General features: G+C 63.9%; 54 protein-coding genes and 1 pseudogene (1 of these 55 only partly in view). 26 read left to right on the forward strand and 29 right to left on the reverse strand.

From position 1 onward, the window contains the following. The 3 genes from BUA41_RS16550 to BUA41_RS16560 form a co-directional block, all read left to right on the forward strand. On the forward strand, positions 1–307 hold a 307-nt coding region (locus tag BUA41_RS16550), incomplete at its 5' end, for an IS30 family transposase (RefSeq protein WP_139249159.1). A gap of 346 nt (positions 308–653) precedes the next feature. Then, positions 654–1,874, forward strand: a complete 1,221-nt coding sequence (locus tag BUA41_RS16555; protein WP_217652838.1) for an alginate export family protein — start codon at positions 654–656, stop codon at positions 1,872–1,874. A 204-nt stretch (positions 1,875–2,078) separates the two neighbouring features. Beyond that, positions 2,079–2,633 carry an NADPH-dependent FMN reductase gene (locus BUA41_RS16560; RefSeq protein WP_072824900.1) on the forward strand — a complete coding sequence of 185 codons (555 nt, stop codon included), beginning with the start codon at positions 2,079–2,081 and terminating at the stop codon, positions 2,631–2,633. Positions 2,634–2,646: 13 nt separating this feature from the next. Here BUA41_RS16560 and BUA41_RS16565 read toward each other — a convergent pair whose 3' ends face one another. From BUA41_RS16565 to BUA41_RS16585, 5 genes are all read right to left on the reverse strand, one after another. Beyond that, positions 2,647–3,579: a DUF808 domain-containing protein gene (locus BUA41_RS16565; RefSeq protein ID WP_072824902.1), complete on the reverse strand. Its 933-nt coding sequence runs from the start codon at positions 3,577–3,579 to the stop codon at positions 2,647–2,649. A 65-nt stretch (positions 3,580–3,644) separates the two neighbouring features. Beyond that, positions 3,645–4,622 (reverse strand): MBL fold metallo-hydrolase, encoded by a 978-nt coding sequence (locus BUA41_RS16570; protein ID WP_072824904.1) that lies wholly within the window; start codon positions 4,620–4,622, stop codon positions 3,645–3,647. A 15-nt stretch (positions 4,623–4,637) separates the two neighbouring features. Next, a complete protein-coding gene (locus BUA41_RS16575; protein WP_072824906.1) occupies positions 4,638–5,432 on the reverse strand; it encodes an OBAP family protein in 795 nt (264 codons plus the stop codon). Between the two features lie 34 nt (positions 5,433–5,466). Further along, positions 5,467–5,922, reverse strand: a complete 456-nt coding sequence (locus BUA41_RS16580; RefSeq protein ID WP_072824908.1) for a CopD family protein — start codon at positions 5,920–5,922, stop codon at positions 5,467–5,469. 14 nt (positions 5,923–5,936) lie between these two features. Then, positions 5,937–6,650 carry a DUF3581 domain-containing protein gene (locus tag BUA41_RS16585; protein WP_072824910.1) on the reverse strand — a complete coding sequence of 238 codons (714 nt, stop codon included), beginning with the start codon at positions 6,648–6,650 and terminating at the stop codon, positions 5,937–5,939. 256 nt (positions 6,651–6,906) lie between these two features. On the opposite strand from BUA41_RS16585, the gene BUA41_RS16590 reads away from it, so the two are divergent. Beyond that, on the forward strand, positions 6,907–7,446 hold the full coding sequence (locus BUA41_RS16590; protein ID WP_072824912.1) for an isochorismatase family protein: 540 nt from the start codon (positions 6,907–6,909) through the stop codon (positions 7,444–7,446). A gap of 12 nt (positions 7,447–7,458) precedes the next feature. Here the strand turns inward: BUA41_RS16590 and BUA41_RS16595 are convergent. The 10 genes and pseudogenes from BUA41_RS16595 to ltnD all read right to left on the reverse strand — a co-directional run. Beyond that, positions 7,459–8,535: pseudogene (locus tag BUA41_RS16595) on the reverse strand (DUF3541 domain-containing protein); the annotation flags it as partial. A gap of 48 nt (positions 8,536–8,583) precedes the next feature. Then, positions 8,584–9,465: an NAD(P)-dependent oxidoreductase gene (locus tag BUA41_RS16600; RefSeq protein WP_072824916.1), complete on the reverse strand. Its 882-nt coding sequence runs from the start codon at positions 9,463–9,465 to the stop codon at positions 8,584–8,586. 24 nt (positions 9,466–9,489) lie between these two features. Continuing rightward, a complete protein-coding gene (locus tag BUA41_RS16605) occupies positions 9,490–10,962 on the reverse strand; it encodes an aldehyde dehydrogenase family protein (protein ID WP_084671771.1) in 1,473 nt (490 codons plus the stop codon). Positions 10,963–10,987: 25 nt separating this feature from the next. After that, the gene (locus BUA41_RS16610) at positions 10,988–12,262 is read right to left on the reverse strand and encodes a TRAP transporter large permease (RefSeq protein ID WP_072824918.1); all 1,275 of its coding nucleotides are present in this window, start codon (positions 12,260–12,262) and stop codon (positions 10,988–10,990) included. Further along, positions 12,259–12,855, reverse strand: coding sequence for a TRAP transporter small permease (locus BUA41_RS16615; protein ID WP_072825017.1), 597 nt, complete (start codon positions 12,853–12,855; stop codon positions 12,259–12,261). The genes BUA41_RS16610 and BUA41_RS16615 overlap by 4 nt, the downstream gene beginning before the upstream one ends. Before the next feature lie 296 nt (positions 12,856–13,151). Continuing rightward, positions 13,152–14,153, reverse strand: coding sequence for a TRAP transporter substrate-binding protein (locus BUA41_RS16620; RefSeq protein WP_084671773.1), 1,002 nt, complete (start codon positions 14,151–14,153; stop codon positions 13,152–13,154). Positions 14,154–14,206: 53 nt separating this feature from the next. Further along, positions 14,207–15,169 (reverse strand): D-erythronate dehydrogenase, encoded by a 963-nt coding sequence (gene denD / locus BUA41_RS16625; protein WP_072824922.1) that lies wholly within the window; start codon positions 15,167–15,169, stop codon positions 14,207–14,209. A 41-nt stretch (positions 15,170–15,210) separates the two neighbouring features. Further along, a complete protein-coding gene (otnC, locus tag BUA41_RS16630) occupies positions 15,211–15,858 on the reverse strand; it encodes a 3-oxo-tetronate 4-phosphate decarboxylase (RefSeq protein WP_072824924.1) in 648 nt (215 codons plus the stop codon). After that, entirely contained in the window at positions 15,855–17,168 is a 1,314-nt protein-coding gene (gene otnK, locus BUA41_RS16635; RefSeq protein ID WP_072824926.1) for a 3-oxo-tetronate kinase, read from the reverse strand. Before otnK ends, otnC begins: the two co-directional genes overlap by 4 nt. A 4-nt stretch (positions 17,169–17,172) precedes the next feature. Further along, the gene (ltnD, locus tag BUA41_RS16640; RefSeq protein ID WP_072824928.1) at positions 17,173–18,102 is read right to left on the reverse strand and encodes an L-threonate dehydrogenase; all 930 of its coding nucleotides are present in this window, start codon (positions 18,100–18,102) and stop codon (positions 17,173–17,175) included. A 104-nt stretch (positions 18,103–18,206) separates the two neighbouring features. On the opposite strand from ltnD, the gene BUA41_RS16645 reads away from it, so the two are divergent. Beyond that, positions 18,207–19,235 carry a LacI family DNA-binding transcriptional regulator gene (locus BUA41_RS16645; protein WP_072824930.1) on the forward strand — a complete coding sequence of 343 codons (1,029 nt, stop codon included), beginning with the start codon at positions 18,207–18,209 and terminating at the stop codon, positions 19,233–19,235. A 28-nt stretch (positions 19,236–19,263) separates the two neighbouring features. On the opposite strand, the gene BUA41_RS16650 is transcribed toward BUA41_RS16645, so the two are convergent. From BUA41_RS16650 to BUA41_RS16665, 4 genes are all read right to left on the reverse strand, one after another. Beyond that, positions 19,264–20,019 (reverse strand): transporter substrate-binding domain-containing protein, encoded by a 756-nt coding sequence (locus BUA41_RS16650; RefSeq protein WP_245791946.1) that lies wholly within the window; start codon positions 20,017–20,019, stop codon positions 19,264–19,266. Between the two features lie 65 nt (positions 20,020–20,084). Further along, complete coding sequence (locus BUA41_RS16655; protein ID WP_084671775.1) at positions 20,085–21,485, reverse strand: FAD/NAD(P)-dependent oxidoreductase; 1,401 nt, start codon at positions 21,483–21,485, stop codon at positions 20,085–20,087. Beyond that, positions 21,475–21,774, reverse strand: a complete 300-nt coding sequence (locus BUA41_RS16660) for a (2Fe-2S)-binding protein (RefSeq protein ID WP_072824932.1) — start codon at positions 21,772–21,774, stop codon at positions 21,475–21,477. Before BUA41_RS16660 ends, BUA41_RS16655 begins: the two co-directional genes overlap by 11 nt. After that, complete coding sequence (locus BUA41_RS16665) at positions 21,758–22,876, reverse strand: NAD(P)/FAD-dependent oxidoreductase (protein ID WP_072824934.1); 1,119 nt, start codon at positions 22,874–22,876, stop codon at positions 21,758–21,760. The genes BUA41_RS16660 and BUA41_RS16665 overlap by 17 nt, the downstream gene beginning before the upstream one ends. 93 nt (positions 22,877–22,969) lie before the next feature. On the opposite strand from BUA41_RS16665, the gene BUA41_RS16670 reads away from it, so the two are divergent. From BUA41_RS16670 to BUA41_RS16680, 3 genes are all read left to right on the forward strand, one after another. Next, complete coding sequence (locus tag BUA41_RS16670) at positions 22,970–23,887, forward strand: LysR family transcriptional regulator (RefSeq protein ID WP_072824936.1); 918 nt, start codon at positions 22,970–22,972, stop codon at positions 23,885–23,887. 131 nt (positions 23,888–24,018) lie between these two features. Beyond that, positions 24,019–24,261: a DUF6364 family protein gene (locus BUA41_RS16675; RefSeq protein WP_072824938.1), complete on the forward strand. Its 243-nt coding sequence runs from the start codon at positions 24,019–24,021 to the stop codon at positions 24,259–24,261. Then, complete coding sequence (locus tag BUA41_RS16680; RefSeq protein ID WP_072824940.1) at positions 24,258–24,671, forward strand: PIN domain-containing protein; 414 nt, start codon at positions 24,258–24,260, stop codon at positions 24,669–24,671. The genes BUA41_RS16675 and BUA41_RS16680 overlap by 4 nt, the downstream gene beginning before the upstream one ends. 33 nt (positions 24,672–24,704) lie before the next feature. Here BUA41_RS16680 and BUA41_RS16685 read toward each other — a convergent pair whose 3' ends face one another. Further along, the gene (locus BUA41_RS16685; protein ID WP_072824942.1) at positions 24,705–25,181 is read right to left on the reverse strand and encodes a GNAT family N-acetyltransferase; all 477 of its coding nucleotides are present in this window, start codon (positions 25,179–25,181) and stop codon (positions 24,705–24,707) included. Between the two features lie 326 nt (positions 25,182–25,507). On the opposite strand from BUA41_RS16685, the gene wecB reads away from it, so the two are divergent. From wecB to BUA41_RS16715, 6 genes are all read left to right on the forward strand, one after another. After that, complete coding sequence (gene wecB / locus BUA41_RS16690; RefSeq protein WP_072824945.1) at positions 25,508–26,659, forward strand: non-hydrolyzing UDP-N-acetylglucosamine 2-epimerase; 1,152 nt, start codon at positions 25,508–25,510, stop codon at positions 26,657–26,659. Continuing rightward, complete coding sequence (locus BUA41_RS16695; protein ID WP_072824947.1) at positions 26,659–28,833, forward strand: glycosyl transferase family protein; 2,175 nt, start codon at positions 26,659–26,661, stop codon at positions 28,831–28,833. The genes wecB and BUA41_RS16695 overlap by 1 nt, the downstream gene beginning before the upstream one ends. After that, complete coding sequence (locus BUA41_RS16700) at positions 28,830–31,931, forward strand: NfrA family protein (protein ID WP_072824949.1); 3,102 nt, start codon at positions 28,830–28,832, stop codon at positions 31,929–31,931. The genes BUA41_RS16695 and BUA41_RS16700 overlap by 4 nt, the downstream gene beginning before the upstream one ends. Then, on the forward strand, positions 31,931–32,764 hold the full coding sequence (locus BUA41_RS16705) for a DUF4434 domain-containing protein (RefSeq protein ID WP_072824951.1): 834 nt from the start codon (positions 31,931–31,933) through the stop codon (positions 32,762–32,764). The genes BUA41_RS16700 and BUA41_RS16705 overlap by 1 nt, the downstream gene beginning before the upstream one ends. A 229-nt stretch (positions 32,765–32,993) precedes the next feature. Then, positions 32,994–33,224: a hypothetical protein gene (locus tag BUA41_RS16710; RefSeq protein ID WP_072824953.1), complete on the forward strand. Its 231-nt coding sequence runs from the start codon at positions 32,994–32,996 to the stop codon at positions 33,222–33,224. Positions 33,225–33,263: 39 nt separating this feature from the next. After that, entirely contained in the window at positions 33,264–33,590 is a 327-nt protein-coding gene (locus tag BUA41_RS16715; RefSeq protein WP_072824955.1) for a YnfA family protein, read from the forward strand. 7 nt (positions 33,591–33,597) lie between these two features. Here BUA41_RS16715 and astB read toward each other — a convergent pair whose 3' ends face one another. The 5 genes from astB to BUA41_RS16740 are packed head-to-tail and all read right to left on the reverse strand — an operon-like array spanning position 33,598 to position 39,763. Then, on the reverse strand, positions 33,598–34,944 hold the full coding sequence (gene astB / locus BUA41_RS16720) for an N-succinylarginine dihydrolase (RefSeq protein WP_084671779.1): 1,347 nt from the start codon (positions 34,942–34,944) through the stop codon (positions 33,598–33,600). 8 nt (positions 34,945–34,952) lie between these two features. Further along, a complete protein-coding gene (gene astD / locus BUA41_RS16725) occupies positions 34,953–36,422 on the reverse strand; it encodes a succinylglutamate-semialdehyde dehydrogenase (RefSeq protein WP_072824959.1) in 1,470 nt (489 codons plus the stop codon). 8 nt (positions 36,423–36,430) lie between these two features. Further along, positions 36,431–37,447 carry an arginine N-succinyltransferase gene (gene astA, locus BUA41_RS16730; protein WP_072824961.1) on the reverse strand — a complete coding sequence of 339 codons (1,017 nt, stop codon included), beginning with the start codon at positions 37,445–37,447 and terminating at the stop codon, positions 36,431–36,433. Then, a complete protein-coding gene (astA, locus tag BUA41_RS16735) occupies positions 37,447–38,511 on the reverse strand; it encodes an arginine N-succinyltransferase (protein WP_072824963.1) in 1,065 nt (354 codons plus the stop codon). Before astA (BUA41_RS16735) ends, astA (BUA41_RS16730) begins: the two co-directional genes overlap by 1 nt. A gap of 37 nt (positions 38,512–38,548) precedes the next feature. Beyond that, entirely contained in the window at positions 38,549–39,763 is a 1,215-nt protein-coding gene (locus tag BUA41_RS16740) for an aspartate aminotransferase family protein (RefSeq protein WP_072824965.1), read from the reverse strand. Between the two features lie 302 nt (positions 39,764–40,065). Here BUA41_RS16740 and BUA41_RS16745 point away from each other — a divergent pair, with 302 nt between their 5' ends. The 9 genes from BUA41_RS16745 (at position 40,066) to BUA41_RS16780 (ending at position 47,475) form a co-directional block, all read left to right on the forward strand. Further along, the gene (locus tag BUA41_RS16745) at positions 40,066–40,860 is read left to right on the forward strand and encodes an SDR family NAD(P)-dependent oxidoreductase (protein WP_072824967.1); all 795 of its coding nucleotides are present in this window, start codon (positions 40,066–40,068) and stop codon (positions 40,858–40,860) included. A 141-nt stretch (positions 40,861–41,001) separates the two neighbouring features. Next, a complete protein-coding gene (locus BUA41_RS16750) occupies positions 41,002–41,229 on the forward strand; it encodes a helix-turn-helix domain-containing protein (protein ID WP_072824969.1) in 228 nt (75 codons plus the stop codon). 86 nt (positions 41,230–41,315) lie between these two features. Continuing rightward, positions 41,316–41,888: a Crp/Fnr family transcriptional regulator gene (locus BUA41_RS16755; protein WP_217652839.1), complete on the forward strand. Its 573-nt coding sequence runs from the start codon at positions 41,316–41,318 to the stop codon at positions 41,886–41,888. A 78-nt stretch (positions 41,889–41,966) separates the two neighbouring features. Continuing rightward, a complete protein-coding gene (locus tag BUA41_RS16760; protein ID WP_072825023.1) occupies positions 41,967–42,173 on the forward strand; it encodes a YgaP family membrane protein in 207 nt (68 codons plus the stop codon). A 105-nt stretch (positions 42,174–42,278) separates the two neighbouring features. Beyond that, positions 42,279–43,163, forward strand: coding sequence for an MBL fold metallo-hydrolase (locus BUA41_RS16765; protein WP_072824972.1), 885 nt, complete (start codon positions 42,279–42,281; stop codon positions 43,161–43,163). A 21-nt stretch (positions 43,164–43,184) separates the two neighbouring features. Next, positions 43,185–44,867 carry a bifunctional protein tyrosine phosphatase family protein/NAD(P)/FAD-dependent oxidoreductase gene (locus tag BUA41_RS16770; protein WP_072824974.1) on the forward strand — a complete coding sequence of 561 codons (1,683 nt, stop codon included), beginning with the start codon at positions 43,185–43,187 and terminating at the stop codon, positions 44,865–44,867. 7 nt (positions 44,868–44,874) lie between these two features. Beyond that, positions 44,875–46,617 (forward strand): SulP family inorganic anion transporter, encoded by a 1,743-nt coding sequence (locus tag BUA41_RS16775; protein WP_072824976.1) that lies wholly within the window; start codon positions 44,875–44,877, stop codon positions 46,615–46,617. Next, positions 46,618–46,764, forward strand: a complete 147-nt coding sequence (locus tag BUA41_RS19325) for a hypothetical protein (protein WP_175547000.1) — start codon at positions 46,618–46,620, stop codon at positions 46,762–46,764. It abuts the gene before it with no gap. A gap of 165 nt (positions 46,765–46,929) precedes the next feature. Then, positions 46,930–47,475, forward strand: a complete 546-nt coding sequence (locus BUA41_RS16780) for a rhodanese-like domain-containing protein (RefSeq protein WP_175547001.1) — start codon at positions 46,930–46,932, stop codon at positions 47,473–47,475. Between the two features lie 119 nt (positions 47,476–47,594). Here the strand turns inward: BUA41_RS16780 and BUA41_RS16785 are convergent, their stop codons facing one another. Further along, positions 47,595–49,127, reverse strand: coding sequence for a C69 family dipeptidase (locus BUA41_RS16785; protein ID WP_072824978.1), 1,533 nt, complete (start codon positions 49,125–49,127; stop codon positions 47,595–47,597). 121 nt (positions 49,128–49,248) lie between these two features. Here BUA41_RS16785 and BUA41_RS16790 point away from each other — a divergent pair, with 121 nt between their 5' ends. Continuing rightward, positions 49,249–49,878, forward strand: coding sequence for a class I SAM-dependent methyltransferase (locus BUA41_RS16790; RefSeq protein ID WP_072824980.1), 630 nt, complete (start codon positions 49,249–49,251; stop codon positions 49,876–49,878). Between the two features lie 23 nt (positions 49,879–49,901). Here the strand turns inward: BUA41_RS16790 and BUA41_RS16795 are convergent, their stop codons facing one another. Beyond that, on the reverse strand, positions 49,902–50,639 hold the full coding sequence (locus tag BUA41_RS16795) for a response regulator transcription factor (RefSeq protein ID WP_072824982.1): 738 nt from the start codon (positions 50,637–50,639) through the stop codon (positions 49,902–49,904). A 137-nt stretch (positions 50,640–50,776) separates the two neighbouring features. Here BUA41_RS16795 and BUA41_RS16800 point away from each other — a divergent pair, with 137 nt between their 5' ends. Together BUA41_RS16800 and BUA41_RS16805 are read left to right on the forward strand one after the other, a co-directional pair. Next, positions 50,777–51,289, forward strand: a complete 513-nt coding sequence (locus BUA41_RS16800; protein ID WP_340641255.1) for a putative pterin-binding protein — start codon at positions 50,777–50,779, stop codon at positions 51,287–51,289. Continuing rightward, positions 51,276–53,516: an ATP-binding protein gene (locus tag BUA41_RS16805; protein WP_245791947.1), complete on the forward strand. Its 2,241-nt coding sequence runs from the start codon at positions 51,276–51,278 to the stop codon at positions 53,514–53,516. Before BUA41_RS16800 ends, BUA41_RS16805 begins: the two co-directional genes overlap by 14 nt. Positions 53,517–53,540: 24 nt before the next feature. Here BUA41_RS16805 and BUA41_RS16810 read toward each other — a convergent pair whose 3' ends face one another. Together BUA41_RS16810 and BUA41_RS16815 are read right to left on the reverse strand one after the other, a co-directional pair. Next, positions 53,541–54,704: an EAL domain-containing response regulator gene (locus BUA41_RS16810; protein WP_072824985.1), complete on the reverse strand. Its 1,164-nt coding sequence runs from the start codon at positions 54,702–54,704 to the stop codon at positions 53,541–53,543. Positions 54,705–55,019: 315 nt separating this feature from the next. After that, positions 55,020–55,686, reverse strand: the 3' portion of a protein-coding gene (locus tag BUA41_RS16815) for a tRNA-uridine aminocarboxypropyltransferase (protein ID WP_072824988.1). It continues 101 nt past the right edge of the window; the window shows 667 of its 768 coding nt (coding positions 102–768); its start codon lies off the right edge, out of view; the stop codon is at positions 55,020–55,022.

The following is a 55,686-nucleotide window of genomic DNA, read 5'->3' on the forward strand; positions in this document are numbered from 1 at the left end:
AATGACCTATGACCAGGGCAGAGAGATGGTGAAGCATGCCGAGATCACTCAGAAGACCGGTACGGCGATCTACTTCGCTGACCCGCATAGCCCATGGCAGCGGGGCTCCAATGAGAACACCAATGGGCTGTTGCGGCAGTACCTGCCGAAGGGCACGGACCTGTCGGTCTACAGCCAGGAAGAGCTCGACGAGATCGCCGACTCACTGAACACCCGGCCGCGCAAGACACTGGACTGGCGAACGCCGTTGGAAGTTTACGCCGAGGTGCTCAAGAAATCAGTCAGTGGGCCGAGCACCCTTCAATAGCGTTGCGCTTGGAACTTGAGACCGCCATTCTTGATGAAGAAATATTAACTTTCAATTCTTCTCCTTGTCAGCAAAGCAACGGCCTCGAAGCTGGATTGAAGGCTTTTATGTCTTCAGCTTCCCAACCCTGCCTCTGAAACCCGCCGCTTACGGTTCAAGGCGGATTTATTGCCAAGAGACAACCAATCTTTGACCTTGATCAATATTTTTCCTCATAACCACCACTATATTTCAATTATTTTAAACCAGAACAATAAACATAGAAGGCTATCGAAGCTCGCCTTTCAGTGCATTCGGTAGATTATTTCAACCATCCCACAGTTAACTAAACTTTAAGGTATGCATGATGAAAAAAAGCAACTCCCATATGATCAAGGCTGCCGTTGCACTGATCGCGGCAGGCGGCAGCCAAGGCCTGCTCGCTCAGGACACCCCCGCAAGCTCCCTGACGGAAGCCCTCACCAACGGCAAGGTGAGTGCCGATTTCCGCCTGCGCTACGAGAGCGTGGAACAGGACAACCAGCTCAAGGACGCGGACGCGCTGACCCTGCGCTCTCGCCTGGGCTACACCACCGCAAGCTTCAACGGCCTGTCGGCAATGCTCGAGGTGGAAGATGTGCAGCCCGTCGCCGGTGTGGACGACTACTCGGTCGGGCCGACGGGTTTCAACCCCGGTGAATATTCGGTCATTGCCGATCCCGAAACCACGGAGGTGGACCAGGCCTTCCTGCAGTACAGCAACGACCGGATCAACACAAGGCTGGGCCGGCAAAGAATCGTCTATGACAATCATCGCTTCATCGGTGACGTGGGTTGGCGCCAGGACAGGCAGACCTTCGATGCCTTTACCTTCGACTTCATACCCACGAAGAATACCAGCCTGAGCTACAACTACCTCGATGAGCGCAACCGTATCTTCGCCGACGACGCCGATGTCGACTCGAGCGATCATCTCTTCAATGCCTCATGGAAAATGCCGCTGGGCACGCTGACCGGCTACGCCTATCTGCTCGACAACGAGGATGCCGATCGCACCAACGACACCTACGGTGCCCGACTAAACGGCTCGACCGACGCCGGCAATCTCAAGCTTCTCTATACCGCCGAGTTGGCGACCCAGGACTTCGAGCAAGGCACCGCGGACTACGAAGCCGACTACTACTTCGTCGAGGGTGGTGTGGCCTTCAATCGCTTCACGCTCAAGGCCGGTTACGAGTACCTGGGTTCGGACGATGGCGAGTACGGCTTCTCCACCCCGCTGGCAACACTGCATGCGCACAACGGCTGGGCCGACCAGTTCCTCAATACGCCTGCCCAGGGTCTGGTCGACATGTCCTTCTCGGTCGGCACCCAGCTGGCCGGTGGCAACCTCAACCTGATCTACCACGATTACGAGGCAGCAGAGGACACCCCGGCAGTGGACGACCTCGGTGACGAGATCGACGTGGTCTACAGCAGGAAGTTCGGCAAGTACTACTCTTCCGGCATCAAGTATGCCTCTTATTCGGCCGGCGACATCAATGTCGACACCGACAAGCTCTGGGTATGGCTGGGAATGAGCTTCTAACCGGCACTTCGATCGTTTCATGAGGGGCTTTGCCCGTGACAGCACCAGCGTCACGGGCTTTTTTCATTTCTCGACAGCCAGCATGGATCAAGGCCTGATCGGCCGACCCGAGGGAAAGGGAAGCAAGCGATCGAGAACGACAAAGATCACTTTTCCTGCCCATTCCTTCTATAGTTACTTGACTCCCCTGCACGAGTTCTGGTCATGAGTCAGACAAAGCGTATTGCCGTGATCGTCGGCAGCCTGAGAAAGGAATCCTTCAACCGCAAGGCGGCCAACGGCTTGATTGCCCTGGCGCCGGACTCTTTGGAATTGGAGATCGTCGAGATCGGCGACCTGCCGCTCTACAATCAGGATTTCGATGACGACCCTCCGGAGCCCTACTCCCCTTTCCGGGATAAGATCCAGGCAGCGGACGGCTACATCTTCGTCACACCGGAGCACAATCGCTCGATGCCGGCGGCGATGAAGAACGCCCTGGACATTGCCACCCGCCCACCCTCGGGCAATGTGTGGAGCGGCAAGCCCGGCGCCGTGATCAGCGCCTCGCCATCGCTGCAAGGCGGCTTCGGCGCCAGCCACCATCTGCGCCAGACACTGGTCAATCTCAACGTCCTGTGCATGCCTCAGCCCGAGGTCTATCTCAGCCAGGCCAATGAACTGTTCGATGACCGGGGGCAGCCCACCGAACGCTGCCGGGGGTTCCTGCAGAAGTTCCTGGACGGGTACGAGAAATGGGTTGGCAAGATGGCGGATTGACCCTGCCTGGGGCTCAAGCGCTTGTCGCGAACCGGCGCCTGAGCCGCTTGCCCCCTTCGACAACGACCAGGATCAGCGCTCCGGCAAGCAAGCCGAAGCCCATGTTGAGCAGCGTCGGTCCCAGCGGCTGGAGAATGGCACCGGCCGCGGGAATGTCGCCGGCCGCCCCGGCAAGGTTTTCGATGGCGTGCTCGATGATGGGCAGGCCGTGGGTCAGGATGCCGCCCCCAACCATGAACATGGCGGCGGTGCCGATGAACGACAGGCTTTTCATCAGGTAAGGCGCGGCGCTGACGATGCCTCTACCGATGCTCTGGGCAGATGAACTGCCTTTACCGCTCAGATAGATTCCCAGGTCGTCGAGCTTGACGATGCCGGCCACCAGCCCGTAAACCCCGACGGTCATGACCAGGGCGATGCCGGACACCACCAGGACCTGTTGCAGCAGCGCGGCGCCGGCCACGGTCCCCAGGGTGATGGCGATGATCTCCGCCGAGAGGATGAAGTCGGTGCGTATGGCGCCCTTGATCTTCTTTTGCTCGAATTGCCGCGGATCCACGGAAGGATCGGTCAGGGCCTTCCTGGCTTCCTGGGCATCGTGATCGTCGGGATGCAGGAACTTGTGCACCAGCTTTTCCGCACCCTCGTAGCACAGGAAGGCCCCGCCCAGCATCAGCAGCACGGTGACCATCCAGGGAATGAAGGCGCTGATCAACAGGGCGGCAGGCACCAGGATGAGCTTGTTGCGAAACGAGCCCTTGGCCACCGCCCAGACCACCGGCAACTCCCGCGCGGCCTTGACGCCGGTGACCTGCTGCGCGTTCAACGCCAGGTCGTCGCCCAGCACGCCGGCGGTCTTCTTGACGGCGACCTTGGTCATCACCGAGACGTCATCGAGGATCGTGGCAATGTCGTCGATCAGGGTAAGTAAGCTGCCGCCTGCCATCGGTCATCCTCAATCGGCAATGGGTACGCGATTCACTATAGCGCGAATGGCCTGCGACCATCGCCTCATGATCGGGTCGGCCCCGCGTGGCAGAGCCTGCCGTCGCGGGATAACCGGTAAACATCGAAGTCGTTCGCCAGCCACAACGTACCTCGATAGTGGTCCCGGGCTTCGCGTTCGATGTCGGCGATCGACGGCGTCACACCGCGGTCGTGTTGATAGCGGGGGCTGAAATGGGTCAGCACCAGGTTCGGCAAGCCGATGTCCCGGGCGAAGGCCGCCACGGCTTCGGCAGTACTGTGACCGTTGTCGGTGCCCAGGCGATCGACGATCTCGCGGGTATAGGTCGCCTCGTGGACCAGCACATCGGCGCCTGCACAAAGGCCTTCCAGCAACTTCGGCGTGTCATTGTCCCCGGCAATGACTACCTTCCTCGCTCCCCTCGCCGGCAGGAGCACCTCGTCACTGGTTACCCGGGTACCGTCCTCCAGCAGGATATCCTCGCCGCGATGGAGCCGCCCCCAGGCGGGCCCTCGTGCCACCCCGAGCGCCTCCAGGCGTCTGGTGTCGAGCTTGCGCTGGATTCCCCTCTCGACAAGGGCATAGCCATGGGAGGCGACCCCGTGCGAGAGCGCAGAGGCCTCCACCGCGAAGTCGCTGGTTCGAAAATCGGCGGGTAGCCGTTCGACATCGACGAACTCGATGGGGAAAGTGAGGTGCAAACCGGTTGTCGCCTGCACCGCCTCGAGAAACGCCCGGATCGGTTGCGGTCCGACGATCGTCAGGGGCGTCTCCCGCCCCATCATCGAGGCGCTGGACAGCAGGCCCGGTAGACCGTAGCAATGGTCGCCATGCACATGGGTGATGAGAATGGCGTCCAGGCGGTTCAGCGAGAGTGACGTGCGCAGTACCCGTTGCTGGGTGCCTTCGCCGCAATCCACGAGCACCCAGGTCTTGGCGTTACGTTTCCTGATCGCTGTCGCGGTGACGTTGCGCGCCCTGGTCGGCACGCCGGCAGAGGTTCCCAGAAACAGGATGTCCATGAGTGTCGGGTGTGCCTAGGGTGCCGTGGCCGTGCCACGCTTTTCGGCCACGCCAGGAATGGGATCCGTCGGCCCCGGAAACTGGCCTCGCAATGCATCCACGCCGCGCTGCGGGTTGGCCATCGGAATCAGATCCTGTCGCCCCCGGCGGCGCTCCTGGGTATCGATGCCCATGCTCCGATCACGCTGCTCGATAAGCTCTTCCCTGGCCTGTCCGAAGCGATTGAAGGACCAGGCCAGGCGCGGCTCACCCAGCGGCAGTTGAATCTGTCCACTGTGGTCGGGGCTGGTAGCCCAGGTGTGCCAGGTCTTGCCGTAGCTGTTCATCTTGCTCTGCATCAGCGCATGATCCGCCTTGTCCGGCAAGCCAGGCGCGACGAGTTGGCCAGAAAGGATTTCGCCATTGTGCGGATGCCAGTACTGTTTTTCCTCTTCGGGAAGCTGCTCGAACAGGCGCTCGGAGATGATGTATTCGATGCCATTGAGATTGGCCTGGGCGGTATTGCCATCGAACAGCGCACACTGAGCGAAATCCTCGTTCTTCTGAGTGCAGAAGTGGTGCGCTTCCATTTGATGGGAAGGGGCGTTCTTCATGGGGTGGAAACCGACCAGGTAGACATTCATCGGCTCCAGCGGAGCTCTGGTCTGCAGTGCATCGGCACCTGTTTCAAGCACATTCGTCCTGGCACTTTCCTCCCCTCCCGGGGGCGCCATGCGCGGCGCTCGCTCGTCCATGCCGGTACAGCCTGCCACGAGAAGCGCGGCGGACATGACAAGCAACGGATACCAACGAAGTCTGATACCGATCATTCCCTGATCTCCTGAAGATGTTCCTGACATCAGTTTATAGATAGCGCCCCGCCGAGCCGATCACCGTTACCAGCAGTCCCAGCGCCAGATTGATGGCGATCGTCAGGCGAATCCTGTTGAGCTGAACGCCCCCGTCGGACCAGGTCTGCTCGCTCACCGCCTTTTTCAAACGCTTGAAGGGGGCAAAGTAGAGATGCGCGAAGATCAGCATCATCACGATGCCCAGTCCAAGCATGGCATGCACATGCCAGCCGACGTTGGCCATGCCGCCATAGGCGGCAAAGATCATCCAGTAGCCGGTCGCCAGCAACACGACGATGGAGACCCACACCCACGGGAAGAAACGGCGAAACACCTGGCTCCACAGCGTCAGCCGCATGGGTCGCTCGAGAAGGCTGCCCGCCACGGGGCGCAGGGCCATGTAAGCGAAGAACATGCCACCGACCCATACCACGGCGGCGAGTAGATGTAGCGAGATTGCGATTGCCATGCAGGCCTCTCAGCTCAGTCGGTTTGTTCATGTAACGCCTTGCGGCGAACGAAATCGTCGACGAAGGAATCCATCACCGCCGCGTCATAGTCGCGCAAGCCACTGACCACCAGTTTCTTGGAGCCACTCCCGACCGTCTCGCCCTGGTGGGTCATGCGAAATTCCAGATAGGCATCACCACGCTTGCCGTTGATCTCGAACGAGGAGTCGACGAACTCCACCTGCAGTGCGGCGATGTCCAGGGTGCGCAAGGTGAAGCCCATGCTGTCGTAGATCACCAGGGGGCGCTGAGGGTTAAACATGACACCCTGCTGCTCCATCAGCGGCTTGAGGTAGTGCGGAAAATTGCGCCCGGAAAAGGCGATATAGCGGCGCGTGAAGGCTTCGATCACCGCCGGGTCGCGGGTTGTCTCGCCGCTGCGCTCGACGATGAGCACCTCCTTGCCGGACGCATCGTTCATGCTGAGCGCGCCACCTTCGTGCTCACGGATGTCCAGGGGAACATCGGCACCCACCATGCCGCGGAAATGGAAGGTCATCCGCTGGGACAAGCCATGGTGGGTCAGCACCAGGGCAAACAGCAGATCCCCCGGGACACAGAAGCGCCGCGCATCCGGGTCGTGGATCGGATTGTAGTCGCCGGCCATCCGCTTGGCGAACCGACTGGCCTGTTCCGCGGAAATACACGGACGGCCATCCCGGAGGGTATAGAAGTCATCGAGAAACATGCGATCTGCCTACGCATAGAAAATGGGTGCCATCGGACATCCGGTCCTCGTGTCACGGAACATGGCGGAACTGCCACGCCGTGCCAGCCATTGTGCCATGAAATCGGCTGGCCACATTCTAACCCGTGTTCATGCCCGGCTGGCAGCCTCGTCACGGGCTGGCATGCGTAAAAAAAGGTGTTACCGCAGCACGCCTCTGGCATCGGCCTTGCCTTTGATGGTATGCAGGAACGACCTTCTCTGCCGGAGCCAACGGATGAACGAACTCTGTGACGCCAACCGTTCGACGCTGGTCGTGATCGACCTGCAGGAGCGTCTTCTGCCGAAGATCCACGACGGCGAGAACGTCCTCGACCGCGTCGAGCTGCTGACCGACGCCGCCAGGCTTCTCGAGATACCGATCGTCGGCACCGAACAGAACCCGGCGGGTCTGGGTCCGAGCATGCTGCCGCTCGGGGACTCCTTCGACAGTCTGATTACCAAGACCCATTTCGACGCCTTTGCCGAGTTTTCGTCAACGGCCTGTTTCGAGCCCCAGCGCGACGAGGTGATCGTCGTTGGCTGCGAGGCCCATGTCTGCGTGCTGCAGTCCGTGCTCGGCCTGCTGCGTCACGACTATCGCGTGCACCTGGTCGCTGACGCCATCGGTTCCCGGAAGGCACAGGACAAGAGCGCCGCCATCGAACGGGCACGCGATGCCGGCGCCAGCGTGGTGACCAGCGAGATGGTGATGTTCGAATGGTTGCGCCACTGCGAGCACCCCGCGTTTCGTGCCGTACTCGAGTTGCTGAAATGAAAAGGCGTCCACGGCGGAAAGGTCCGGCCCAGGCGTCAGTCGCCCGGGCCAGCGCAGCAGCATGATGGCGAGCACGTTGCGATGCTCTCCGGCGGAGAGATCGGTGCTGCCATCCTCCGCCGGGATCATGCGGGCCTGCGGATCGTACTTGCGTCTCAAGGCCTGTCTGACACGGTCCAGCACGGGATGTGTCGTGCGCCCCATGAGCTGGAAGCTGAGACCGACCTCGAGATAGATGTCGGCCTTGGTCTTTTCGATGATGCGTTCGATATTGTCGGCGAAATAGTCCAGCACCCAGCCATATTCCACGGCGCTGACCGGTTGCTGGTAGTAGTCGCTGGCGGCGATCACGAAGTGGGTCAGCCCATAGATCTTGTTGCGAAAGGAAGCCCTGGAGAGTCGCGAATCACGCTCGGGAGGATAGTGGCGTCGAAAGGCCTCCAGCACCTCGCCCCGAAGGTCGGCGATGCCCAGCTGATGCAACGAATAGACCATGTTGGCCACCTGGGCGGCATACACCTCGATGACCTCGGGGTCCGTCAGGAAGGTGCGAAAGTCCACGTTCCCCAGATAGGCCAGGGCGCGTTCGTGACCCGAAAGCGCGGGAGTCGCGAGAAGCCCGTAATCGTGTGCCAGGTCGAGGTCGAACAGGAGGTTCTTGGCGAAGGCGATTTCTCCCCACTCCCCCAGCATCGCCTTGCGTCGGCGCTGTTTCTCGGTGCGAGCGGGATAATTCTCGATGCTCTCCCGGCTGCGCAGGGAAACATAGCCGGAACGTGCCAGCCCCTGGATATCCCGTCGGAGGGTCAGTACCAGACGAGCCGCATAGGCCTCGTTGACGGGCACGTAACGCCGCTCGCCGGTGATGCGATAGAGCCGTTGCGCGTAGTGGCGTTGTCTGGAGAGGCCCAGCGTGAACAACTCCGCCTCGTAGCGCGCCTGGATGGCGGCAGCGATCTCTCGATCGTCACGCTCGGCATCGACACCGCCAGTGGAAACACAGGCCGAGAGCAGCAGCATCGCCGCGACCAGGACGATGCGGCACCACGCCCGGCGGTGGTAATCAGGACGGCCTGCCGTTCGCTGCATCGACGCCACCGTAGGTTGCTCGTCATACCGAACATCCTCGGACAAGCCTCAGCGCTTTTCCAGAATGGCAATCAACGCTGGCACCAGGCTTTCGCCATGCCCTGCCTCGTTGACCTCCCGATAGAGCCTCTCGATGGCCCCCGCCACATCCCGGGGCGCTCCCAGGTCCTCGGCCATGGCATGGTAATAGCCGACATCCTTCAGGGTATTGGCGAGACTGAAGCGAAAGCCCGAGGGGTCCTCGTCGAGAATGAAAGGCCTCAGGCGCTCGAGGATCACCCCGCCACCGCCGCCGTTGCCCAGCACCTCGAGGAAGGACTCATCGGCGATATCCGCCCGACGCGCGGCGGCGGTCGCCTCGGCCAGCACGGCGGTAAACCCCAGGGAGACGTAGTTGTGAAGGAGCTTGAGCTTGTGCCCTGCCCCCACGGGCCCGCCATGCACGATGTGCTCGGCAACGTTCTCCAGCAACGGTCTGACCTCGGCAAACAGTTCGTCCGGGGCACCGACCAGGAGGTTGAGACGCCCCTCCTCGGCCTCCTTGGGGGTGCGGGTCATGGCCGCATCCAGGAAACGCCCGCCCCGTTCGGCGACCCGCTCGGCGATGGCAATGGTCGAACTGGGAATCGCCGTGGAGCAGTCGATCACGATGCTGCCCGGCTTGAGCCCCTCCAGCACGCCACCCGGCTCGAAGAGCACCGCCTCGACCTGGGGCGTGCCGGTCACGCAGAGGATCACCACCTGGGATGCCTCGGCGACTTCCCGGGCGCTGGGTTTCGAGATCGCGCCGGCCGCGAGCAGATCGTCGACGGGCTGATTGCCGGGGTGATCGAGGAAGGTCAGCGCATGACCATGACGCAACAGGTTGCGGCCGATACCGTGACCCATCAGGCCAACACCGACCAGGCCGACGTGACGAGAACCTTTCATGCAAGAACTCCTTGTGGTGGGCGTTCAGCCATGACGGATGGCGACCGTCTTGATTCGCGTATAACTCTTCAGCCCCTCGAAGCCTTTCTCGCGACCATGACCGGAACGCCCGACACCGCCGAAGGGCAGCTCGATGCCGCCCGCCGCACCGTAGTTGTTGACGAAGACCTGGCCGCTGCGGATGCGCTTGGCCAGACGCAACTGGCGCCCACCGTCCCGGGTCCAGACGCCGGCGCACAGCCCGAAGTCGGTGGCGTTGGCCAGGCGCACGGCCTCGTCTTCGTTATCGAAGCGCTGGACGGCCAGTACCGGGCCGAACAGCTCTTCGCTCAACACCGCATGCCCGTCGGGAATGTCGACCAGCACCTGAGGTACCACGAAATGCCCCCCGGCTGGCGCCTGCTCGGCAAGGCGCCCCTCGGCCAGTACGCGGACCCCGTCGGCTCGGGCGGCGGCAAGGCGCTCCTCGAGCGTGGCGCGCTGACGGGCGTTGATCAGCGGACCACAATCGGGGTCGTTCTCGCCGACATCGCAGCGCAGTTCCGAGAAGCGCGCGGCGAGCCGCGACAGCACCGCATCGAAGCAGGAGGCCTCGATCAGCAGCCGGCTGCCGGCCGAGCAGGTCTGGCCGGCGTTCTGGACGATGCCGCGCACCACCGCCGCCAGGACGGCGTCCATGTCGGCGTCGGCGAACAGGACCTGCGGGGACTTGCCGCCCAGTTCCAGGGTCACGGGCACATGGTGGGCCGCGGCGGATTGGGCGACCAGGGTGCCGGTTGCCGGTGAACCGGTGAAGGACAGATGATCGATCCGCGAGTGGGCAGCCAGCGCCGCACCGGCCTCGCTGCCCAGCCCCGGGATCACGTTCAGTACTCCTGGGGGCAGGCCATGCTCCCGGGCGAGCTGGGCCAGGCGCAGGACGCTCAGGCAGGCCTCCTCGGCGGGCTTGAGCACCACCGTGTTGCCTGCTGCCAGCGCCGCCGCCACGCACCGGCCGAATATCTGGGCGGGGTAGTTCCAGGGGATGATCTGCGCGCAGACACCGAATGGTTCGCGCAGCGTCATCACCGCGTAGTCGTTGTCGAACGGGATGGTCTCGCCGTGCAGCTTGTCCGCGGCCCCGGCGTAGAATCGGAAGTAGCGCGCACAGGCAGCGATATCCCCCCTGGCCTGGCTGATCGGCTTGCCGGTATCGGCGCATTCCAGGGCAGCGAGCGTCTCGGCGTTCGCCTCGATCACGGCGGCGAAGGAAAACAGCCACTCACCCCGGCGTCGCGCCGACCAGGCGTGCCACTCTCTCGAATGGCCGCCCAGCCGGCCATCGAAGGCCTGACGGGCGGCCGCGACGGCCTCCTCGACCTGGGCCGCCTGACAACGGGCGATCTCGGTCAGCACCTTACCCGTGCCGGGCGCCTCGACACTCAACTGGTGAGGCGTGGGCGTCCACTCACCGGCGATCAGTGCCGCGCAGGGAGGCATGTCTGGCAAAAGGCTCATCATTGTTCTCCCGTTCTCTAGCGTCTCAATACAACAGATCGACCAGCCCCAGGGATATCCAGGGCATGTAGGTGATCGCGATCAGACAGGCCAGCACCACCAGCACGAAGCGGAGCAGCCAGGGGATCAACTGATCGATGGAGAGCTTGGCCACGGCGCAGGCAGCAAACAGATTGACCCCCAGCGGCGGGGTGAACATGCCGAGGGCCAGGTTGACCACGACGATCAGTCCGAAGTGCACCGGGTCGATGCCATACTGCATCGCGATGGGGGTGAAGATCGGTGCCAGGACCAGGATCGCCGCCGAGGTCTCCACGAACATGCCGATGACCAGCAACATGACATTGACCGCCAGCAGGAAGCTGACCGGGCTGTCGAAGACCCGGGTCACCCAGGCGGCCACCTCGCCGGGCAGGCCGGAACGGCTGATCAGGAAGCTGAACAGCGCCGCGGCGGCGATGATCAGCATGACCGCCGCCGTGGATATCACGCTATGGCGCAGGATCGGTACCAGCTCCTTGAGGCTCAGCTCGCGGTAGACCAGCCCGCCGACGATCAGCGCATAGACCACCGCCACCGCCGAGGCCTCGGTGGGCGTGAATATGCCGCCATAGATGCCGCCGATGACCACCACCGGCATCAGCATCGCCGCCCAGGCCCGCTTGAAGGCGGAGAGGAAATCCTGGCGATCCTCCCGGTCACGCAGGCCGTAGCCGCGCACCTTGCAGAACAGATAGAGGAACAGCAGCAGCGCGCTGCCGATCAGCAGGCCTGGCCCGATGCCGGCGATGAACAGCTTGCCGATCGAGGTATCGGTGCTGACACCGTAGAGGATCAGGGGGATCGAGGGCGGTATCAGCACCCCCAGTTCGGCGGACGAGGCCTGGATCGAGGCCGCCAGCGGTCGCGGATAGTCGTGCTTGACCATCGCCGGGATCAGGATCGACCCGATGGCGAAGGTGGTCGCCACGCTGGAGCCCGAGACCGCCGCGAACAGCATGCAGGTGAGCACGCAGGTCATCGCCAGGCCGCCCTGCATGCCGCCGACCACGGACTTGGCCAGGTCCACCAGGCGCTGCGAGATGCCCCCGGCGGCCATCAGGTTGCCGGCCAGGATGAAGAACGGGATCGCCATCAGCGGAAAGTTGTCGATGCCCACGAACATCTGTTGCGGCACCAGCAATAGCGGCAGGCGAGAGAAGAATTCGATGCCGATGATCGAGGCCAGCGCGATGGAAATCGCGATCGGCACCCCCAGGGCGAAAAGGATCACCAACGACAGGGCAATGGCGGCATTCATCGGCGTGTCCTCTTCTGCTGGTCCGTCGACGACGCTTCGGGCCCATCCATCACGGAGGCCTCCTCGGTCGGGGCGGCCTCCACGGCGACCTCTTCGTCATGGGCCGGGCCTATCGCCTCGCGCCCCGTGGCCTGAGCGAGAAGACGCGCCAGGATGGCGAGCAGCGCGAAACTCGCCCCTATCGGCATCGCCGCGTAGACCCAGGCGATCGATATCTCGATGCCAGAGAGCATCTGCGGCCGTACCCGCAGGGTCATGGCCAGCCCATAGCGGATCAACACCAGAAGCACGATCACGCAGCACAGCGCGATGAGCACCTCGAGCCAGATCAGGCGCCGCTGCGGGATCAGCTTGTAGATCACCTCCACGGACATCATGAAACCGCCACGGAAGCCCGCGACGCTGCCCAGGAACACGCACCAGATCATCGCCGAACGCGCCCCCACCTCCGACCAGGTCGAAGGGGCGTCGATCACGAAGCGGGTCATCACCTGATAGAAGCCCAGCGCGACCGAGATCACCAGCATGACCATCGCGCCCAGCAGCGCCAGGCGAGTGGTCAGGTGCTCGATACGCAGTAACAGATCCACCATCACTGCCACCATTCAGAAAACGCCCGGCGCCGTCTTGGCGCCGAGCAAGGAATCAACTACCTAAGAGCCCGTTTCTTTGAGAAAACGCTGAATAAATTGCCGAACGAAATGAAGCGCGAGGCGCCCGGCGCACAAAAAACGAGACATAACTAAGTGTTAGGCGAGTTTTTGAGCACCGCGCACAAATTCGTCAGGAACGAATTTGAACAGCCTTCAGGCTGGCCCGAAGGGTGGCCGCCATGGAAGGCGGCCATAGCGAAGCGATTCGTTCGTGCAGGCATTTACCCAATATTTTTTCAGCAGTCGCTGGCGCGAATACGCTCCAGCATCTCATCCCCATACTGATCGGTATAGATCTCGTAGGCGGGCTTTACCGCCTCCTGGAACGGCGACTTGTCGAGATCGGTCTGCACCGTCATGCCCTTCTCGCGCAGCATTTCCACCCCTTCCTTCTCGAGCCGGGAGACCTCTTCCCGAGTCGCCTCGGCCGAGGCATCGGCCGCCTGCTCGAACCAGCCGCGCTGCTCCTCGCTCAGACCGTCCAGCAGCACCGGCGACCCCAGCACCACCGCCGGCGAATAGACGTGGCCGGTCAACGAGAGGTGATCCTGGACCTCCCAGAACTTGGTCGCCACGATCACCGTGATGGGATTCTCCTGGCCGTCCACGACCCCCTGCTGCAAGGCGGTAAACACCTCGGGGAAGGCCATCGGCGTGGGATGAACCCCCATCTGCTCGAAGGCCTCCATGTGCACCTTGTTCTCCATGGTGCGCACCTTGAGACCCTCGGCGTCATCAGGTGTCTTGACGGCCCGCTGGCTATTGGTCATGTGACGGAAGCCATTCTCCGTCCAGGCCAGCCCCACCAGGTTGTTGTCCCCCATCTTGGCCAGCAGGTCCTCGCCGATCTCGCCATCCAGCACGCAGCGGGCCTGCTCGTAGTCCTCGAACAGGAAGGGCAGATCGAGCACGTAGGTTTCCGGCACGAAGTTCCCCAGCGGCCCCGTCGAGGTGATGACGATATCCACGGTACCGATCTGCAGGCCTTCGATCATGGCCCGCTCGCCTCCCAGGGCGCCGGAGGGATGCTCGGTCACCTGGAACTCGCCGTCGCTGAGGCGTTCGAGGGTCTCCTTGAAGGCATCGGCTCCTACCGAATAATGGGAACTGTCCGATAGGGTATGCCCCAGCGTCACGTTCTGGGCCGCCTGGACAGACAGCGTGCTCATGGCGAGCGTGGCAGCGGTGGCACCCGCGACGGCCATGGTGAGAGTACGGCGTAGGAATCTGTCTTTCATTGTTATGACCTCGTTGTTGTTGACGCTCTTGAATTCACCCCTCGGTGGGGGGATCAGCCACGTTCGTCCAGGAAGGCCTCGACGATCTCATGAAAATCCCTGTCCCCTTCGAACCCCAGCCGACTGGCGCGCAGGTTTTCGAACCTGCCTGGCCAACTGGCCACGATGGCCGCGATACGCGCATCCGGTTCGTGCCGAACTCGCGCCAGGGCCTCGTCGCCGCCATACTCGCGCAGCACCTCGAGCATGCCGGCGACACTCACGGTAATGCCCGGCAGCATCAGACTGCGCGAGGCTCCGAAGGCATCCCCCGGCACTTCGGCACCGTGCAGCAGCGCCTCGACCACCTTGCGCGGCGACATCACGAACAGGGCCAGGTCTGTAGGCACCGGGCATATTGCCTCCTCGCCGTTGAGCGGTTCGCGCAGGATGCTCGAAGCGAAGCTAGAGGCCGCGGCGTTGGGACGCCCGGGGCGGATCACGATGGTCGGCAGACGCAGCACCCGGCCGTCGATCAGGCCACGGCGACTGTAATCGTTGATCAGCAGCTCGCTCATGGCCTTCTGGGTACCGTAGGAACTCTGGGGCGTCAGCCCGGTCATGTCGTCGAGCACGTCGGGGAGCTCGCCACCGTAGACCGCCACGGAACTGGCCATGATCAGGCGCGTTTCGAGGAGCTTGCGGAAGCGACACCCTTCCAGCAGGGCCCGGGTGGCGTCGAAGTTGACCGTCATGCCCAGGTCGAGATCCGCCTCGGCAGCCGAGCTGACCACCGCGGCGAGATGAAAGATGACATCCGGGCGCTCATCCAGCACCTCGTCCAAGGCTCCGGGCGAGGCGATATCGAGAGCACGGGAAACACTTTCGAAGGTAGCATCGACAGGCCCCTCGGCTTCCACCTGATCGATCAGCGTCAGGCGCGAGAGCGGTTTTCCTGACAGCTCACTACCTTCGGCGAGCCTTCTGACCAGGCGCTGGCCAAGGAAACCGGCGGCGCCGGTGACGAGAACGTGCATATCGGATCCCTTGTTGTCATTGTCTGTCTTGGCGTCGCGTGTCACTCGCGGGGAAAGCGCGCCTCGAGCTCGGCGACCTGTTCATCGGTCAGGCAGCGTGGGTTCTGTCCGCGCAGCAGCAGGAACAGCCTGGCGGTCTCCTCGAGCTCCTCGATGGCATAGACCGCCGCCTCCAAGGACTTGCCGGCGACCACCGGCCCGTGGTTGGCCAGTAATACCGCGCTGTGCTTGCCCGCCAGGTCCTTGACCGCATCGCCGAGGGTCGGGTCGCCGGGCACGTGATAGGGCACCAGCGGCAGCCGGCCGACGCGCATCACGTAATAGGCGGTCAGCGGCGGAATGCAGTCGCCGGGGTCGACCTCGGGCAGGCAGGAGACCGCCACCGAATGCGTCGAATGCAGGTGCACGATCGCCTCGGACTGGGGCCGCTCGCCGTACATCGCCATGTGCAGGAAGCTCTCCTTGGTCGGCGTATCGCCATCGGCTAGCCGCCCGTCGCCATCCAGGCGCGAGATCCGCGCCGGATCGAGACGTCCCAGGCAGGCGTTGGTGGGGGTCATCAGCCAGCCGCCGTCATCGAGGCGCACGCTGATGTTGCCGCTTGACCCCATGGTCAGGCCGCGGTCGAACAGCGACTTGCCGTAGACGCTGATCTGTTCGCGCAGTCGATTGATGTCCCCAACGCTCATGACGCTCTCTCTCCTGACGCTTCCGGAAGCGCATCGAAGGCACGCGAGAAGAAATCGACGGCCCCGAAGTTGCCCGACTTGAGTGCCAGGGACAACGGCGTCTCTCGCTCTTCGAGGAACGTCTGGGTCCAGGGCACGCCGGGGTCGATCTGTTCGCCGATGCGCAGTTCTCGAATTCCCAGGGCGGATACCACGGCCCCCGACGTTTCACCACCGGCAACCACCAGGCGCCCCACCCCTTCCAGCACCAGCGTCTGGGCCAGCCGGGCCAGGGCGCGCTCGACCAGTTCTCCGGCCCGCGCCGCGCCAAGCTGCTGCTGGGCAGCCTTGACCTTGTCCGGTGCCGCCGAGGCGTAGATCAGCACCGGCTCCGAGCCGTCACCGCCAGACAACCGTTCCCGGGCGAAGGCCAGCGCCTGCTCGAACTGGGCATCACTCTCGGCAAGCGCCAGCGGGTCGAGCGCAAAGCCGTCATGCCGTGCTAGAAAATGTTCCACCTGACTCAGGGTAGCTCGAGAGCAGCTTCCCGACAGCACCAGGGCGGCACCGTTCGCCGGGGCCAGGCGTCCGGCGTTCTCCACGGAGGCCAGCCAACCGAGACGCCGGTATTCGACTGGCAATGCCTGGCCCAGCCCCGATCCACCGGTGACCAGAGAAAAATTGGCTACGGCTCCGGCGATCACCTCGAGATCGTCCTCGTCGAGGGTGTCGCAGATCACATGGCGCATCCCCTGCCCCCGCAAGGCCTCGAGACGCGCCCGTGCCGCCTCGGCACCCTCGGCCAGGGTCGTTCGCGCCAGCAAGCCCACCGCATGCGGCGTCTGGCGCGAAAGCACCCGCACCAGGTCGGCGTCCGTCATCGGGTTCAGGGGATGGTGCTCCATGCCGCTGTCGTTGAGCAGCCGGTCGCCGACGAACAGATGGCCCTGATAGACCGTGCGACCGTTGACCGGAAAGGCCGGCACCATGACGGTCTGTTCACCCTCCAGACGTTCCAGCAAAGCATCCGCCACCGGGCCGATATTGCCGGCATCGGTGGAGTCGAAGGTGGAGCAGTACTTGAAGAAGATCTGCCGTGCGCCCCGTTCGAGCAGCCAGTCCAGCGCCGCAAGGGAGTCGTCGACCGCTTCGCGGGCGGGGCAGGAGCGCGACTTGAGCGCCACCACCACGGCATCGATGTCAGCGAGATCGAGCGTTGCCTGGGGCACGCCGATGACCTGCAGGGTGCGCATGCCGGCACGCACCAGGTTGTTGGCCAGGTCGGTAGCACCGGTGAAGTCGTCGGCGATGGCGCCGAGCACGATGCTCATGACCTCACCCCTGCCCGTCGCTGTCGTTGGCCGCCGGCAGGTCGAAAGCGGAAAGGCGCTGATACACCTTGATCACCGCCGAGTCGTCCTCGCGGCCCAGCCCGGCGCCGCTGGCCGCGGTGAACTGCTGCAGGGCGCTGGAGGCCACCGGCATCGACAACTGAAGCTCGCGTCCGGCCTGGTGCACGATATTCAGATCCTTGACAAAAATATCCACCGCCGACAAGGGGGTGTAGTCACCCTTGAGGATATGCGGCACGCGATTCTGGAACATCCAGGAGTTGCCTGCCGAATGGATGATGACCTCGTATAGCATGTCCGGGTCGAGTCCCATGCGCAGGCCCAGCGCCATGGCCTCGGCCGCGGCGGCGATGTGCACGCCGGCCAGGTGCTGATTGACCAGCTTGACGCTGGAGCCGGCCCCCGGCTCGGCGCCCAGGCGGTAGACCGTGGCCGCCATGGCGTCCAGCACCGCCTGGCCCTTGGCGTAGGCTGCCTCGCTACCCGAGGACATCACCGACAGCTCTCCACTGCGGGCCTTGGCAACGCCACCGCTGACCGGCGCATCGAGCATGAGCAGGTTCACCTGTGCCAGACGCTCGCCGAGTTCCTGAGCATAGCTTGGAGCCACCGTCGCGCACTGCAGGATCAGGCTCCCCGGTGCCATCACGCCGACCAGCCCCTGCTCGCCGAACAGCACCGCATCGACCTGTTCGGCATTGACGACCATCACCACCACCCGGTCGCATTCGGCGGCCAGCTCTGTCGGTGTCGCCACGCTGCGTCCGCCCCGGGAGGCAAACGTCTCCCGAGCCTGCGCCGAGATATCACAGCCGATGACCGCGAGCCCGGCGTCGAGCAGGGCGGTGGCGGTTCCGAGCCCCATGGCACCCAGGCCGATGACGCCGATGGACGATGCGGAATGATGGGACACTCGCTGACTCCCTGGTGACGATCATGAAACGTGATGTTAGCGCTACCATTATTTCTAGATTACCCTTCGAAGCGAAGCAAGACCGGGCAGGAAATACAGGACCAATGTCTAACAGCACCCCCAAGCGTCACCGCAAGCGTGTCATGCAACCCACCCTGGCCGATGTTGCCCGGGAAGCCGGGGTGTCGGCGATCACGGTATCGCGGGTGCTCAATTCACCGGACGCCGTACGGCCGGCGACACGGCGGCGGGTCGAAAGTGCCATCGACAAGGTGGGCTATGTGCGCAACCTGCTGGCGGGCAGCCTGGCCTCGGCGAGTTCTCGTGTGATCGCGGCGATCGTGCCGTCGCTCTCGAATGTCGTGTTCATCGAGGTGATCAACGGCCTGCAGAGCGAGTTCGAGCGCCACGGCTACCAGATCCTGCTGGGCAATACCGACTACGACCTCGAGCGCGAGTACCAACTCGTCCGGACCTTCCTGGGCTGGTCACCTTCGGCGCTGGTCATCACCGGGCTGCGCCACAGCGATGCCTGTCGGCGCATCCTTCGCCAGTGGGAGGGGCCGATTGCCGAGATCATGGAACTGGGCGAGGCCATCGACCTCAATATCGGACTCGACCACCGCGAGGCCGGGCGCTGCATGGCCCGCCACCTGGTACAGAAAGGCTATCGCCGTATCGCCTACGTGGCGTCACGGATCGCCCTGGATTATCGCGCCGGACTGCGCTACGACGGCCATCGTGAGGTGCTGCAGGACGCCGGCCTCGAAGCCCCCCTGCTCGACATGGATCAATTGAGCCAGTTCGAGACCGGCGCCCGGGCACTCGATGAAATAGTAGGTCTTCACCCGGATGCCGATGCGATTCACTTCGCCAACGACGATCTCGCCACCGGCGCCCTGCTGCACGCCAATCGCCAGGGCATCGGCATCCCCGAAAAGATCGCCATCGCCGGCTTCAACGGCCTACCGATCGGCCGGCACGTCACCCCGAGACTGACCACCGTCGTCTCGCCCCGGGAAGCCATCGGGCGCATGGCAGCCCGGCAGATCATTGCGCGCCTCGAGGGGGAGCCGGTGCCCCGTCGGAGCCACGATGTCGGCTTTATCCTGGAAGTCGGGGGAAGCACCTGACCCTCGCCAGGCGTTTCCCGAGCGCCCTTCACTCCCCGAAGTACTTCTCGTGCAACTCATCGTAGGTACCGTCTTCCTTGACCTTCTTCATCGCGGCGTTGAAGGCCCCGACCAGTTCCTTGTCGCGCTTGCGAAAGGCGGCGCCGATCCCCGGCCCGTAGATCGACTCGGGGCCGGTGACCAGTTCGCCCACCCGCGTAAACCGCTCGTTGCCGAGTAGCGTTTCCTGGGCCAGGGGAAAGGCGGTGAACACCAGGTCCAGGCGCTGGGCCTGCATGTCGTTGACCACGGCACCGGAATCCCCATAGCGGCGAATCTCGGCCTCGGGATAGAACTGGGTCACATATTCATCCTGGATGGTGCCCTGCTGCACGCCCACGGCCGCCCCTTCGAGATCGCCCCCTTCCGGAGCGAAGTCGCCCTCTGCCTGGCCCACCCACACCGAGGGCACCTGGAAGTAGGGCTCGGAAAACAGCACCTGCCGGGAGCGGTCCTCGGTGATGTTCATCGACGAGGCGATGAAGTCGTACTTGCGCGCCTGAAGACCGGGAATGATGCCGTCCCAGGCCTGCTCGACCCACTGGCACTCGCGCTGCATCCGTTCGCAGGCGGCCTCGACAAGCTCCACCTCGAAGCCGGTGATGGTGCCGTCGGGCAGTTTGTACTGGTAGGGCTCGTAGGGAATGTCCACGCCGATGCGCAGCGGGTCCTGCTGTGCCTGGGCGCCCGTTCCAATCAGCAGGGTGGTGGCCAATACGCTGGAAATGAGTGTCCTGTTCATCATCGTTGCCTCGTTTGTTGTTGTCCCACTGGTCGTCTTGCCGAGCCGCGAGTGTCAACCGCTGCCGGTCACGCTCGCGATGCCTCTCGTGCCGCCAGTTCCCCGAGGGTGATCGAGTGAACCGGCGGACGTATGTGGTAGTAGCCCACGGCGTCCGGCGTCCCGCCGAGACGCTGGGCCAGCAGTCGGGTGACGCTTTCGCCGCATTGGCGGCCCTGGCAGGGGCCCATGCCGCAGCGGGTAAATGCCTTGAGCTGGTTGGGACCCGCACCGCCCTGGGTGATGGCCAGATCGAGTTCGCCGCGGCTGACGCTCTCGCAGCGGCACACCAGCGTCTCCGCCGACTGGTCGTCGAGCCAACTCTCGGGCAGACGAAACAGGCGCTCGAGCAGGCACCGCGCCTCGAGATCGCGGCGACGTGCCGCGAGCAGTGCTTGTCCTTCCCGGCGTTGCTCGGCCGTTGTCCTTTGCTCGTTCTCGAGCAGGGACAGGGCCACCAGCCGGCCCTCGCGTTCGGCGTTGAGGGCGCCGCCGATGCCGCCGCCGTCGCCGGCGATCCATAGATTGGTGCCGGCCGCCAGGGTCGCGTCGCGCCGCGGCACGAAGCATTGCTGGCCCGCGTGCCAGACGTGCTCGAGTCCCAGACTGCGCGCCAGTTGAGGCTCAGGGGTCACGCCGAAGTGTGTCAGCAGCAGTTCGCTTGGCTGGGTGTGCCAGCGGCCCTTGTGGCGATAGCGCACCCGCTCGACGGCCGTATCGCCCTCGGCTTCCAGGGCAGTGATGCCCTGGCGGATGGGCACGCCTGCACGCTTGAGAGCACCGATCAGACGCGCTCCCTTGAGCAGATAGTCGCGCCCCAGCCAGGCGCGATGTACCTGGTGCAGCACCTCGCCATAACGCCTGGCCGGCGCGACATCCAGGATCAGCGCCGGCGGGCGGGCGGCACGCAGATACTGCCAGGCCAGCAGGTAGAGCAGCGGCCCGCTGCCGGCCAGCACCGGCGGTATCGAGGGCACCAGGGCACCCTGCTTGAGCAGGATCTGCGCGGCCCCGGCATTCATGACCCCGGGCAGCTGCCAGCCCCGGAACGGCCAGCCGCGCTCCATGGCGCCACCGGCGAGAATCAGCTGCCGAGCCTGCCAGCGCTGTGTCTGGCCTCGAGCCAGCACTCCCAGCGCCGTGCCCGAGGCGTCATTATCGGCCCACCACACGCGACTGCCGGGGCGATGGTCGATATCGGCCTGGAGAAAGGCGTCGAGCAGTTCACGACCGCGCCGGTAGTCCTTGCCCATCACGGCGTCGCTCGCCTGGGGCGCGTGCAACTGACGATAGATCTGCCCGCCCGGGGCGGCGTTCATGTCGAACACCGTCGGTCGATAGCCGGCATCGGCCAGCGTGACCGCGGCGGCCATGCCCGCCGGACCGGCGCCGACGATGGCGATATCGGCGTTGCGCGACTCAGCCATCATGGATGTCGCCTCCCTGGCGCTCGATGCGCATGCCCTCGGCCACCGGCTCCAGACAGCCCTGGCGATTGGCGCACCCGTCGATGGTGATCAGGCATTCCTGGCAGACGCCCATCATGCACAGCGGTGCCCGAGGTGTGCCGTCCACATGGCGGCGATAGCCTTGCCAACCGCGCAGCTGCAGGACGGCGGCGGCCACCGTCAGGGTCTCGGCAACGCGATGAGGCTCGCCGTCCAGCCAGACCTGGACGTGGCGCGTCGGCGTGGCGGCGGTGTCAAGACGCTGAAACATGCAGGCGTGCCCCCGAGAAGTGTGGAAAGCTCTGTTCGAGGCGGTCGTCGCGGATCGCCTCCGCCAGCCCCTCGGCGTGAAATGCCGCCAGGGTGATGCCGCTATGGCAATTGAGGTTGTAGGCGCCGGGGTGCGTGGTGGAGGTTTCGTAGAGCGGATGGCCGTCCGGCGTCATCACCCGCAGCGCGCCCCAGCTGCGCACCAGACGCGCCGCCTCGAGATCCGGATAGATGCGCACCGCCTTCTCCGCCAGGGACTGCATCATGGCCAGGGTCACGCCCTTGTCGAGCCCTGCGTCCTCGTGGGTATCGCCGATCAGGTAGCCGCCGCTGGCGGTCTGGCGAATCTGCGGCGTGGGCAGGCGCCCGCCGGGCGGGCGCCGCTCAGTAACCAGCACCTGGCCGCGCACCGGACGCACCGCCGCGGTGAGCCCCAGCCCCGAGGCGAGTTGCCGTGCACCGAGCCCCGCCGCAAGGATCACCCGTTCGGCCGTGAATTGACCCTGGGGCGTGGTGGCGCGAAAGCCGCCTGCAGTCGCCTCGAGTCGTTCCACGGGTGTGGCGGGACGGGTTTCGACGCCCAAGGCGCGGCTGGCGGCATACAGGGCGCGCAGCAGATAGAGCGGATTGCACTGGCCGTCGTGGGGCGACCAGGTGCCTCCCGGGATCGTCTCGCCCAGTCCCGGCAGGCAAGACGTTAGTGCTTCGCGATCGAGATACTCCCAGCGGAAGTTCGCGGCCATATAGCGCGAGGCATTCTGTAGTTCGGCGTAGTCCGCCTGGCGAGAGCGCGCTTCTTCGGCGTCCAGGCACAGATCGACACCGCCGCGCTGCTCATATTCGAGCTCGATGCCGGTACGTTCGGTCAACTCCCCGGCGAAATCGGCCCAGGCCTTGGCGGATTCGAGGCTCAGCTCGGCGTAGCGCGGCATGCCCACGCCCTTGCCCTGCACCCAGACCAGACCGGCATTGCCTCGTGAGGCGCGCAGGGCATCGTCGCTTTCGTCGAGCACGGTCACGCCCTGGCCGGCGCGCGCCAGCCCGTAGGCCACCGCCATGCCCACCACGCCACCACCGACGATGAGGAAGTCGCGCTGCTTCATTGCCAGGCTCGTTGCAAAGGTCGTCACTCGACGATAGGCGCGCCAGGCTATACGATCCAATACCAATACCTGGCCAAGCCATATCCTTTCGTTATGTCCAAGCCTTACCTCAGCGACCGCCAGATCGTCGCGTTCAAGCACGTCATGGAGTGCGGCACGGTCTCCGGTGCGGCCCAGCGCATGCTGACCGCCCAGCCCGGCGTCACGCGGCTGCTCAAGCAGCTCGAGCACGACGTCGGCTTTGCACTCTTCGAGCGCCGGCGCGGACGGCTGGTGCCGACGCCGGAGGCGCGGCTCTTCTACCGGGAAGTGGTCCGGGTCTGGACCGGCAACGAGCACCTGCGCGATACCGCGCGACGCATCCGCGAGCGCGAGATCGGCGGGCTGCGCATCAGCGCCATGCCCCTGCTGGGCCTGGTGTTCATTCCCGATATTCTGGCGGACTTCGTGCCGACGCATCCCGACGCCCGTGTCGAACTCTCCACCTATCGCTCCGAGCAGGTAGTGGAAGAGGTGATGACCCAGCGTTGCGACCTGGGCTTCGCCATCCTCGCCGAGAACGACGATCGCGTGGACCAGGAAGTCTTTCGGCTGGAGAGCCTCTGCGCCCTGCCCGAGGGCCATGCCCTCGAAGCCAGGGAAACCGTCGCCCCGGAGGATCTCGCCGGCGAACGGCTGATCTGTTTCGAGCGGCACGATCCGCTGCGCCAGGCCCTGGATCACCTGCTCGAGCGGGAGGGCATACGCCCGCGCCAGCGCCTGGAGGTCTCCCTGGCCCTGCAGGCGATTCGACTGGTGCATCATGGCCTGGGGGTGGCGATTCTCGATCCCATCAGCGCCCGGGCCTTCGGCAGCGGCGGCGTGACGCTGCGTCCCTTCGCCCCCACCCTAGGCGAGGACTTCGCCCTGCTGACCCCGAGGGACCGGCCGGCCTCGCGGTTGGCGCAAGATTTCATCGCCCTGTTTCGGCGGCATCATGGCAAGTTGAGCATGATCGACGGCAATCGATGACACCCTCTCGAACGCCGCCTTCTTGAAGCAGCCACCTTGAAGACATGCCCGGCGGTGAAGCCAGCACCTTATTGGTCATGCTGCAAACTAGCCGTATACTATGTAAATCCTAGCCGTACTGGAGGTGCACCATGCCAGCCGAGACCGTCAAGCTGACCATCCGCCTGCCGCGCCAGGACGTGGAGTTCGCCAAGGCCTATGCCAAGGCCCATGACCTGAGCGTGACCGAGGTGATCGATCGCTATCTCCGGCGCATGCGTGCCTTGGGAAACGGCGTGCCATCACCCGAGCTGGACTTCATCACCGGCCTGGTGCCAGCCGACGTGGATGCCGAGGCCGAATACCGTAAATACCAGCAAGAGAAGCATGGATGATCCTGCTGGATACCAACGTGGTGCTGGACGTCATCCAGCGGCGTGAACCGCACTACCAGGCATCGGCTGCAGTGATGGATCGGATCATTCGCAACAAGATCACTGGCGCGTTATCTGCCCACGCCATCACGACCGTCTACTTTATCATCGCCCGCCACCAGAACCGGGACGTCGCGGCTCAGGCTATCCAATGGCTATTGAAGCATTTCACGGTGGCCTCGGTGGGAAGACCGGAGTTGCTGCGTGCCCAGGCGCTGGGGTGGCCGGACTTCGAGGATGCGGTCGTGGCGGCTGCAGCGGAATCTTCGGGTTGCGATACCATCCTGTCGCGTAACGTGCGTGATTTTAACGGCTCGCCCATACCTGCCGTAACACCTGAAGAGTATTTGCTTGGCCTCGAAGAGAAGTGATGCCTTGGCGAGGTGCCAACGCCGCTGCGCCAATCATGTGACGAGGCGCCGCGTCATGATCGTCACCTCCTCGCCGCGATAGACGAGTGCCTCGTGCGTCTCCCAGCCCAGCCGCCGATAGAGCGCCTGTCGATCCGGGGTGAAGAGATACAGCCGCTCGATTCCCGCCTGTCGAGCTTCATGCTCGACGCGCCGCACCAGATGTGAAGCGACACCCTTGCCACGCCATTCCGGCAAGACGAACACCGAGGCCAGCCAGGGCGTGAGCTCGCGACGCACCTCCATGTCGTCTTCCACCAGGCTCGCGGTGCCGACCGGGCGTCCCTCTTCAAGGGCGAGGAACACCGAGGGCACGCCTCGGGTCCCGCAAATCCCACGCAGTTCCTCCTGCCAGGCGCGAAACGAGGTCTCGGGGTACAGCCGGCCCCACTGTTCATGCTGCCACCGGGCAACGCGCGACAGGTGGGGCGAGTCAGCAAGGAGTCGGCGCAGTTCCGGAAGGTCAGCCATCTTTCCCTCTTTCTTCGAACGCGCGGGCCACCGCGACGAGAGCGCAGCGGCTTACTTCAAGGCGATGGGCAAGCATCTAAACATGGCAATATTCATTCGCTCCTCTCTTGATATTCAATATTTTGGTAAATCTAAAATATTACAAAAACCATAAAAACAAGTCATATGAACCCCTCCCTGTTCACGCTAGAATCGTCTCGTTTTTTTAATACCATTCAACTTCGCTAAATAACCAGACACGCGATTCGTTAAATCAGCATTGACCTATATAAGAACAGGTCGGCCACGATTCGAACAGACGTCAGCGGACAAGCAGGGTAAGTGTAATGACAAGCCGACTGATGATGGTAGTTGGCACGCGTCCGGAAGCCATCAAGATGGCGCCCCTGGCCCATGCACTCAATCGCAGCACGGAGTTTTCGCTGCATCTGTGCGCCACCGGCCAGCACCGCGGCATGCTGGACCAGGTGCTTGAACTCTTCGCGCTCGAGGCGGACTCCAACCTCGCCGTGATGACCGAGAATCAGACGCTGAACGGCCTGCAGGCGCGGTTGATGACCGGCCTGGATCGTGTCTATCAGGACGTCGAGCCGGAGCTGGTGCTGGTTCACGGCGACACGGCAACCTGCTTTGCCGCCACCCTGGCCGCCTTCCACCGCCGCATCCCGGTGGCCCACGTCGAGGCGGGGCTGAGAACGAACAATATCCTTTCCCCCTGGCCGGAAGAGGCCTATCGCCAGATGACGGCGGTGCTGGCAACCCTGCATTTCGCGCCCACCGCCAGCGCCCGGGACAATCTGCTGCGCGGTGGTGCCGCCGCCGACGCCATCCGGGTCACGGGCAATACCGTCATCGACGCCCTGCTGTGGATGCGCCGACGCCTCAAGAGCGAGCGCTGGTCGCCTGCTCCCGACTCGCCCCTGGCCACCTTGCGCGACGACTCGCGCGTCGTGCTGATCACCGGCCATCGCCGCGAGAATTTCGGCCAGGGCTTCGAGAGCATCTGCCAGGCGATCAAGCAGTTGGCGCAACGCTATCCCGATGTCGACTTCGTCTATCCGGTGCACCTCAACCCGGCCGTCAACGGCGTGGTTCGCCCTCTGCTGGGAGGGCTGCCCAACGTGATACTGACCGCCCCGCTGGACTACCCGCACTTCGTGTGGCTGATGGACCGGGCCTCGCTGATCCTGACCGACTCGGGCGGCGTCCAGGAAGAGGCCCCCGCGCTCGGCAAGCCGGTGCTGGTGTTGCGCAACGAGACCGAGCGCGTCGATGCCCAGGCCGCCGGAACGGTACGCCTGGTCGGCAGCCGGACATCACGCATCGTGGAAGAGACCGAGCGCCTGCTGGACTCCCCCGTCGACTACCAGAAAATGGCCTCGGTGAAGAACCCCTACGGGGACGGGCACGCCTGCGAACGCATCCTGGAGCGCCTGACCACGTATTTTGCCTCTGTTCCCGATAGCGTGAGCTGCTGATGCCCTACTGGTTGATCGATGGTGTCATTTACTGTCTCTATGCCCTGAAATGGATGGCGCTGTTCCTGGCCTCGGCCATGTTCCTGCTGGGGCTGGACGATCTTTTCATCGATATCGTGTACTGGGGGCGACGGCTGAAGCGCGCTTCGGGAATCTATCGGCGCAACGAACGCGCCGACGAGGAACGGCTCTTCGAGAAGCCCGAGCAGCCCCTGGCGATCATGGTGCCGGCCTGGCAGGAGGTGGGCGTCGTCGGCGAGATGGCCCGGCTGCTGGCCTCCACGGTAGATTACGAGAACTATCAGATGTTCGTGGGGACCTACCCCAACGACCCCGAGACCCAGGCCGAGGTCGATGCGGTCTGCCAGCAATACCGCAACGTCCACAAGGTGGTGTGCACTCGCCCCGGACCCACCAGCAAGGCCGACTGCCTGAACAACGTCATCAATGCCATCCTGAGCTTCGAGGAGGCGGCGGGCATCGAGTTCGCGGGACTGATCCTGCACGATGCCGAGGATGTCATCTCCCCCATGGAGCTGCGCCTGTTCAACTACCTGCTGCCGCGCAAGGACTTCATCCAGATTCCCGTCTACCCGTTTCCCCCGGGGCGATGGGATTTCACCGCCGGCCACTACCTGGACGAGTTTGCCGAGTACCACAGCAAGGATGTCGTGGTGCGCGAAGCGCTGACGGGCCAGGTTCCCAGTGCCGGCGTCGGCACCTGCTTCAGTCGGCGGGCCATCCTGACCCTGCTGAGAGAGGGTGATGGCATCGCCTTCGACATCCAGAGTCTGACCGAGGACTACGACATCGGCTACCGGCTCAAGGAGCACGGCCTGGAAGGCATCTTCGTGCGCTATACCGTCCGCGACCCCAAGCTGAGCCCCTTCCGGGAGAAGCGCCTCGGCGTCACGCCCCAGGTCGGCGGGGTCATCTGCGTCCGCGAGCATTTCCCCTTGAAGTTCAAGGCCGTCGTCCGACAGAAGGCCCGCTGGATCACCGGCATCGTCTTCCAGGGGACCCAGCACCTGGGATGGAGTCGCCACTGGAAAACCAACTACTTCCTCTGGCGCGACCGCCGCGGCATCATCGCCTACCCCATCGCCTTGCTGGTCAACCTGCTGCTCATCGTCATGATCGGCCTGTGGCTGACGACACTGCTCTTGCCCGATGCCTGGCGCTTTCACTCGATACTGGAAGGCCCCTTGCTGCACTGGCTGCTGGTGCTCAATGGGCTCCTGCTGGCCAACCGGCTGTTCCAGCGCCTGTTCTTCGTCACGGTCTTCTATGGCGTCGTCCAGGGGCTGCTCTCCATACCCCGGATGATGTGGAGCAACGCCATCAACTTCGTCGCCAACCTGCGTGCCCTGAAGCTGTTCACGAGCCAGCGCCACAGTCGGCAGCTGACCTGGGAGAAGACCACCCACGACTTCCCGAGCATCGACGACCCTCGGCGGCGCCCCATCGGCGAACGCCTGGTCGAAAGGGGGATCATTTCTTCCGAGGTGCTCGATCGCGTGCTGCTGGAGCCCCGGCAACGCCGGCTGGGACGCGAACTGCTGAACCGCAACCTGATCGACAGCGAGCAGTTGGCCGAGGTCCTGGCCGAGCAGGCGGGACTGGAATGGAGCCCTCTGAACCCCTTTGCCCTCCCGCCCGAGGTGATCGAGAAACTCCCCAGGCGGCTTGCCCTGCGCTACTCCGCACTGCCCATGGAAGAGCAGGGCGACACCCTGGTACTGGCCTGCGAGAACGCCATCAGCCCCGTCTCTCTAGGCGCCATCAGCCGCCAGCTGAAGCGGCCGGTCATCGCCCGGATCGTGCCTCAGGGACGAGTGACGCTGGGCCTGCGCTACTGGTACCTGACTCCCGCCCAGGCCGCCGATACCCACCGGTTGAAAGAGTGCCTGGCAAGGCACCCCCAGCCCCGCGCCCTGCTCGAGAGCTTCTGCCGCCACCAGTTGCTGCTGGGCGACATGATCCTCGAGCGCGGCTGGGTGCCGCCCACGCTGATGACCCAGGCGCTGATGGATTTCGACCCGACCCGGGAATCCCTGGGCAACCATCTGCTGGCGCGACGCATGCTCACCAGCGAGGCGCTCGAACAGGCCCTGCTCGAGCAGCGTCGCGAACAGCAGCGTGCCATGGCGCTTCTGGAAGAGGCACCGGCATGAGACGGTGGTGGCCATTGCTGATCCTGGCGTTCCTGGCGGCGCCATCTCCGGCCGAGGACCAGACCTTGAGCGACTTCAAGCGGTTCCAGAGCTACCCGTATCTGGACCGCGGCTACCGCAAGGCCCAACAAGGAGATTGGCCGGCCGTGGAATCGCTGATGCGGCATCTGCTGAAGAACGTGCCTGCCAATCAGGATGCGCGGCAACTGCTGATCCAGTCGCTGATCCGGCAGGAGCAGTTCGCGGCAGCCCAGGAGGAGATCGAACGGCTCGACGGGGTGGGCTCCAACGAGCTGCGCCAGCAGTATCGTCTGGACTGGATCGCCGCCGATCCGACCATCGGCACCCGTGTCGAGGAGTGGTTGGGTGACGTCGAGGGCGCTCGACGAGCCGCCCTGTGGACGGCCTACAGTCAACGCCTCGCCGAACGAGAAGGCAAGGCGGCGGCGCTCGACTGGCTGCTGGGCATATCGCCCGAGGGGGATGACGCTGCCTTGCGGCGCCGGCGGGCGGTTCTCGCCGAGGCGCTCGGCCGTTGGGGAGTTGTCGCCCGACAGTTGGCTCCCTTGCGGGACGACCGCCAGCTGAGCGCCCAGGACTGGCAGCGCCTGGCTCTCGCCCAGGTGCAGCGCGACGACAGCGCGGCACTCGATGAGCTGCTTCGGGAGCCACCGAGCCCAGGCGCCGCCAGGGATGTCCTGGAAGCCGCCAGCCAGCGGGCCATCGCTCTCGACGCCCCCGAGCGGGCCAAGCAGCGGCTGCTGCAGATGGAAGCCATCGCGCCACTGGATGAAGACCAGCAGCAGCAGTTGCTGGAACTGGCCCGCCGGACCGACGATCTCGAGCGCGTCGTCGCGCTGAGCGAACGGCAAGGCGTTTCGTGCCTGGCAGTGGTGGAATGGCTTTCAACCCGAGAGGCGGGGCTCGCCCGGGAACGACTGGCACACTGCGCCGTCGAGGAAGACCCCCGCGCCTGGCTGGTCCTGGCCCAACGTCTCGAGGCCACCGAATTGATAGCCGCCACAGCGATGCCGGACGACTGGCAGAAGGCGCGTCGCGAACTGCTGGTCACCCTATGGCAGCGCCAGGGACACCCTCGACGAGCGCTGGAGTGGCTGGCCAGGCAGCCGCAATCGGCCCAGGTCCTGCGCCAACGAGCTCGGCTGCTGCAGGCCATGAACGAACGACCGGCCGCCGCCAAGGCCTGGACGACCCTCTACGAGCGAACCAACGACCTCGCGGCCCTGGATCAGGCCAGCTATCTGCTGGGGGAAACCGGCCAGGACGAGCGAGCCAGGCAACTGCTCGAGACGGCCTTCGACCGTCGCCAGGGGCGACTGCCCCCCGATCTGGCGCACCGCCTGGCGGGTCTCTACAGCCGGTCCGACACCCCGCTCTCGCCGGCACGCATCGAGAGGCTGCTGCCGCGGCTCGCTGGCGACGCACGGAATCAACTGCTGCTGCATCAGGCCTACGCAGGCGACTGCGAGATCGTGAAGGATCAGGCCGAAGAGGGCCCCGAGACGGCAGCGCTCTGGCATGCGCAAGGAGTCTGCGCGATGCCGGACCGCCCCGGCCAGGCCGCCTACTTCTACCGCCGGGCGCTCGATCGGGGCGATACCGGCAGCCGCAAGCCCCTCGCCTATGCGCTGCAGGCAGCCGGCGACCCCGAGGCGGCCTATCGCCTCTGGCAGACGGTCCCCGCCGATACCATGGACGAGGCCGACCGCCTGGCAGCGATACGCAGCGCCCTGGCCACCGGGCATCTCGAGGCCGCGACGCGACGATGGCAGGCGGCTCCGGCTCGAACCGCCGAAACGTGGCAACTGGGCGCGGACATCGCCCTGGCTCGCAACGAGACATCGCTTGCCTTGCAACGCCAGCGTCGAGCTCTCGACCTCGACCCGAGTGCAGCGCGCTACTATCGTGCCGCCCGCACCGCACGCACGGCCGGGGAAACGGCGCTCGCTCGCGACTGGATCGCCCGGGCCGCCCGGGAAGCCCCCGACGATCCTCGCTACCGGCTCGATTACGCCTATACCCTGGCGGCCAGCGAATCCCCCGAAGCGCGACGACGCGCCATTCCCCTGCTGGAACGCAGCACCGAGGCCTACCCGGAGGATTATCGCCTTGCCGAGACCCTGGCTCAGCGCTATGTCGAGGTAGGCGACAACGAGGCGGCGAAGCGCCAGCTGCGGCGTGCCATCGACCTGGAGCGCGAACCGCTGGCGAGCGCCGACGAGACGCCGGACGCACTGCTCGAGCGCCGCTATCGCCAACGGCGCCAGCACGAATTCCTGAGTCGCCGGGACAGCGTCACGCTCTCCAGCGTCTGGTCTCCCGCCACGCCGGATGCGGCGATTCGCGGCACCAGCGACGGCCAGAACACCCAGGCAATCGAATGGGAACACGCCCTGGGCGAACAGCCCATCAACAACGGTCGCCAGCTCGCGGTCTATGGGCGCGCCTTCCTGAACAGCGACGACGACAGCCGTTATGGCCAATCCCTGGCGGGTGGGATCGGTTTGCGCGCCAAGCCCTTCTCGCGCCTCAACCTCAACCTGTACGGGGAGGTCTATGCGGAGAGCCTCGGCTACGAAGGAGCGACCCTGGGCGAGCTACTCACGCCCTGGCACATCCCGACCAATGGCGACGATGGCGACGAGGAGGATGTGGATTTCCTACTGCGCGCCTCGGCCTCGTTCTTCGATCAGGACGAGTACCGCAACGACTGGCGACCCACCAAGAGTTCCTGGAACGAGCGTTCCCTGTACCTGGGCGCCGCCTGGTGGACCCGGGACGGCGAGCATCAGGCCCTCGCCCGCTACCGCCAGGGGCGTGCCTTCAAGTTGCCCCTGGAGGGCGCCCAGACCCTCATGCCCTATGCCATGCTCCAGGCCACCAGCCTGGAGACCGACGACTTCCGGGAAGACGTGCGCGCCGGCCTGGGCCTGCGCTGGCAGTACTGGTTCGACGCGGATCGCTACAACGCCTATCGCAAGCGGGTCACCCTGCGCTTCGAATATCAACAGGCGCTGGGCGGATCGCTCTACGACAAGAACGATGGCTGGCTGGCGGGCATCGAGGTCAACCTGTGATGCGACGCGGGATGCTGGCTATCGCCTTGTGGCTGGGCGCATTGACGGCCCAGGCGGATGGGACGCTGTTCTATCAACCCCAGGAGGCGGACACCGCCCTGGACCAGGAGCAATGGCAGGAAGTGTGGCAACGCAGCCGAGATCAGGGCGTGCGCACCCTGATCGTGCAGTGGACCCGGGTCGGCGAACAGGACTTCGGCGGCTCCGGCGGCTGGCTGGCCGCGGCGCTGCACGCCGCCCAGGACCAGGGGCTCGAGCTGATCCTGGGGCTGGACCACGCCCCGGATTACTATCAGGTGCTTCCCGATACCCAGCGCTTTGACACCTACTGGCGCCGGCAGCTCAGCCTCTCGCTGGCACAGCGTCGACGGCTGCTGAACGAGTGGCAACTCGATCCGACGGCCTGGTACCTGCCGCTGGAACTCGACGACTGGCTGTTTCGCGAAAAGGGTACCCGACAGGAACTGCATCGGCAGCTGAGCGGCTTCGTCGCGCGCCTCGACCGGCCATTGCACCTGAGCGCCTTCAGCGGCGGCTTCCTCGCGCCGAGCGTCTTCGCCGACTGGCTGGCCTCCCTGGAGGCCCTCGGATTGAAGGTCTGGTGGCAGGACGGTCGCGGCACCAGAGCCCTGCCCGCCGCCGTCCGGCAGGCCTACGAGGACGCCCTGGATTGCCGCATCGGCATCGTCCATGAAGCCTTTCGCCAGACCAGCGCCGAGGATGCGCCCTTCAAGGCCGACCCCGCGCCGCCGCAGGTGACGTCGACTTGTCACCCCCGCGCCGTGTTCTCCCTGCGCTACCGCCCCTGGGCAAGGGAGTTCTTCGAGGGTTGAGGTACCGAGCCTCGGACCCGAACACCTCCAGCCTGGCATCTAAGCCCTTAAAAACCCCTCGAAACACTCGCTTATCGAAAGTTACTCATTGAACCCGACCCTATAAGATCATTTACGCATATAGCATGCTTCTAACCATTCTATTACGTAGGGAACCAATGAAACTGAAGCGGTCCCCAGATTTCGGCCCCGGCGTTAAGCTCTGATCATCCCGCCAGGAGAATCGATCATGCCCTCTTCCCTGCTAGTTCTGCTGATGGCCATCAACCTCTCCTGCGTAAGCCCCACTGCCGAGGCACAAGAGATCACACGACCAGCCCCCGCCGACAAGCCCCCCTACGATATCGCCCTGGACTACTGCGCGGAGCGAGGCGGCCTCGCTCAGTACAGTGTCAAAGGCGAAGAGGTGCGGTTCACTTGCGGCGACGACCTGACGACGATCATTACTATCTCTTCTTGATTGACAAAGCCTGGTGGCCGAGCCTTTGGAAAGTCACACATGACGTCCCTGTTACTCTATCTAGCCGCGGCGCTGGCCGAGATTGCCGGTTGCTTCACCTTCTGGGCCTGGTGGCGACTCGACAGATCGATGGCGTGGTTGCTTCCGGGACTTGCCAGCCTGGCACTGTTCGCCTGGTTGCTCAGCCTGGTCGACAGCGATTATGCCGGTCGCGCTTATGCGGCCTATGGCGGCATCTACATCGTCTCGTCGCTACTCTGGCTGTGGCTGATCGAACATCGCGCCCCGGATCGTTGGGACATGCTCGGCGCCGGCATCTGTCTGGTCGGCGCCGGGGTGATCCTGTTCGGCCCGCGGGGAAGCTGATCCGATCTCACCCCAACTGGAACGGGTAGACACTCCCCACCTCGAGAATCCGCGTCAGTTCGTCCAGGGCGGCCAGGGTCTCCTCGGCAAGCTGCGGATCGGCGAGATCCTCCGGCGTCAGCCGGTCGCGATAGTGCTTCTCCACCCAGGCGGCAAGATCGCCATGGAGCCCGTCGTCGAGCAGCACGCGCCCCGTCAGGCCCGAACGCTCCGCTTCGGAGAGCACCACCCGCAGGCGCAGGCAGGCCGGCCCGCCACCGTTGCGCATGCTCTGCTTGACGTCCTTGACCACGACATCATTGATCGGATTATTGCCCCCCAGCAGCAGGTCCTGGACGACGCGCCACACCGCCTCGTTCTCCTGGCATTCCCCGGGCACGACCAGGGTCATGGCGCCGGACCCGTCCGGGTCGGAAAGCAGCTGGGAGTTGAACAGGTACGAGGAGACTGCATCGTCCAGACTCACGGCCTGGGTGGGCACACGCACCGGGATCAACGGCGTGGCCATCCTGGCCCGCAGTTCCTCGAGGGTCTTCTCCTCCTCGAGAAAGGCCATCTCGTGATAGAGCAGCACCGGGCCGTTGCCCACGGCGATCACGTCGTTGTGGAACACGCCGGCGTCGATGGCGTCGGGGTGCTGCTGGGCAAACACCGCCTGAGCATCACGCAGGCCATGCTGACGGGCGATGGCCTGGCTGGCTTCCAGGGTCTGGCGTGCCGGGAAGCGCCTGGGCTGTTGCTGCCCGCCGAAAGCCTGACGGCCATAGACGTAGAGATGCACGCCGGGCTCGCCGTGATCGCCGCACAAACGCGTATGGTTGGCGGCCCCTTCGTCGGAGAACGCTGGGGTCGCCGGCAACGCCGGATGATGGGCGAAACGTGCGCCATCGCGAAAGATCGCCGCCAGTACTCGGCCAGTGGTCTGGGGCTCGAGGAAGCGGTGGAAACTCGACTGCAGGTTGGCCGGCGTGAAGTGCACCCGGCCATCCCCGGCGTCCCGGCTCGGCGTCACGGTGGCGGCATTGGCCGTCCACATGGAGGACGCCGAACAGACCGCCCGCAGGATCTGCGGCGCCTCGCGGGCGGCACGCTCGAGCACCTGGGCATTGCTGCCCGAGAAGCCAAGATCGCGCAATGCGCCGAGGTCCGGGCGTTGCTGCGGCGGCAAGACCCCTTGGGCGAAGCCGGCCTCCTGCAGCGCCTTCATCTTGGCCAGGCCTTGCAGCGCGGCCTCCCTGGGGTTGGATTCCAGGCCGCCGTGACGCATCGAGGCCACGTTGCCGTGGGCCAGTCCCGCGTAGTTGTGGGTCGGGCCGACCAGGCCGTCGAAATTGACCTCGCGCACGTCGCTCATGGCCTCTTTCATAGCGTCACCCCGGCCGGCAGCGGATCGGGCAGCACCAGCGTCTCGGCCTCCATCGAGGCGATCGGGTAGGCGCAGTAATCCGCCGCGTAATAGGCGCTCGGGCGATGATTGCCGCTGTCGCCGATGCCGCCGAAGGGCGCATCACTGGAGGCGCCGGTGGTCTGGCGGTTCCAGTTGACGATGCCGGCCCGGATGCGCAGCAGGAAGTCGTCCCAATCGGCGCGCTCGCCGCCGATCAGCCCGGCAGAGAGACCGTAGCGGGTGTCGTTGGCCAGGGCGATGGCCTCGTCCCAGTCGCGATAGCGATGCACCTTGAGCAGCGGGCCGAAGTGCTCCTCGTCGGGTACCTCGAGACCAGTGACATCGATCAGCGCCGGGCTCAGGATGCTGGTGCCCGCGACCAGCCGCTGCATGCGCGAGAGCACCGTGGCGCCCTTGGCCTCGAGATCCTCCTGGGCCTTGAGCAGGCCATCCGCCGCCTCGACGCTCACCAGACCACCGTAGAACGGGGCCGGCTCGCTGAAGGGCCCGGCGACGTGCAGCTTGCCGATGGCGTCGCTGAGCGCTTCGATCAGACGGTCGCCCACCTCGCCCTCGGGCACCATCAACCGCCGCGCGCAGGTACAGCGCTGGCCACCGGACAGGAATGCCGATTGCAGGATGGTCAGCACGGCGGCGGCCTGGTCCGGCACGTCCTTGACCACCAGCGGATTGTTGCCCCCCAGTTCCAGGGCCAGGATCTTGCCGACCTGGCCGGCAAACTGCTCGTGCAGGAGCTTGCCGATCCTGGCGCTGCCGGTGAACAGCAGGCCATCGATATCGCCGGCGCCGGCCAGCGCCTGGCCCACCGGCGCGGCCCCCTGCACCAGATTGATCACTCCGTCGGGCAGGCCGGCAGCTTGCCAGCACTGCAGGGTCAGATCGGCGGTTTTAGGCGTCTGTTCGCTGGGCTTGAAGACCACCGTATTGCCGGCCAGCAGCGCCGGCACCATATGGCCATTGGGCAGGTGGCCGGGGAAATTGTAAGGACCGAACACGGCCAGCACGCCATGGGGGCGATGGCGTAGCACGGCGCGAGCCCCCGCCACGTCGCGACCCCGTTCGCCGGTACGTTCCTCGTAGGCGGCCACCGAGATGGCGACCTTGCCGATCATCGCCCCGACCTCGGTACGCGCCTCCCAGAGCGGCTTGCCGGTTTCCTGGGCGATGCATTCGGCGAGCGACTCGCGATGCCTCTCGAGCTCGTCGCGAAAGCGCTCGATGATGGCCTGACGCTCGGTCAGGCTGCGACGCGCCCAGCCGGGAAAGGCGGCACGCGCCGCGGCCACGGCCTGTTCGACCTGGGCCGGGCTGGCGGCATTGGCCTGCCAGAGGGTGTCATGGGTCACCGGGTCGCGCTTGGCGAAGGACTCGGCCTCGCCGCCGAGCCAGGCTCCACCGATCAGTAGCTGTTGCTTGGCGTGCATAAACTCTCCTATGTCTCGAGAACGCGGAGGAAATCCCCGGCCTTCACGTCGAGGCGACGGGCTTCTTCCGCGGTCAGTGACAGGGTGCCATCCTCGCCGGGGCCTCGGCCGACCCAGGCGGCACGAAAACCGACCATGGCGGTGGTCGACACCAGCCAGCCGGGGCGTTCGCTACTTTCAAGATTCGAGGCGATCTCGACCGGACATAGCGTCGATGAGCGCACCGCGCGAACATCATCGATATACGCTTCCACCGTGGGGCCGCCGTCGAAGATGTCGATATAGCCCTCCCAGCGCAGCCCCTCCTTCTTGAGCATCTCCAGGGCCGGGCGGGTGTGCTCGTGCACCTGGCCGATGCAGGCCCGCGCCTCCTCGGACAAAAAGGGCGTATAGATCGGGAACTTGGGCATCAATTCGCCGATGAAGCTCTTCTGCCCCATGCCGGTGAGCCGGTCGGCCTCGTCGAAATCCATGGGGAAGAAATGGCTGCCCAGGCACTGCCAGAAGGGGCTGATGCCATTCTTGTCGAACACGCCGCGCATCTCGGCCAGCACCTTGTCCGGAAAGCGGTCGCGGAACTGGGCCATGAACAGCCAGCGCGCCTTGGACAGCAGTGCACCGTTGCGATTCTGACGGTATTCGGGGCGCAGGAAGAGCGAGGCCACCTCGGCATCGCCGGTGTGATCCGAGCTCAGGAACAGCGTGTCGATGGTGCGGTGCAGGTCGAGCTGTACCGAGGAGTGGGCCAGGGTACCGACCCGATAGTGGTAGAACGGTGCCTCGCGGCCCACTTGCCCCTCGATGGCGCAGCAGCCGGCCAGTTCGCCGTTCGTGTCGTCTTCCAGCACGAAGAAGTACAGGCGATTGTCGACCGGGGTGCGCTCCTCGAAGGCTCGGGCCGCGGATTCGATCTTGCTGGCCAGGAAGTCGCGGTTGTCGGGAAGGGACGTGAAACCGATGCCCGTCTCCCGAGCGAGCCGTTGCAGCCCGTCCAGGTCGTCGCGCGAGATGGGACGAAGTCGCATCAGAGTTCCCCCTCGTCGAGAATGTCTTCACCGGCGGGAAGGGTGAGCGGCGCGGCCAGCACCGCCCGCCCCTCTTCCACCCCCAGCAGCTCGGCATGTTCCGGCGACAGCATCAGCTGGCCGGTCGGCGACAGGGCGTAGCGCGTCACCAGGCAACGGAAGCCCTCGAGCTTCTGATTGGCGACCATCGCCGGTTCCGCATCGGGCAAGGAAGCGGCCGGACGGATACGCACCGGATGCCAGATGCAGCGGCGGAAGGTTTCCAGGCGCTCGCGCTCGGCCTTGATCACCGGTCCGGCATCGAAGATGTCGACATGCCGCGAGCGCAGGAAGCCCTCGGCGAGCATCTCGTTCATGGCCGTTTCGTGGTCCGGGTGCTCGCGACCGATGGCGGCCCGGGCCTGGGGCGTGAGCAACGGCAGGTAGAGCGGGAACTGCGGCATCACCTCGGCAACGAAGCTCTTCGAGCGCACGCCGGCGAAATGATTGATCTCCTCGAACCCGCGCACGAAGAAGTGGCGCCCCACGCTGTTCCAGAACGGCGATTCGCCGTCCGCGTCGAGATAGCCCGGGAAGGCCACGGCGAGAATCTCGGCGAAGCGTTCCGGGTACTGGGCGATGAACATCAGCCGCGCCCGGCGCAGCAGGCTCTCGGCGCTGGTCCCCTTGTAGCGGGCATCCAGCGACAGGGCGCACAGCAGGCTGGCCTCGGAGACCTCGTGGGAAAGTGCCAGGGTCTGTACCTCACGACGCACATCGAGCTGCTGCGAGGCATGGATCAGGGTCTCCTGGCGATAGGTGTAGTAGGCCTCCCGGGCACCCGCCTGGGCGCGGATCGTGGCGGTTCCCACCACCTCGCCGCGTTCCCGGTCCTCGAGCACGAAGGTATAGCTGTCATCTCCCGGGAAGTCGATGTCCCGGGCCAGCGACTGCTGGGAGCGCGTGATACGCTCTTCCAGGCGGTCGCGATGCGCGGGAAGATTGGTCAGGCGCGGCGTCGCGGTCCCGGCCAGACGCTCGAGGCCGGGCAGGTCGGCGGGCTTGGCAGGTCGAACGACCAGCATGGCACTCCCCCTCAGCGAAGAATGATCGGTCATCGACTCAGGCATTCTCGACGAAACGCGCGACGGCCCGCTCGAGACGCGCCATGCCCTCGACGATGTCCTCTTCGGGAATCACCAGGGACGGCGCCATGCGCAGCACGTTGGGACCAGCCACCAGCGCCATCACCCCCTCCTCGATCGCCAGGGGCAGGATGTCCTTGGCACGGCCTTCATACTGTGGCGCCATCTGCGCACCGATCAGCAATCCCATGCCGCGCACTTCCTGGAACACGCCGTACTGGCTGTTGATGGCGCCCAGATGCTCGCGGAACAGTTCATGACGCCGCTGCACGCCTTCCAGCACCTCGGGGGTATCGATGGTCTCCAGGGCGGCCAGGGCCACGGCGGAGGCCAGAGCATTGCCGCCATAGGTGGAGCCGTGGGTGCCGATGGTGAAGACCTTGGCGATGGCCTCGGTGGTCAGCATCGCCCCCACCGGGAAGCCGCCGCCCAGGGACTTGGCGCTGGTCAGGATGTCCGGGATCACGCCATAGCGCATGTAGGCGAACAGCGTGCCCGGACGCCCCATGCCAGACTGCACCTCGTCGTAGATCAGCAGCGCGTCGTGGGCGTCGCACAGCTCTCGCAAGCCTTCCAGGAACTCCTGGGTGGCGGGCAGGATGCCGCCCTCGCCCTGCATCGGCTCGACCATCACCGCACAGGTGTCGTCACCGATCAGTTCGCGCACGCTGTCGAGATTGTTGAACTCCGCGTGCAGGATGCCGCCGGGCACCGGCCCGAAGCCCTGGGAGTACTTGGGCTGGCCGCCGACGCTGACGGTGAAGAAGGTGCGCCCATGGAACGACTGGCGAAAGGAGATGATCTTGTCCTTGTGCGCGCCATGGGTGTCGTGGGCCCAGCGCCGCGCCAGCTTCAGCGCCGCCTCGTTGGCCTCGCCCCCGGAGGAGCAGAGATAGGCCTTGTCGGCGAAGGTGCGCTCGACCAGCGACTTGGCAAGCTGCAGAGCCGGCTCATTGGTGTAGACGTTGGACAGATGCCAGAGCTTGTCGGCCTGCTCCCTGAGGGCGTTGACCAGCACCGGATGGCAATGGCCCAGGGAGTTAACGGCGATACCCCCGGCGAAATCGATGTATTCGCGCCCCTCCTGATCCCACAGGCGGCTCCCCTCGCCGCGCACCGGAATCACCTTCTGCGGTGCGTAGTTGGGCACCATGTAACGATCGAAATCTTCGCGGGTCGGGGTATAGGCCATGTCATTCTCCATCCTGAGGGATTGGTCGATGCTTCGAGTATAGGGAAACCGGCTCGTTCGGGCTTTCAGGGATGGGACGGCAACTTATAAAAAGCGGCTTCGGGCTTTTATTAAGAGCTGAAAAGCGGCTTCGGGCTTTTATTAAGAGCCGAAAAGCGGTTATGGGCTTTTGTAAAGAGCCGAAAAGCGGCTGTGGGCTTTCAAAAACTGTAAAAAGTGGTGAACGACGGTTGCGTTCTGGATGATTCGACCCACCTTACTATCTGACAGGGAAAACACAGGCCAACCCAAAGGAGCACCCCATGCGTATCGATCTCTCCGGCAAGCGCGCCATCGTCACCGGTTCCACCGCCGGCATCGGCTTCGCCATCGCCCAGGGGCTGGCCGACGCCGGCGCCGAGGTGACCATCACCGGTCGCACCCAGGCCCGCGTCGACGAGGCCATCGAGACCATCAAGCAGAAGACGCCCGACGCCCGGCTTGGCGGCGTGGCCGCCGACCTGGGTACCGCCGAAGGCTGCCAGGCACTGATCGATGCACGCCCCGAGACCGACATCCTGATCAACAACGTCGGCATCTTCGGCCCCCGGGACTTCTTCGAGACCGACGACGCCACCTGGGAGCAGTTCTTCCAGGTCAACGTGATGAGCGCGGTGCGCCTGTCGCGCCATTACGCCCAGGGCATGAAGCAGCGCGACTGGGGGCGCATCCAGTTCCTGTCCAGCGAGTCGGCGCTCAACATTCCCACCGAGATGATCCACTACGGCATGACCAAGAGTGCCGTGCAGTCCATCTCGCGCGGGCTGGCGAAGACGCTGGCCGGCACCCGGGTCACCGTCAACGCCATCCTGCCGGGGCCGACCCGTTCCGAGGGCGTGCTCAACATGATCAAGGAGGCCGCCGAGAAGGAAGGCGTTTCCCAGGAAGAAATGGAGAAGCGCTTCGTGCTAGAGAACCGCCCCACCTCGATCATCCAGCGCCTGGCGACCACCGAAGAAGTTGCCAACATGAGCGTCTACGCGGCCTCCGAACAGGCCAGTGCCACCACGGGTGCGGCGCTGCGCGTGGAGGGCGGCATCGTCGACACCATGGCCTAGGCGCAGGGATGCGCAACGTCATGCCGTCGACATGGTGCTGGCCGAGCCCCAGGACCGGGTGAGTCAAATCCTTTTACCTTCCACGGGAGCGGTGACGACATATGCTATAAAGCAATAAGTTGATGCCCCCTTGGAGCCAGCATGAAACTCAGGGTCTACATGAATCACGCGCTGGGCGGTTTCCGATATACCCGTACTGCGACAGAAATCCGCGTCGGCGACATCGAGCGTCTGAGCGAGGGCGATCTTGAGCTCGTCGAATGCTTCAATCCGAAGACCAACTCCTTCCCAGTCATCGCCGCGAATGAGGGCGAATTGGTGAGCCGGACCGACGCCACTCGCACGCTTCCTCGGGACATCGCGCAGTGACCGCGTGGCTCCATCGCTTTCCAGGTCTTGCTTCACTCGAGGCCGCTGTGCGAGATGGTCTCATCAACACGGCCAAAGTAGTCCGAGTGCCAGCCGAGACCGTGATCTTTGGTCCGGGACACCCACCCGAGAACCTCCTTCTGCTGCTTGATGGCCGAGTCCGGGTACAGCAGATCACGGAGAACGGCCGCGAGATCGTGCTCTATCGGGTCCATGCGGGCGAAAGCTGCATTCTCACCACGGCATGCCTGTTGGCTTTCGAGGATTACACCGCCGAAGGCGTCGCAGAGAAGGAGGTCGAAGCGGTGATGATCCCGCGCGCAGCTTTCGACGACGCCATGTCTAATTCGCCGGCTTTCCGACGTTTCGTCTTTACCGCCTACTCGAGGCGGATCACCGATCTCTTTCTGACGGTCGAGGAAATCGCCTTCGGTCGCATGGATGCACGGCTCGCTGCGAAGCTGCTGGAGCTTGGCGACCAGGGCCTTGTCACGGCGACCCACGGCGTTTTGGCCGCGGAACTGGGCACGGCGCGCGAAGTCGTCAGTCGCCAGATGGCCGAGTTCCAACGGCGCGGCTGGGTTGAGCAAAGGCGTGGTGCGGTCGAGCTAGCCGACATGGCCGCATTGAAAAAATTCGTGGAAGCGAACCCGGTCTGACTCTTCGGTGACATGGTCACTGAAAGGGACACGGCGAGAAGCTATTTTCGTCAGGAATGGTTCCTGACGGAGAGAGGCATGTCCCGAAACGAAGGCACTTTCGACCGCATCCTACGCGCCATCGTCGGCCTCGCGCTGATGGGGCTTGTCCTATTCACCAATCTCGTGAGCCCGGTCCTTTTCTGGGGCGCGAGCCTCGTCGCAACGGTGCTTCTGATCACCGCTCTCACGGGATTCTGCCCGGCCTACCGCCTGCTCGGCCTTCAGACATGTCGAAAATGCTGATCTTCGTCGCAACCGCCACCGCTGGCGTTCTGGCCGCGGGTTGGGGCTCGCTGCGTCTTTGCGGGCGCAACGCCATCGCCTGGCATCAGGGCAAAGGAGTAAGACATGACCGACTATCCCGTAGAAATGGATACGACACCTGACGTCGAGGGCTTCTTTGACGAGGCGACCAACACGATCAGCTACATCGTGAAGGATCCTGGCAGCAAGCATTGCGCGATTATTGATTCCGTCATGGACATCGACTATGCCGCCGGGCGTATCAGCTACGATCATGCCGACGCGCTGATCGCGCGGATTCGCGAGCGTGGGTTAATGCTGGACTGGATCATCGAGACGCATGTCCATGCCGATCACCTGTCGGCCGCGCCCTACATCCAGGACAAGCTCGGCGGGAAGATCGGCATCGGCGCCAGGATCACCCTCGTGCAGCAAACGTTCGGAAAGGTCTTCAACGAGGGCACCGAGTTCGAGCGCGACGGCAGCCAGTTCGATGCGCTGTTCGAAGACGGCGATACCTACGAGATCGGCGGCATGGCGGCCTTCGCCATGCACACACCCGGCCACACGCCTGCCTGCATGACCCATGTGATCGGTGACGCGACCTTCGTGGGTGACACGCTCTTCATGCCCGACGGCGGATCGGCGCGCGCGGATTTCCCGGGCGGCGACGCGGGTGAGCTTTACGACAGCATCCAGAAGGTGCTGGCGCTACCCGACGAGATGCGGCTCTTCATGTGCCACGATTACGGCCCGAACGGCCGAGACATCGCTTGGGAAACCACGGTCGGAGACGAGAAGGCGCACAACATCCATGTAGGCGGCGGCAAGACCCGCGAGGAGTTCATTGCCATGCGCGAGGCGCGTGACACCACGCTGAAGATGCCGACGCTCATCATCCCGTCTCTGCAAGTGAACATGCGGGCTGGCGAAGTGCCGACCGACAAGGACGGCAACCCAATGATGAAGGTGCCGGTGAACGGACTTTGATCGTCGTCGGGAGGGGATCACGTGGAAATCAAAAAACTGACCAACAAGCTGTCAGTCGGACCGCAGATTGCGCCCGTTGACGTCGAGACACTGAAGCAGGAGGGCTTTCGCTCAATCATCGTCAACCGACCAGACGGCGAAGGCCCCGATCAACCGAACTTCGCCGAGATCGACGCCGCGGCAAGGGCGGCGGGACTTGAGACGCGTTACATTCCTGTTGAGACGGGCAAGGTCAGCGAGGAAGACGCGACGCATTTTGGCGTTGCGTTGCGCGAGATGCCCGGCCCGGTCTTTGCCTTCTGCCGCTCGGGCATGCGCTCCACGACCCTCTGGGCACTGAACGAGGCCGAGGATCTCCCCCTGCCGGAGATCCTCGGTGCGGCGAAGGCGGCGGGCTACGACATGAATGGCGTCGCCCGCCGCATCGCCAATGGCGGCGAGACGCCCGCGGATGCCGAGGATGTCCACCACGAGATCGTCATCGTGGGGTCCGGCGCGGCCGGCATCTCGGTCGCCGCCAGCCTCAAGGCGCGTGGGCCGGGCCTCGACATCGCCATCATCGACCCCGCCGACATCCACTACTACCAACCCGGCTGGACCATGGTGGGTGGCGGCATCTTCAAGGCGAGCGATACCGCCAAGACGATGGGATCGCTGATTCCCAAGGGCGTGAGCTGGATCAAGGCCGCCGTTGCCGCCTTCGAGCCGAAGCGGAACGCCTTGATCCTCGATGGTTGCCGGGTCGTGGGCTACGACCGGCTCGTCGTCTGCCCGGGTTTGAAACTCGACTGGGGCGGCATTGAGGGGCTGGAAGCGACGCTGGGACGCAATGGCGTCACCTCGAACTACCGCTACGATCTCGCGCCCTACACATGGGAACTCGTGCGGGGTCTCAAGCAAGGGCGCGCGATCTTTACCCAACCACCCATGCCGATCAAATGTGCCGGCGCGCCACAAAAAGCCATGTACCTGTCCGCCGATACTTGGCGGCAACAACGGGTCCTCGAGAACATCGATATCCACTTCATGAATGCGGGCGGAGTGCTGTTCGGTGTGAAGGATTATGTCCCCGCGCTCATGGAATACATCGAACGCTACGACGTGACGCTCGACTTTTTCCATAATCTCGTCGCCATCGACGGGCCGTCCAAAACCGCCGTATTCGAGGTGAAGGAGCCGGAAAAGGAACCGCGCCAGATCGAGACGACCTTCGACATGATCCATGTCTGCCCACCGCAGAAGGCGCCGGATTTCATCCGCGTCTCTCCGCTTGCGGACGCGGAGGGCTGGGTGGATGTCGATCAGGCGACCCTGCGCCACAAGGAGTACGACAACATCTGGGCGCTGGGCGACGTGATGAACGCGCCGAACGCCAAGACTGCCGCCGCTGCACGCAAGCAGGCGCCGGTGGTGGCCGAGAACATCCTCGCCGACATCCGGGGACGTGAGCCCGTTGCACAGTATGATGGCTATGGCTCCTGCCCGCTGACTGTGGAGCGCGGCAAGATCGTGCTGGCCGAGTTCGGCTATGGCGGCGTACTGAAGCCGAGCTTCCCGGCCTGGCTGATCGACGGAACGAAGCCGACGCGGGCGGCCTGGCTCCTGAAGGAGCGGATGCTGCCGCCGATCTACTGGAAGGCGATGCTGCGCGGGAAGGAGTGGTTGGCCAAACCCCAACCCTTAAAGGTGCAATCCGACGAATGAGATTTTCATGACTCGCTTCGCGCAATATCTGCCCATCCTCGATTGGGGCCGCCGCTACGACCGCGCGGCGCTTGGCGCCGACCTGTTGGCCGCGGTGATCGTCACGATCATGCTGATCCCGCAATCGCTGGCCTACGCCCTGTTGGCGGGACTGCCTCCAGAGGCCGGCATCTATGCTTCGATCGCCCCCATCCTCCTCTATGCGATTTTCGGCACCAGTCGGGCGCTGGCCGTAGGGCCGGTGGCCGTCGTTTCGCTTCTGACCGCATCGGCGGTCGGACAGGTCGCGGATCAGGGCACCGCCGGCTATGCCGTGGCCGCGCTCACGCTCGCGGCACTCTCCGGGGCGTTTCTGCTGCTCCTCGGGGTCTTCCGCCTCGGATTTCTCGCCAACTTCTTGAGCCATCCCGTCATCGCGGGCTTCATCACCGCAAGCGGCATCCTGATCGCGGTCAGCCAACTCAAGCATGTCTTGGGCGTCGAGGCGCAGGGCCATACTCTGATCGAGATCGGCGGATCGCTACTCGCGCATCTCGGCGACGCCAATTTGCCAACGCTTGTGATCGGCGTGACCGCGACCGCATTCCTCTTCTGGGTTCGCAAGGGACTGAAGCCGGCGCTAGGCCGGATCGGCCTGCCGCCGCTGGCCGCTGACATCGCCACCAAGGCCGGTCCTGTCGCTGCGGTCGTCGTTACGACGCTGGCTGTCTGGGAACTCGAACTGGAGGCGCAGGGCGTTGCCGTCGTAGGCGCGGTGCCGCAAGGCCTGCCGCCACTGACGCTGCCCTCCTTTGCGCCGGACCTGATCGCGGCGCTGGCGCTGCCGGCCATCCTGATCTCGATCATCGGCTTTGTGGAATCAATCTCGGTCGCCCAGACGCTCGCCGCCAAGAAACGCCAGCGGATCGATCCCAACCAAGAACTGATCGGCCTGGGTGCAGCCAATCTCGGCGCGGCCTTCTCCGGCGGCTATCCTGTCACGGGAGGCTTCGCGCGTTCGGTCGTCAACGACGATGCGGGTGCAAGGACGCCGGCGGCCGGTGCCTTCACTGCCGTCGGCCTCGCCGTGGCGGCCATGGCGCTGACGCCGCTTGTCTTCCATCTGCCCACGGCGACACTCGCGGCCACCATCATCGTTGCGGTGCTCGGCCTCATTGATCTCACGATCCTGCACAAGACCTGGAATTACTCCCGGGCTGATTTCACGGCTGTCGCCGCCACGATCGCCCTGACGCTTCTGCTTGGTGTCGAGGTCGGCGTTGCCTCGGGCGTGGTGATCTCGGTGCTCCTGCATCTCTACAAGACCTCGCGCCCCCATGTGGCTGAAGTGGGTCGCGTCACCGGTACCGAGCATTTTCGCAACGTCCTGCGCCATGAAGTCGACACCGATCCGCGCGTCGTGACCCTGCGCGTCGACGAAAGCCTCTATTTCGTCAACGCTCGCTTCCTCGAGGACTTGATCCAGTCCCGCGTGACCGCTGGCAGCCAGATCCGTCATGTCGTACTGATGTTCTCGGCGGTAAACGAGGTGGATTATTCCGCGCTCGAGAGTCTCGAGGCGATTAACGCCAGACTGCGCGACATGGGCGTCGGCCTGCATCTATCCGAGGTCAAGGGCCCTGTAATGGACCGTTTGAAGCGGTCGCACCTCATCGAAAACCTGAACGGCAGGGTCTTCCTGTCGCAACATGATGCTTGGACGGCCCTGACGGACCGGACTAGGCGTCAGCCAAGTAGAATGGAGTCTTGAATGACGATCATGAAAGTTAGTGAGAGCCGCAAGCCCGGTAGCCCTCGTGTTGCAGGTTTCTATGAGTCCGATACCGGGTCGATTCAGTACGTCGCGATCTGCGAGGCGACAAGGAAGGCGGCGCTGATCGATACAACCAAGCTTTGATCTGATGCGTGGATAAAAGAGGGGGCTTGCTGGATAGCAGGCGCCCTTTTTACGATTTGATCTCGGCCAACCAAAAAGTTATAAGCTTATTACAGTTCTTGATAACCCCAGCGCACGGGCGTATGTTTGAAGGTGTGGGGAAGTCCAATCCGGGAGGAAACGACCATGAAAAAATTGCTAATAGCACTACTTGTCACATTCGCCGCCAGCTTCAACGTCCACGCTGAAGACGCGCTTGCCGTGACGCCCCAGGAAACCTACGACATGGTTCAAAAGCAGGGGGATCAGATCCTGTTTGTGGATGTCAGGGATCCGGTGGAAATCATGTTTATCGGGTTCACGGATGCGATCGACAAGAACATTCCGTTCAAGCTTGTGGACCGCTCTGACTTTCTCCCAGACAAGGGCCGGTTTGCCATGATCACCAACCCGGAGTTCGCAGCGGGTGTGGAAAAAGCTCTCGAAGAGAAAGGCCTCGATAAGGATGCCCTGATCATTACCATGTGCCGCTCCGGTTCCAGTCGCGGTAAACCCAGCGCCGAATACCTGTTGGAGCGGGGTTTCACCAACGTGAAATACATTGATCACGGCTTTCAGGGCAGTGGCGCCAAAGAGGGCGAAAAGAAAGGCATGAGGATCGTGAATGGCTGGCAGAATGCAGGGCTGCCCTGGTCCATGACGCTCAACACGGAGAAGATCTATCGTCCGTAATCCAGAAAATATGATTTCTCGACTCTGAAGTGGCATTCATGGGGAGTTTTGACACTTATCTAAGCGCTTCTTCATGGAAAATCGCCCCACCTCGATCATTTAGGGTTTTCGATCAGCGACTACTGCGCATCCTGGGGCTTGTCGGGGTCGGCATCGACCAGGCAATTGACCGTCTCGCCACCCGGGTCATTGATCTGCTCGCCTCCGGGCCGGCGCAGCCCGGAAGTCAGCTCCAATGACGCATAGAGCCAGTCGACCAGGGTCTCGCCGAGATCCATCGCCTCCTCGGCGCGGCCGTGAGCATAGAAGGTCAGCATCTCCCGGGCATCGTTACGCTGCCCCTGATCGATCAGCGTGCGCGCGGATCGCTCCACCCACGGCATGTCATCGAAGCTGGCCTGCTCGAAGCCCTCGAGCAGTTCGGTCACCTGCGGCCGGTAGGCATCGGGGTCTTCGCACATCAGGTACATGACCTGCTTGAAGCGCCGGCCGGCGAAGTCGCTGGCCTCCTGAACCTGGAAGTCCGGGTTCAGGAAGTTCGAGGCCGCACCCTTGGTCAGGTAGCGATGCTGGCCATACTCCAGGGGCACCTGCTGCACGCCGAGCCACCAGGGCAGGAAAGGTGCCGCCAGCGATCCGGTCGGCGCTACCCAGATACGAATCAGGTCGGCGTCGATCCCCTTCCTGAGACTGACGACCTGACCATAACCCGCCTCGTCGTCGGCGATGCGATGATCGCGCACACGAGCCATCATCTCGCGCTCGTCGACCGGCGCCATCTCCTCGGTGACCTTTTCCAGCGCGGCCTGGGTCATGTACTTGTAGCCCCCGGTACGCGCCCGGGTATCCTGGCGACCGTAAACCTCGAAGACATTGAAGGCCTCGTCGGCCTGGGAGTCGAACCAGCCCTGCTCCTCGGCGAAGGTGATCAGGTTGTCCGAGCCCATGAAGTCCGGGTTCTCTCGATAGTCGAGAGGGAACTTCTCGATGTAGCCCGGGTAAAGCACCCGGACGTCGTCCGGGCCCAACCGTTCGGCAGCCCAGAGCCCCTGGCCGCCGGCGAACTCCCAGACCACCCAGCCCTCGTCGGGATCGGCGATCAGGTGGGTGTTGCCCCCATAGGTGGAATAGCCATGCTCGGCTATCAGTTCGCCGATCAATTCGACCCCCACCCGAGCGGTCGTCGCCCGCTCCAGCACCAGTCGCGCCAGATCACTGTATTGCGGGCCACGCTGCGGCGTCGGCGTCATGTCGATCAATTCTTCACGATTGGTCGCCCAGACATCACGCACCGCCACCTGATGTTCGTTGACGCCGCCATTGGTCAGGGGTGCCGGGAAACCCGCGTAGTCGGAGTACGACATCGACAGATAACGAAAGGTGTGCGCGACCTGAGGAATCTCGATCAGCTGTCCCGGAATGTTCGCCGCCTCGGTGACCCCTACCTTGATCATCGAATCGGGTTCATGATCGACGGCCGGCACGATCTCGAGCCAGTGGCTGGAGACCTCCTCGCCGGTGCCGCCAACGAGCACCCCCTGGTCCTGTGTCAGGTTCTTGCCCACGTAGAAGGCGTAGCTTGCCCAGGCAGGAGAAGAGGCAAGCAGGGGCACGGCCAGTAGCAGCGAAGACGGCAGACAAGTCAGTTTCATCATGGACTCCTCGGATGATGACGAGCAGATGGCGATTACGCACGAGCCGGCTTTTCTAGAGCGTAGCCCAGTCGGGCTATACTGTGACGACTCATGCGAGTGGATCTTCCGAGAAATCATGATGCTCAACACCACCGCCTGGAACCGGCTGCGCTATACCCTCTATGCCCCGGCCTACGATCTGGTCGCCGACCGTGTCTTCCGCCGTGCACGGCGCCAGGCGCTCGAGGCAGTCGACTGGTCGCTGGGGCAGCGGGTGTTGATCCTGGGGGCCGGCACGGGCCTGGACCTTCCCTACCTGCCACGAGATATCGAACTGCATGGGACCGATCTCTCGCCGGCCATGGTGGAACGCTTTCGGGTGCGGGCCGACGAGCTCGGCTTTGATTTCACCGCCCGAGAGATGGACGCCGAACACCTCGACTACCCCGACGGCTACTTCGATGTGGTGATCATGCACCTGATCCTGGCGGTGATGCCCGATCCAGCTCGCGGCCTCGCCGAGGCGCATCGCGTGCTTTCAAGCGACGGTCAACTCTGCGTGATGGACAAGTTCCAACCCGACAGCCATCGCGCGGGCCGGGGTCGGCGGGTGCTGAATGCCGTGACCAGCGCCATCGCCACGGACATCACTCGCCAGGCACGGCCGCTGCTGGAGGACGCAGGATTTTTCATCATGCGGGACGAGCCGGTGATGATGGGCTCGCTGTTCCGGGCGCTGCTGGCGTGCAAGCAACGCCCTGGCGTGTGAAGCGAGTACAGGGTGCGATTGGCCTAGGCTCCAGAGCACATGGCCTCTTCGCTGCCCTGCGCCTCGGATACGGCATCCGCGGCTTGCGGCTCCAGTCGATAGCCATATTGGTAGATGCTGCGCAATCGGAAGCCGTGGCGCCCATCCAGGGCAAGCTTGCGGCGCAAGCGGCTGATATGAGTATCCACGGTGCGGGTCGAGACATCCCCCTTGATGCCCCAGACGACCTCGAGCAGATGCGCGCGGGAAAGCAGCTCGCCGACATGGGTGAAAAAGAGCGTGGCCAGCCTGTACTCCCGATCGGTCAGTGAAATGGCTCGACCCTCCAGGCGCACGCAATGATGCTCGCGATCCAGGAAGTAGGCCCCGTGCCGGTCGTGGCGCTTGACCGCCTTCATGCCCAGGCGCCGCCCCAGCGCATTGACGCGCGCCTCCAGCTCCCGGGGGCGTAACGGCTTTGCCAGGAAGTCATCCGCCCCATGCTCCAGGGCCAACACGACGTCTTCCTCGTTCTGGCTGGCGGTGATGAAGAGAATCGGGTTATGCCAGCCATCGTGCTGGCGAAGATGGCTCATCACGTCCATGCCGCAGGCATCCGGCAGGCGCCAGTCGAGAATCAATAGATCGAATGCCTGCTGCTGCATGGCACGGCGTAGCTCGCTCGCCCGCTCGAACAGCGACACCTCGTGCTCGGCGGCGCTCAGGCAGAGCCTGATGAACTCCTGCTGAACGCTGTCATCCTCCAGTACTCCGATATGCATACCACGACACTCTCTCATGATGCTAAAAATCATATTTTATGATGTCCGATGTCATGCTGCGCGTTGACACAAAGGTTTACAGTTTGCGCTTTTCGCGCCGATATATACTCCTGGCTTTTATCAGGGGGAGACCAAGCATGACGATGTCCATTTCACGCGCCGCCCTGGGAAGCCTGCTGGGAGCCTTGCTAGCCTTTACGGGGCCGGTCCAGGCGCTGGAAGCCCCCACTGGCCCCGTCATCCTCAAGGTGAGCGGCAAGCTCGCTCATGCCAATGTCGGCGACGAGGCGCACTTCGACCGGGCCATGCTGCACTCCCTGGAACAGCATGAAACAGTGACGAACACGCCCTGGTACGACTCCCGGGTGAGCTTCGAGGGCCCCCTCGGCCGGGCGCTGCTCGAGGCCGTGGGCGCCGAGGGCGACAGCCTGCGGATCCGTGCGCTCAACGACTATGCCGCGTCGGTCCCGGTGGAAGACTTCATGGCCCATGACGTGATCCTGGCCATGTCCGCCGATGGGCGTCCGCTGCGGGTGCGCGACCACGGCCCCCTTTTCGTGATCTACCCCTTCGACGACAAGCCCGAGCTCCTCAACGAAGAGATACTCTTTCGCTCGGTCTGGCAGGTGAACCGCATTGAGATCGAGTGATTCGGCCAACCGGTTTTCTGCCATCACCCTGAAATCGCTGTTCTCGCGTCGCTACAGGATCGCCAGCTTCTCGGCGATCCTGTTTCTTCTCTCGACGCTCATCACCGGTAGCATCATCTTCCAGCGCCAGCAGGAACTGGAAAGTCGGCTCGACGAAAACCTGATCTGGGCGGTCTACCAGTTCGATCGTGAGGTACGCGAGCTGCGCTTTGCTGCCAGCGACATCCTGACATCCCCCCTCGAAGACCTGTTGTTTCGCTTCGAGATTCTCTACAGTCGCATGCGGCTGTTTCAGAAGGGGATCATTGCCCAGGAGATCGCCGAGATCGAAGGCATTGGAGAGCCCCTGCAGCGGGCCTTCCTGCTGATCGAGGCAATGGATGAACAGTTGCAGAAACTGCCTGAGAACACCGGCATGCCACCCGCCGCGCTGCTGGCGGACCTAAATGCGAAAAGTGCTGAGCTGCAACAACTGACCAACACCATCCTGGTGGACAGCAACGCGCACATGGCATCGCTGCAAGCCCGGGAACGCAGGACAATGCTGCAGCTCTATGCCCTGGAGCTGACGCTGATCCTGCTGTTGGTGGTGTCTGGCGGCCTGCTGGCGCGCGCCTTGATCCACGAGGGGCGCTCTCGGGACGAGCAGGCTCGGCTACTGGCGCGGCAAGCCGAGGAGTTGGAGGAAGCCAGTCGTGCCAAGTCCGAGTTCATGGCGATCATGAGCCACGAGATTCGCACGCCGCTCAATGGCGTGATCGGCATGACCGATCTCATCTCGGATGAGCCGATGTCCTCGCGAGGCCGGGAATACCTTCAGGCGCTCAAGCAGAGCGCCGCGGGACTGCAGTCGGTCATCAACGACATCCTCGACTACACCAAGATCGAGTCCGGGTCGCTGGATCTCGACGATCAGCCCTTCGACCTCACCACCTTCCTGGAGCAGCTATGCGCCGGCTATCAACTGCGCTGCCGGGATTCCGAGGTCCTGTTCAGCCAACACCTCGAGGGTGGGCTGCCACGCTTCGTGAGAGGGGACTTCAATCGCCTGCGGCAGGTGCTCATGAACCTGCTCAACAACGCCTTCAAGTTCACCCGTGAAGGCTTCGTCAAACTCCATGTCAGTGCCGAAGCCGGCCCGTTGATCCGCTTCGAGGTGCGGGACACCGGGTGCGGGATCGCCCCCGAGGATCAGACCCGCCTGTTCTCGGCCTTCACCCAGGTGGATTTCTCCATTGCCCGCCGTCATGAAGGAACCGGACTGGGGCTAGCCATTTGCCAGCGCCTGGTGCAGGCGATGGGTGGCGAGATCGGCGTGTCCAGCCAGATCGACCTGGGCAGTCGGTTCTGGTTCACGGTAGCGTTGCCCGAGGCGCAAGGCAGCGAGGTAAAACAGCATATCGACACCTGCCGTGCCAGCTTGAAGCGACATCGCATTCTTGTCGTGGAAGACAACCCGATCAACCAGACGTTGGCCCAGGCCATGCTGATGCGCCTGGGACAGACCGCCGAGGTCGTCGACGATGGTGCCGAAGCGCTGGAGCGCCTGGAAAGACAAGCGTTCGACCTGGTACTGATGGACATGCAGATGCCGGTACTCGACGGTCTTGAAACCACACGTCGCTGGCGAGCCCGGGAAACCGAGGGGCACCTGCCCATCATCGCCATGACCGCCAACGTGATGCCCGCGGATCTCGAGAGCTGCTACCAGAGCGGCATGGACAACGTGATCTGCAAGCCCTTCACCCGTGACGCCTTGTGCCAGCTACTCGGCAAGTATCTTGAGCATTCCAGGCCGGGCAATCAGGTGAGCGCGCCCAGCACCGTATCGGCAGAGACCACCTATTCGAAGCATGCGATCGATGAAGCGACCCAGGCAGACAACGTGCTGGATGACGAGATTTGCAGGGAATTGCGCTATACCCTGGAGCCATCGGCGCTGCAGAATCTGCTGAACACTTACCTGCTGCGTCTCGAGGATCGACTCAAGAGCTTTCGCGAACACCTCGCCACCGGAAATCGAGATGACCTGAGACGCGGTGCCCACTCCCTCAAGGGCGCCTCGGCATCCCTGGGCTGTGTGGCCATTGCCCGCGAGGCCGCTGCCCTGGAAGAGGCACCTCTCGACACGCCCATCGCCGAACTGCAATACCGTGTGGAGACCATCGCCGCATTGAAGAGCGATTCGAAAGCGGCACTGATGCAGGCCGGATTGCTCTGCACCTGAGAAGGATACACCTCGGGGCGAACATCAGAAGACGATGGCCCCCTGTCGGGTCTGTTTGGCAAACCAGGTAGCGAACTCGGCTTCGGCCATGGGCCGCGCGAAGAGATAGCCCTGACCATGATCGCAGCCGTCACGCTTGAGCAGCGCGTGTTGGCTCCGGGTTTCGATACCTTCCGCCACCACTTTCATGTCGAGACGCTTGCCCAGCTCGATGATCGACAGGGTGATGGCTTCCGCCTCTCGATCCTCGTCGCAGTGAGCGACGAAGCTGCGATCCAGCTTCAATTCATCGAAGGGCAGGCGGTAAAGCTGGGTCAGCGACGAATAGCCGGTGCCAAAGTCGTCAAGCGACCAGCGACAGCCTCGCTCGCGCAGGGCGGTGAAAAGGTGGCGAGCGTGAACGAGACATTCGATGCCGGCGGATTCCGTCAGCTCCAGGGTGATGCCCCGGAGGCTATCGCCATGCCGAGAAAGCAGGCGGTCGAAGGAAGCGAGCACATCGGGCGTCTTGAACAGTTGTGCCGGGATGTTGACGGCGATGTCCAACTCCCAGCCTCGGGCCCGCCAGCGCGCCTGCTGACCCAACACCTGCGCCAGCATGTACCAGGTGAGTTCGACGATCTGATCGCTTTGCTCGGCCAGCGGAATGAAGGCATCCGGATAGAGCACCCCTCGTTGAGGATGCTTCCAGCGCACCAGCGCTTCCACCCCGACGACTCTTCCGGACCGCAGGTCGTGTTTTGGCTGGTAGGCCGGGAACAGTTGGCCTTGCTGCATGGCCGATGCCAGGTTCTCGGCCCCGAGCGCTTGCTGAGGCGCACCCAAGCTGCCGATGACATGGTCGAGTGTCTTGAGAAACCGGGACTTGGACAGAAATCCCAGCATTCTCAATCCGCTCGAGGCCCCGGCATCCAGAATTCGCTTGGCGGTGCTGGCATCGCAGGTACTCAACAGCACGATCGCAGCATTGAGCTTTAGATCACTGAGGTACTGCATGACATCCAGCCCGGTGAACTCCCCCAGATCGAAGTCCAGAAGGATGAGCTCGGCAGCAAGAAGCTCGGGCTGGCAGACAAGTTCGCCAAGCCCATTGGCGGTAACGACGTCGTAGCCCCGCCGGGTCAGCAATTGCCTCCCCAGCACCTGGATTTCAATATCGTCATCGACGATCAGCGCACGTTGCGCCATAACCGGAAACCCCATTCCTGGCAAAACCGCATGAATGTCTGCATGGACCCGTTCATTACGTTAGGCAATTGGTTTATTTCATCCGCCAACCTGCGAGAGCTCATTCGGCAAGGTTGCCCAGCGATTCCGAGAAGCGAACATGGTGGCGCAGGCGTCAGAAACCCCGTTCGATTAGCCCTCAGGCTCATCACCCGGCACCTGTGCAAACTAACACTTTTTTTCAGTCAGTTACTGCATTACCCAGACATTGTGTCGTTTTTTCACAATGTGTATTAACGAAAAGGTTTTACCCGGGTAATCCAAAAAGCTATGGCGCTACCGCCGTGCCAACAGTCGCTGCATCGCCGGTGTGGGCGTCTCGATCCGGTGGTGCCGGCGGCTCGCCGCGTAGCTGTCGTTGAAGGCGTCGAAGTAGTCGTCGAGCACGGCAGCGGCGGTCTTGTCGCCAGTCTGGCGCAGCAATTCGGCGGCGACTTCGGCGGTGCACAGGTGGGAAGCCGAGGCTGGCTTGCGCAGGTGATAGCGGGTCCGCCGTTCGGTGTAGAGCGGCAGCACCGGCAGGCGTTCGAGGTAGGGGCTCTTGCGGAAGATGCGCCGAGCCTGGCGCCAGGTACCATCGAGGATGATGAATACCGGAATGCGACCTTCGCACTTGGCGTCACCCACCGCCTCGGGCCCGACGACGCGCTCGGCATAGTCCGGCTGGTCGTCGGGAAAGATGAGAAAAGGCGCGAAACGCGGGTCGTCGAGATTCTCGAGAAGCGCCGTGTCCGGGGCGGTGCGATACCAGGTGAAGACTTCAGTGGTGTCGAGAACGTCGCCGATCAGCCGGCCGGTATTGGTCGGCTTGTTATGTTCCAGGGGATGGGTCAACAGCCAGAAACGCGCATCGCTGTCGGCCTGTACCCGGTAGGGACACAGGCAGTTGAGTGCCGGTAGCCGACAGGCCTCGCAACGAGTGACGAAACTGCCGCGCGCCTTG

It is taken from the genome of Modicisalibacter ilicicola DSM 19980 (assembly GCF_900128925.1).
Lineage (GTDB): Bacteria > Pseudomonadota > Gammaproteobacteria > Pseudomonadales > Halomonadaceae > Modicisalibacter > Modicisalibacter ilicicola.

What these genes read in the sequence shown, in the direction of transcription:
- BUA41_RS16555 (WP_217652838.1), top strand. Translation starts at nt 654, where the DNA reads ATGAAAAAAAGCAACTCCCATATGATCAAGGCTGCCGTTGCACTGATC.
- BUA41_RS16560 (WP_072824900.1), top strand. Translation starts at nt 2,079, where the DNA reads ATGAGTCAGACAAAGCGTATTGCCGTGATCGTCGGCAGCCTGAGAAAG.
- BUA41_RS16565 (WP_072824902.1), bottom strand. Translation starts at nt 3,579, where the DNA reads ATGGCAGGCGGCAGCTTACTTACCCTGATCGACGACATTGCCACGATC.
- BUA41_RS16570 (WP_072824904.1), bottom strand. Translation starts at nt 4,622, where the DNA reads ATGGACATCCTGTTTCTGGGAACCTCTGCCGGCGTGCCGACCAGGGCG.
- BUA41_RS16575 (WP_072824906.1), bottom strand. Translation starts at nt 5,432, where the DNA reads ATGATCGGTATCAGACTTCGTTGGTATCCGTTGCTTGTCATGTCCGCC.
- BUA41_RS16580 (WP_072824908.1), bottom strand. Translation starts at nt 5,922, where the DNA reads ATGGCAATCGCAATCTCGCTACATCTACTCGCCGCCGTGGTATGGGTC.
- BUA41_RS16585 (WP_072824910.1), bottom strand. Translation starts at nt 6,650, where the DNA reads ATGTTTCTCGATGACTTCTATACCCTCCGGGATGGCCGTCCGTGTATT.
- BUA41_RS16590 (WP_072824912.1), top strand. Translation starts at nt 6,907, where the DNA reads ATGAACGAACTCTGTGACGCCAACCGTTCGACGCTGGTCGTGATCGAC.
- BUA41_RS16600 (WP_072824916.1), bottom strand. Translation starts at nt 9,465, where the DNA reads ATGAAAGGTTCTCGTCACGTCGGCCTGGTCGGTGTTGGCCTGATGGGT.
- BUA41_RS16605 (WP_084671771.1), bottom strand. Translation starts at nt 10,962, where the DNA reads ATGAGCCTTTTGCCAGACATGCCTCCCTGCGCGGCACTGATCGCCGGT.
- BUA41_RS16610 (WP_072824918.1), bottom strand. Translation starts at nt 12,262, where the DNA reads ATGAATGCCGCCATTGCCCTGTCGTTGGTGATCCTTTTCGCCCTGGGG.
- BUA41_RS16615 (WP_072825017.1), bottom strand. Translation starts at nt 12,855, where the DNA reads ATGGTGGATCTGTTACTGCGTATCGAGCACCTGACCACTCGCCTGGCG.
- BUA41_RS16620 (WP_084671773.1), bottom strand. Translation starts at nt 14,153, where the DNA reads ATGAAAGACAGATTCCTACGCCGTACTCTCACCATGGCCGTCGCGGGT.
- denD (WP_072824922.1), bottom strand. Translation starts at nt 15,169, where the DNA reads ATGCACGTTCTCGTCACCGGCGCCGCCGGTTTCCTTGGCCAGCGCCTG.
- otnC (WP_072824924.1), bottom strand. Translation starts at nt 15,858, where the DNA reads ATGAGCGTTGGGGACATCAATCGACTGCGCGAACAGATCAGCGTCTAC.
- otnK (WP_072824926.1), bottom strand. Translation starts at nt 17,168, where the DNA reads ATGAGCATCGTGCTCGGCGCCATCGCCGACGACTTCACCGGTGCTACC.
- BUA41_RS16645 (WP_072824930.1), top strand. Translation starts at nt 18,207, where the DNA reads ATGTCTAACAGCACCCCCAAGCGTCACCGCAAGCGTGTCATGCAACCC.
- BUA41_RS16650 (WP_245791946.1), bottom strand. Translation starts at nt 20,019, where the DNA reads ATGATGAACAGGACACTCATTTCCAGCGTATTGGCCACCACCCTGCTG.
- BUA41_RS16655 (WP_084671775.1), bottom strand. Translation starts at nt 21,485, where the DNA reads ATGATGGCTGAGTCGCGCAACGCCGATATCGCCATCGTCGGCGCCGGT.
- BUA41_RS16660 (WP_072824932.1), bottom strand. Translation starts at nt 21,774, where the DNA reads ATGTTTCAGCGTCTTGACACCGCCGCCACGCCGACGCGCCACGTCCAG.
- BUA41_RS16665 (WP_072824934.1), bottom strand. Translation starts at nt 22,876, where the DNA reads ATGAAGCAGCGCGACTTCCTCATCGTCGGTGGTGGCGTGGTGGGCATG.
- BUA41_RS16670 (WP_072824936.1), top strand. Translation starts at nt 22,970, where the DNA reads ATGTCCAAGCCTTACCTCAGCGACCGCCAGATCGTCGCGTTCAAGCAC.
- BUA41_RS16675 (WP_072824938.1), top strand. Translation starts at nt 24,019, where the DNA reads ATGCCAGCCGAGACCGTCAAGCTGACCATCCGCCTGCCGCGCCAGGAC.
- BUA41_RS16680 (WP_072824940.1), top strand. Translation starts at nt 24,258, where the DNA reads ATGATCCTGCTGGATACCAACGTGGTGCTGGACGTCATCCAGCGGCGT.
- BUA41_RS16685 (WP_072824942.1), bottom strand. Translation starts at nt 25,181, where the DNA reads ATGGCTGACCTTCCGGAACTGCGCCGACTCCTTGCTGACTCGCCCCAC.
- wecB (WP_072824945.1), top strand. Translation starts at nt 25,508, where the DNA reads ATGACAAGCCGACTGATGATGGTAGTTGGCACGCGTCCGGAAGCCATC.
- BUA41_RS16695 (WP_072824947.1), top strand. Translation starts at nt 26,659, where the DNA reads ATGCCCTACTGGTTGATCGATGGTGTCATTTACTGTCTCTATGCCCTG.
- BUA41_RS16700 (WP_072824949.1), top strand. Translation starts at nt 28,830, where the DNA reads ATGAGACGGTGGTGGCCATTGCTGATCCTGGCGTTCCTGGCGGCGCCA.
- BUA41_RS16705 (WP_072824951.1), top strand. Translation starts at nt 31,931, where the DNA reads ATGCGACGCGGGATGCTGGCTATCGCCTTGTGGCTGGGCGCATTGACG.
- BUA41_RS16710 (WP_072824953.1), top strand. Translation starts at nt 32,994, where the DNA reads ATGCCCTCTTCCCTGCTAGTTCTGCTGATGGCCATCAACCTCTCCTGC.
- BUA41_RS16715 (WP_072824955.1), top strand. Translation starts at nt 33,264, where the DNA reads ATGACGTCCCTGTTACTCTATCTAGCCGCGGCGCTGGCCGAGATTGCC.
- astB (WP_084671779.1), bottom strand. Translation starts at nt 34,944, where the DNA reads ATGAGCGACGTGCGCGAGGTCAATTTCGACGGCCTGGTCGGCCCGACC.
- astD (WP_072824959.1), bottom strand. Translation starts at nt 36,422, where the DNA reads ATGCACGCCAAGCAACAGCTACTGATCGGTGGAGCCTGGCTCGGCGGC.
- astA (WP_072824961.1), bottom strand. Translation starts at nt 37,447, where the DNA reads ATGCGACTTCGTCCCATCTCGCGCGACGACCTGGACGGGCTGCAACGG.
- astA (WP_072824963.1), bottom strand. Translation starts at nt 38,511, where the DNA reads ATGCTGGTCGTTCGACCTGCCAAGCCCGCCGACCTGCCCGGCCTCGAG.
- BUA41_RS16740 (WP_072824965.1), bottom strand. Translation starts at nt 39,763, where the DNA reads ATGGCCTATACCCCGACCCGCGAAGATTTCGATCGTTACATGGTGCCC.
- BUA41_RS16745 (WP_072824967.1), top strand. Translation starts at nt 40,066, where the DNA reads ATGCGTATCGATCTCTCCGGCAAGCGCGCCATCGTCACCGGTTCCACC.
- BUA41_RS16750 (WP_072824969.1), top strand. Translation starts at nt 41,002, where the DNA reads ATGAAACTCAGGGTCTACATGAATCACGCGCTGGGCGGTTTCCGATAT.
- BUA41_RS16760 (WP_072825023.1), top strand. Translation starts at nt 41,967, where the DNA reads ATGTCCCGAAACGAAGGCACTTTCGACCGCATCCTACGCGCCATCGTC.
- BUA41_RS16765 (WP_072824972.1), top strand. Translation starts at nt 42,279, where the DNA reads ATGACCGACTATCCCGTAGAAATGGATACGACACCTGACGTCGAGGGC.
- BUA41_RS16775 (WP_072824976.1), top strand. Translation starts at nt 44,875, where the DNA reads ATGACTCGCTTCGCGCAATATCTGCCCATCCTCGATTGGGGCCGCCGC.
- BUA41_RS19325 (WP_175547000.1), top strand. Translation starts at nt 46,618, where the DNA reads ATGACGATCATGAAAGTTAGTGAGAGCCGCAAGCCCGGTAGCCCTCGT.
- BUA41_RS16780 (WP_175547001.1), top strand. Translation starts at nt 46,930, where the DNA reads ATGAAAAAATTGCTAATAGCACTACTTGTCACATTCGCCGCCAGCTTC.
- BUA41_RS16785 (WP_072824978.1), bottom strand. Translation starts at nt 49,127, where the DNA reads ATGAAACTGACTTGTCTGCCGTCTTCGCTGCTACTGGCCGTGCCCCTG.
- BUA41_RS16790 (WP_072824980.1), top strand. Translation starts at nt 49,249, where the DNA reads ATGCTCAACACCACCGCCTGGAACCGGCTGCGCTATACCCTCTATGCC.
- BUA41_RS16795 (WP_072824982.1), bottom strand. Translation starts at nt 50,639, where the DNA reads ATGCATATCGGAGTACTGGAGGATGACAGCGTTCAGCAGGAGTTCATC.
- BUA41_RS16800 (WP_340641255.1), top strand. Translation starts at nt 50,777, where the DNA reads ATGACGATGTCCATTTCACGCGCCGCCCTGGGAAGCCTGCTGGGAGCC.
- BUA41_RS16810 (WP_072824985.1), bottom strand. Translation starts at nt 54,704, where the DNA reads ATGGCGCAACGTGCGCTGATCGTCGATGACGATATTGAAATCCAGGTG.